Raw genomic sequence first — 57671 nt, 5'->3', positions numbered from 1 at the left:
GCCAAAGTGCTGGTATATTGCTCGGTAGGTTACCGCAGCGAACGTGCCGGTGAACAACTTCAGGAAGCCGGCTATCAAAATGTTCAAAACCTTTACGGGGGTATTTTCGATTGGAAAAATAAAGGGAAGGAAGTGGTTAATCCCGCCAATGTTCCAACGGATAGTGTGCACACCTACAATCTACTTTGGTCGAGGTGGTTGCAAAATGGAATCAAAGTATATTAATGCCGTGCGAAAAGCACGAAATAAATAAGAAGATGCAGAAGAATTATTTGATGGTATTTGTAAAGAATTTATTGCCAGGGACGGTCAAAACCCGTATTGCCAAAGACATTGGCATGGATGCGGCCCTGGAAGTTTACAAAGAACTATTGAACTACACGGCGGAAGTCGTGGACAAGATTGAAGACGAGAAAATAGACAAAGGCATATACTACAATCAGTACGTCGAATTGTACGACGACTGGGACAGTGAAAAATATCAAAAACACGTTCAGGAGGGAAACACACTCGGTGAGAAGATGCTGAATGCCTTCACTGGAGCAATAGAAAGAGGTTATTCCAAAGTCGTTATTATCGGAAGTGACACGCTGGAAATCGAACCTGAGCACATCAAACAAGCCTATGAAGCACTCGATAAGCACGATGTGGTTTTCGGACCTGCTGAAGATGGCGGCTATTATCTATTGGGACTGAACAACATCTTCCCTGCCCTTTTTGAAGACAAGGAATACAGCCATGAGCACGTACTCAATGAAGCTCTGGATGAAGTTGAGAAATGGGGTATGTCTTTCCATATGCTTGACAAACTGCACGATGTAGATACCATGGAAGACCTGAAAAGAGCAGGTTATGAAGTGATCTACGAAGAGGATGACGATCTTGGCGAAGCTGGCGGAGAAGAGGATTTCGTGTAGCTAAAAACTCATTGGGCAGTTAAAAATACTGCCCCACCCCTATCACAAATCCTGCACTGTTTTTTCTGAGGACATTAATCCCATAGTCAATTCGAAGTACAGCATTGAAAATCTCTTTATGAATGATCCGCACACCTGCACCGGCAAACCATTCAAAATGGGTGGCATCGGACAGGTCAGACAGCTCACCTCCTGGTAATCGCCACGTACCCCAATCTGAGAATGCTACTGCCTGCGTCGCAATTTTATTCCAATTGGTCAGGGTATGTCGATATTCATTATTCATGATGATCATGGCCGTTCCACGATCCACGCGATTGCCAACGCCCCGAATATTTACATAGCTGTCCAACACAAAAGGGGCGAACGGGCTATCGCGATTGGTCGCAAGCCCAAGCCTTAAACGATTCGCAAAATTGCCATACTTACCTTGCCTCCAATACGCCTGAAAATCATGAAAGACGATGTAGAAGGCAGGATCACCATCGTAAGAAAGGACTGCCTCCGCATTCGTGGTGTTACTGATACCGGACAAATACCAAAAATGATAATCCAGATCTCGCGCTCGATAGATCAGCTTGAATAATTGCTTGTGTGTCTTTGCACGTTGTGGCGCTCCTTCAATCGTATTCAGATCAACACGGTTATATTCTTCTGAAAAGTATGAGGTGTTGAATTCCAGTGATTTCCTGAAATTGAAATGATACAGCCCACTTACGCCGTATGTGAAGTTGTCATAATCATAGGTTGCAGTGCCTCCATCAAAGAAAAGCGGCTCCACTGTACTCCACTTCACATAATTAAATTGAGCTCCCCATTTAGATTGACGGATACGATCCAGCGTCAATGAAAGCGCAATAGAACTGCGATCGTAGTACTGGTAGTAACCGAGGAGCTTATTTCCGCGACCAGCCAGGTTCACTTCTGTGGCCCCAATCAGGAACCAAAAATTATCCCTTACGCCCCCAAAATTGAACAATGGTAATAAGGTCCGGACTTCAAAACACTGAAAGGTGACCTCTGCACCTTCCGGAGTAAAAGTCACCTCATATTTGGCGTTCGATAAGATTTCCAGATTGACCAGCCTTTGTCGATTGGCTTCTAACTGAACCGAATCCAGCAAATCACCGGGCTTCAGATCAATGAATTGCTGTAAATGATCAGGTTTTGTTTTTTCAACACCAGCAATTTTGATAGAAGATATCCTGTCTTGTCCAACAGCAACCCATCCCAGCAATACATACAAAAACGCAAGAAATGCCCTGTTTTTACTCACAGGGTTAAAGTTACTGATTGACCAATCGGATGCCAAAATTGAAAGTCTGGCCAGCACCTCCTCCAGCGCTTCCTAACCAAAAGTTGGTGTACAAGAATTCCAATTCAATTTTATTGGGTATCAACTGATACTTGGTTCCGACACCCGATTGAACGAAATAGGAGAAAAAGCCTTCTCCCGATTGATTTGCATCATTATAGTGGGTAGGAAAGTATTCGGTCATTCCGTAAATGGTCCACTTAGAGTTCGGAAAGTAACTGGCAAACACGCTGGATTGTGTTTGTAAGTAATTATTCTGTCTGAAGGAATCACCGACAATGTTGTACCAGAACGCTTGCTGGAAAAACAACTGGAATTGAGAATTCAACGGTAAGTCATAGAAGAATTGTGTCAACCACAATTGACGATCATTAGCGAAGAAGAAAAAAGGTCGATCAGAGGAAGGGTCTCTGTTTTCCAGGTCATCTCCGCCTGAAAACAAATAGGACGTCTGTATCGATAATCGACTCAATTGCTTGAAAGGAGCAATTTTAATTTTTGGGCCGAACAATGAAACTCCGGTTTGCGTCTCTCGGTCTCCATTAAAAGGTAATGAGGTATGATTCACCCAAACGTCAAAGCCCACATTGATCTGAGAATTCACTCCATAGAGAAACTGATTGATCGATGTGAAGAAAATCTGAGGATCTCCTGCATCAATTTTTTCTGTCCCACCATCAGGGCCAAAACTCTTGGTCTGGCGGTACAGGTTTTGAAACGTTTTGAATTCCCAATCACCCTGACCAAACAAGATGGAAGGGGTATAATTCTGGAGGTTTTGCGCAAAACCAGGGAGTGCCCAGAATACAACAAGAACCAGAATAATTTTTTTGAATGCGCGATCTGCGTTTGACATACTTTGAGATTTTAAGCGGCACGAGGCCAGCATTTACACTATCAAAGAAACACAGTTCAATCCCAGGAAGTGCCTACTCAATTGTCCAAGTAAGGACAATCAGACGAGTTTCTCCATGTCTCGGATCAGGATCTTTCTTCGATCAAAGTTGATGATGTTGCTGTCACGAAGCTCATTAAGAATGGTCGTAACCGTTTGTCGGGAAGTACCGGTCAAACTTGCAATGTCTTTATGTGTAAAGTGGTTTTTGATCATCGTTTCGAAACCGACCTTTTGTCCACGCTCTTCAGCCATTTCTCGCAAAAAGTCTACAATTCTGGTTCGAGCATCTTTGAATACCAGTGACTCAATTTTACGCTCCATCTTTTTCAGACGGAAACCGATGATTTTAAGGATCTTGAAACTCAAGGTCTGATTATCCTTCATCAGGTCTTGCATGTCTTGAGTAGTCATGGGACAAACACGTGTCTCATCATCCATCGCAACAGCAAAATCTTCCCGTTTGCTCTCACCAGTCAGTGCTAACTCTCCGAACAATTCACCTTTTGCCAAAATCGCCTTGACGATCTCCTTTCCATCGGAAGTGAAGGTTCCCACTTTTACCCTTCCATTAGAGATCATGTAGACTTTTTCGGAAGGCTCATCCGGAAAATAGATGTATTCGTCTTTTTTAAACACATTGGGCTGGTGCTTGTCCTCCATACCAGGAGTCTTGGTTGGGCACAGTACTTCAAACAGATCCGTGTCTTCAAAGTACCAGATATTAGACTTGTCGTTCATTCTCCGAGATAGATTCGCAACTAAGATATCAAAAAACTTGTGACGGCCGTGTTTCAGGCTGAACTTTGGCCACAGTTGCATTTGCAACATAAGTCACTCAAAAAAAAATTCCATTCACATGGATTATCTCTCGCTAAAAGCACTGCATATCATCTTCGTTGTAACATGGTTTGCAGGACTTTTCTACATCGTCAGGCTGTTTATTTACCAGACAGAAGCTTTGGCAAAACAGGAACCTGATCGGAGTATTTTACACGATCAGCTTTCCAAAATGGCACGGCTTCTATGGTTCGTTATTGCCTGGCCTTCTGCGATTATAACACTTATTTTCGGAGTAAGCCTACTTGTTGCGCAACCTCAATGGCTAAAAATGCCTTTCATGCACATCAAACTAACGTTTGTACTGGTACTGTATCTTTATCATTTAGGTTGCCACAGGGTCTACAAACAATTACAAAATGGCATCGCAAAATACTCCTCGACACAGCTGAGAGTATGGAATGAAATTGCCACGATCATTCTTGTTGCTGTCGTGTTTCTGATCGTGAAAAAAGATCAGATTAGTTGGGTTTGGGGCACATTGGGTATAATTTCGTTTGCGATTATTCTTATGGCTGCCGTAAGAATTTACAAGAAAATAAGAGAAGGAAAGGCGTCCAATTCATGAAGCGAATTTTACAATCAGCAATCCTCCTGGTGATCCTTATTGCCTGCGGGGAAGTCAAACAAAAATATGAACTGCCAATCATCGGAAGAAGTGAGGTGGTCGAACGGGACGTGGATGGAAAAACCATCTATGATACGGTCTATCATACCATCGATGATTTCAGATTCGTCAATCAGGATTCTGCGATTGTGACCAATGCCACTTTTGAAGATAAGGTTTATGTAACTGATTTCTTTTTCACCTCCTGCCCTACGATCTGCCCGATCATGAAGCAGCAAATGCTAAGAATTCATGAAGCGTACAAAGACAATCCACAAGTTGCGCTGTTGAGTCATACCATCGACCCAAAATATGATACGGTAGCGCTTTTAAAGGACTTTTCTGAAAAACTGGGTGTGAGCAGCGATAAATGGCATTTTGTTACTGGAGATCAGGACAAAATTTATGATATCGGAGAGAAAAGTTATTTGTCAGTGATGGCCGAGGAAGAAGGCGCTCCCGGAGGCTATATTCATAGTGGCGCCATCATTCTGGTCGACAAAGAACGCAGGATTCGTTCCGTGATGGACGGTACTGTTCCAGAGCAAGTAGATGTGATGATCGCAGATATCCAACGGTTATTAGATGAGTATGATGCGAAATAAGTTTCTTTTACTTTTTTGCATCATCCTTGGCGCTTGTGCCAGTCCTGCTGGTGAGCAACAAGGAATGGACCGAGAAACCAAGCTTAAGTTCGATCAGTACATGGTCAACGGCGCCAAAGTTTATCAAACCTATTGTGCCAATTGCCACCAATCTGAGGGTGAAGGACTGGCTCAACTCTATCCACCTTTGGCAAAATCAGATTATCTATTGGCAAACATCCCGAGGGCTGCTTGCATTGTAAAAAATGGTCAATTCAAAGAGATCGTGGTAAATGGAGTCACCTTCAATCAAATGATGCCGGCTGTACCCGCTCTCACCAATCTTGAAATCGCTGAAGTGATCACTTACATTTCCAATTCATGGGGCAATGAAGGAGGCTTCCATTCTGTGAAAGAGGTAGATAAGTGGCTTACGGAGTGCGAGGAGGAGTAAAAATCCCCCGGTCCTGCCTCGTCCGTCAGGCGGGCTTCGACCACCCCCTTTTTAAGGGGGATCTGGATTTACTCCCCTGAACCCAACAACGCTTTTCCTTCCTTCAGGGAATTGACCATCAGGTCACGTACTTCGATCATTTTCTGCTTCTGACCGACCAGGTAGACGTTGTACGCCGAATCAGTTACACCTTCATCCTGGTTAGGATTAAACTGACGCATCCAGCCCATCATGGCTTCGTGAGATTCGTCTAACTTATCGGCTTGCTCCTGGAGAACTTTTCCTATCGCTTCATCAGAAGTGTTTTCAAGCTTGTCCAATAATGCTTTACGTGTCTTCCGAATGCTTCCCATTTCAGGCATGACTTCATCATGGATCTCCATCACCTCTGCAAACAACTCATCATTGGCATCCTTGTCTATGGTGATGATTTCCTCGGTATCACTGTAAAGGTCTGTTTTATCTTCTTTAGCCTGTTCAGAAGAGCCACAAGCCATTAGCAGGAATATGGGAAGGATAAAAGGGGTACGAAAAAAAGCTTTCATTTGACTAATTCGACTTTTGCGTCTTTGAGGATAAACATGAGATCATTGGCATCAGTACTGTTCAGTTCCAACGTTCCAGTCACCAGAACCAATTTGGATTTATAATCAGTTTCATCTTTTAGATAAGCCTTGGCTACCGTTTCAGGCCCACCTGAACCGCAGAAAAAACACGAAGCGATGGGCAGGGAAGATACAATGATCTCCTCTGGCTTGAAAAGTCCTTCAAACGGAATAATATATCCAGGTAAAGTGATCTCAGTACCAGCCAGTGCCTGAATATCCTCATTGAATTTCGGGACATAAATTTCACCGTACTCATCCGAGCTCTTTTCATATTCGACCTTGGCAAAGGTTTTCCAATTCTTGTAATCCGGCTGCGTCTGTGCGAAGGCACCTACGGTAAACCAAATTCCGATTAATACTGGGAAAATTCTATTCATATCTCCTCCGATTGACGATCAAAATTAATGACAATAACGTCATCCTCCGCTTTTGTTGTATGAAACAACAATACTGAAAAAAAGTTGCTATTGGAACGAATCATGGTTGTGGATCACCTTGTTCTTGTGAATCGCTTTAAAAAAACGTATTTTTGTTACTGATTTTCAGAGCCTTAATATAAATCACCACGAAAAAGCCGGTACGGTTTACAACAATATTGCGCCTTTGGGCCTTATTTTTGTGTTCGAACACGGTGTATTGCGTTATTATAACTTTGGTAGATGTCTATTTTTGATATTATAGCTCTGTTTATTTTCCTTGCGGGCTTATTCATCTATATCAATACGTACTTTCTGAAGTTGCCATCGTCAATTGGATTGATGATCATGGCACTGGTGCTGTCATTGATCATATTCCTGGCAGGTTCTTTATTCCCTTCCCTTGAAATAGAGGCGGTCGAATTAGAAGAATATGACTATGCGGAAGTACTATATACGGTAGTCCTGAGCTTTATGCTGTTTTCGGGTGCCTTGCAAATAGACTTCAAACAGCTCTCAAAAGAACGAACGCCTGTTCTGGTACTTGCTACCACGGGAGTGCTGCTCTCCACCTTCATTATTGGAACACTGGTTTATTTCTTGCTCAATTCTTTCATTGGCATTGAACTCAACTATTTGTACTGTCTGGTATTTGGAGCATTGATCTCCCCTACTGATCCCATAGCCGTAACGAAATTCATCAATCGATTCAACCTGTCCAAAGACCTGGAGATCAAAATCAAAGGCGAATCACTATTCAATGATGGAGTAGCCGTAGTACTGGCCCTTACTTTGTTGGACATTGCGCATGCAGGTGATGATCATACTTTATCCTTATTTGAGGTGGTCTACATTTTCGGAGCAGATGTCGGAGGTGGTATATTCATCGGACTATTCCTTGGCTATATTGGTTATCGTCTATTAAAATATATCGATAACGATCAGGTAGAAGTAGAGATCCTGATCACACTGGCTGTAGTTATGGTCGGTTCATTACTAGCAGATTTCATTCACGTATCGTCGAAACAGGCCGCAGTAGTAATGGGACTCGTCATCGGAAACGAAGGCAGAAGTACTCACGTCAGCAGCGCTGCGGGGGATTACGTATTTAAGTTCTGGAACCTCATGGAGGAATCTCTGGCAGCCATGCTGTTTGTACTCATTGGTCTTGAGATGATCGTACTACCTGCAAGGCTGGATTACTTTGCCGCAGGATTTTTTGCCGTCAATATTGTCATGTTTGGTCGTTGGGCAAGTGTATTCATCCCAATTAAACTCATGTCAGTGAAACGGTCATTTTCTCCGAATACCATATCCATACTCTCATGGGGTGCACTCAGAGGAGGGCTACCCATTGCTTTGTCCATGTCCCTACCTCCTTTTGAAGGCAAGGAAGTCATATTGACCATGACCTACATTGTGGTGGTTTGTTCTGTACTCTATCAAGGGCTCACCGTTCCGATCATGATGCGAGGATTTGCTTCTGAGAAGTAATGTTGGTTTAGGCATCTTAAGTCAATGAAATCCGTAACAGGATAAGTCGAGATGCTTAGTTTCAAAAACTGTATGTCAAAATATCTAAAACTAAACCAGTTCCTTCTGGCAATTGCCGTCTTGCTGATCGTAGGTTGTTCCGATTCAAACACCCAGGAAAAACCTGCATCAAAAACCCCGCTCATCAAGAAGAAAGCGAGTAAGCTTATTGCTCCAGGCATCAATCAGCAATACCAGCTGGGAGAATCCATCAATTTCGAAGTAGCCCTCAAAGACGAAAACCAATTGATCGATTCTGTCACATTGGAGGTTCAGCAGCGAAAAGTGGCTTATACCAATTCAACGTTCACATGGTCTCCGGAACAACCACGAGTTGGTAAACCCAGAATCAAATTGACCGTGTATTTCGATGGTAAAAAAGAAACACACTATCCCAAAGTCCTGATATTACCCGAAGCAAGCCCTGCCCAATATACTTATCGGGTGATCAACACGTTCCCTCATGATCCTTCTGCCTATACACAGGGCCTGTTTTGGCATGAAGGTCTGCTCTGGGAAAGTACCGGCAAGGAAGGTGCTTCTACCATGCGCAAGGTAGATTTAAAATCGGGCCAACCAACGAAGAAAATCGACCTAGATCCTGCTTTATTCGGAGAAGGTGCAGCCATACTTCAGGATAAGATCTATCAGCTGACCTGGACCTCCCAAAAAGGATTCGTTTACGATCAAAACCTGAATCAGACAGGAGAGTTTAGATATCCAACAGAAGGTTGGGGCATCACCACCCTAGAAGAGAATTTGATCATGAGTGACGGCACACATAACCTATACATCATGGAGCCAAATGGTTTTACCGAGATTGATCGGTTGCAGGTATATGATCATGAAGGGGAAGTCAGCGACCTCAATGAATTGGAAAATGTCAATGGCAAGATCTATGCCAACGTCTATGGTAAAGAATACATTGCTGTGATCGACCCGGCTACCGGAGCCGTAGAAGCTACCATCGATTTCGAAGGAATCTGGACTCGAGACAATACGAACAACTCACTCGACTATGTCCTTAATGGTATCGCATACGATGCGGAAGGAGACCGGCTATTCGTTACAGGAAAGTATTGGTCCAACTTATTCGAAGTGGAGCTACTCCTTAGAGGAAATCAGCCCTAACAAATTCTAAGCCCCAAATAATCACTATATTCGGCTGATAAAGGGGCCATACGTTCCTGATATTCAAATAACATCAATCACAAATGAGCTTAGCAGACGCTACCGATAAAGTAAAAGCCCTCACAGAGAACCACGGAGGTAAACTCAAATCCAAGGTTAAATTTTCCTTCCCCGAAGGTGCTATTCACCTCGATGACACGGTGGAACCCACCTCTGTAACCAATGAAGATCAAGATGCAGATTGCACCATCGTTATTCAATTAGATGATTTTGATAAGCTGATGAGTGGTGACCTCAATCCTATGATGGCATTTATGACTGGAAAAATGAAAGTAGAAGGTGATAAAGCCATCGCTATGAAGCTTTCCAGCATGTTCTAAGGCTTCGCTTAAAAAGTAAAAAGGTAATTCATGGTGAAGTTCCATAGAACGACCACCATGATTGCCACAATTTTGGCAAAATAGAAATTCACCTCCATTCTCTTCTCAAGGACGATTAGCACCAGTGTGTTGATTCCCAACCCAATCAGGGACACAATCACAAAAGACAAATATTGTTGCGTCACTTCAACATTGGTGTCCTCAAATGTCCACACCTTATTCCAGTAAAAATTATTGGTAGCAGCCAATGAAAACCCAACGCCATTAGCGATGTATTTATGGAGCTTTGCATGTTCCTTAAGTAGGTAAGTGGCCCCAAAATCGATCGCCATCCCTGATAGCCCTACTAATCCAAATTTTAATAGCTTAAAAAGTAGTTCCACTTAAAATTCCTACACATGCATTGAGGTTGCACAAAAGTAGGACATTCACAATTGAATAATTCCAAAATCGTATTTGGATAATCGGCACGTAAGGTTGTTGTGTGGGATTGGGAAGCTCTTTCTTTTAGTTTAATTTTGCGCCGGGTTTCAGGACCCCTTTATTTTTCCAGAATCAATAATTTGATACAATAATATGGCTTCACAATATGATCTCATAGTAATTGGTAGCGGACCTGGTGGTTATGTCGCAGCCATTCGAGCATCTCAGCTTGGCATGAAAGTAGGCGTTGTTGAGCGTTCCGAATTAGGAGGTATCTGCCTGAACTGGGGCTGTATCCCAACCAAAGCATTGCTGAAAAGTGCTCAGGTTTTTGAATACATCACGCACGCCAAAGATTATGGCGTAGATGTGAAAGATGCCGCCGTAGATTTTGAAGGCATGGTAAAAAGAAGCCGTGGAGTCGCTGAAGGCATGAGCAAAGGCATTCAGTTCTTGTTCAAAAAGAACAAGATCGACCATATCGCCGGCCACGGAAAAATCAAAAAAGGTGGCATCGTTGAAGTAACCGACGAGGCGGGCAAGAAAACTGAATACAAGCCTAAAAACACCATCCTGGCCACTGGGGGAAGATCGAGAGAGCTTCCTGCATTACCTATTGATAATGAAAAAATAATTGGTTATCGCAAAGCGATGGTGATGGAAAAGCAGCCTAAGAAAATGGTTGTGGTAGGTTCAGGAGCGATCGGAGTTGAGTTCGCTTATTTCTACAATTCCATCGGTACAGAGGTAACCATCGTAGAGTTCATGCCAAACATCGTTCCTGTAGAAGATGTAGATGTGAGTAAAGCATTAGCGCGTAACTTCAAGAAAAATGGCATCAAGATCATGCTTGAATCTGAAGTAACCGCTGTTGATACCAAAGGCAAAGGCTGCAAAGTATCTGTAAAAACCAAGAAAGGAACTGAGACACTGGAATGTGATGTAGTCCTTTCCGCTGTAGGTGTATCCACAAACCTGGAAAACCTTGGCCTGGAAGAAACTGGCGTTAAAACCGAAAGAGGCAAAGTGACCGTTGACGATTACTATCAGACCAACATCCCTGGTGTATTTGCCATTGGCGATATCGTTCATGGTCCTGCGTTGGCGCACGTGGCTTCGGCAGAGGGCATCATTTGCGTAGAGAAAATGGCTGGTGAGCAACCACAGCCTTTGGATTACAACAATATCCCTGGTTGCACCTATTGCTCTCCAGAAATTGCATCTGTTGGCTATACCGAAAAAGCAGCCAAAGAAGCCGGATACGAAATCAAAGTTGGGAAATTCCCATTCTCCGCTTCAGGAAAAGCGAAAGCAGCAGGAGCCCCTGACGGATTCGTAAAAGTAATTTTCGATGCAAAATACGGTGAGTGGTTAGGTTGCCATATGATTGGTGCCAATGTAACTGAGATGATCGCCGAGGCTGTTTCTGCAAGAAAGCTAGAAACGACGGGTCATGAGATCATCAAAGCAGTTCACCCGCACCCAACCATGTCAGAAGCAGTGATGGAAGCAGCTGCAGATGCCTACGATGAAGTGATTCACTTGTAAGCTTTAAGTTTACTTTCAATAAAACATGAGCGCCTCAAAAGGGCGCTTTTTTTGGTCAAAAAGCAACTATTCGGTTCTCCTCATTCCCCGAATCAGGACAAAAGGAACACTTCACTCATGGAATTTTGCTGAAAACTCAAAATTCTATGAATCAAAAACAATCCCTTTTGACCGTCTTGATGATATGCATCGGGCTAGGTATCCAAGCACAATTTCATACCATGAAAATGCCTCAGGCAAGTCCGAAAGTGGTAGAAACCCAGCAACTCGGCGTGACCGACATTACCATTGATTACTCTACTCCTGCAACTCGAGGAAGAGACATTTGGAATACGGTGATCAACTCCTATGGTGATCCAAACCTCGCCTGGCGTGCTGGTGCGAATATGAATACACGTATCATTTTTAGTACAGATGTCACCATCAATGGCAATCCACTCAAAGCGGGTGGTTACGGGATCCACATTGATGTGAATGAAGACAGCTACACCCTCATGTTTGCACATCATGATAATCAGTGGGGTAGCTATTACCTGGACAAAGAAGAACATGTTGCCCTTAAAATGTCGGTGCAAGCAGAAACTTGTCCTCCTTCAGAACAGTTGGATTATGAATTCATCAATCGCACCGAAAATACTGTTGACATAGCACTCGAATGGGGAGAGCGACGAATTTCATTTACCGTAGGGGTAGATCTTAACAAGACAGTTACTGAAAGCTTCCGATATGAACTATTGGGCATTAACACCTATCGATGGGAAGCCTGGAATGATGCAGCGACCTGGTGTCTGAATCATGACACCAATCTGGTAGAGGCATTGGCATGGGCCAATCGATCCATTAATGGGGGATACAATGGATTTGCAGCCAATAAAAATGCGACCAACCTGACTACCAAAGCACGCCTTTTACGAAAACTGGGTAAGTCTTCGGAATTGGATGAAACCATTTCAGAATTGGTTGCTGTTGATATGAATCCGGGAGAATTGAATGGATCATCTATTTTCTTATTGCGCATTGAAAAGCCAGCAGCAGCCTTATCCCTGCTTGATCCGGCCATTAAGAAATATCCGAATGCCTGGTACCTAAAACTCAATCATGCCTTGTCCAATTATTTTCTGGGTAAGTCCAAGGCTGCCTTGAAATCATTAGCAATTGTTCAGAAAGAAACTCCCGAGAACTTCCAGGCTCGACTAACTGAAATCATTGATGAAGTAGAAAAAGGGGTTTATAAGATTCCTGGGACCTGATCAGGCAGAAATCAAACTGGCCTTCTTTTGATACGCAGTAGGCGTTTGTCCAGTGCTTTTCTTGAACGCTGCATAAAATGCAGAAGGCGTTGTATAGCCTACTTCATAAGCCAGGGCTTCAATCTTCAGATGCTCCTTCTTCGGGTCAAGGAGCATCTCCTTTATTTTCTCAATTCTAAAATAATTCAGCGTTTCTGGAAAGGTTTTCCCATATAGTTCCTTGACACTTCGAGTGATCAGATAAGAGGGCATATTCAAATCCGAAGCAAATTGCTGCAAATTCATACCGGATTGCCTGAAAATTGCTTGTTGCTCGAAAGCTTCGCGAACCTTTTCCAGTGTTTGATCCGGCAAGCTCACCTCAATTCCTTTAGATAGCGCACCTGTCTTAAACGATTGAAAAAATAGCCAATAGATAAATACAGCAGCGATCACAGCTCCAATGGCATAATCCATCATTGTATTACTCATGTGCTGATAAACCAGGGCTATCCAAACCCCGGAAACAACGATAAGCACACTTCTACTCCAGCTATTGGTAGATTCATTTCGAAAGAAACTGATCCAGGAACAGCCCAGGTAAACCAAAAGAACAGCCGTTGCCGATTCATATAAATAAGTCTCCCATGGACTAGGAGCAACCATGAAACACGCAATCGCTCCAGAAATGGGAATCACAAAGTGCCCTCCATTTTTCTTATGAATAGAACTTGCGCCGCTAACAAGAAACCAGGAAAGTGGTCCGATAGAGGCCAATCCCAAAAATCCAACAGCAAGCCCAATTGGCGCCATGTCATTGAGCAAAAAATAAAAGATAGATTTCCCTACCCGCAATCCAATCGCCAACAAGATCAACCCAACCCAGAGATGCTTAGGGTCTTCTTTACGTTTTATCCCCAGAAAGAATGAGGAAAGGAAAAGTGCTAACGCCACCGCGCTGCCCGCGAGTACACCAAATATCCCAAATGAATTCACATGTACTTCTACGAAATTGATGGGATATGGATGAGTAAGTAAGGATTTTGTGGAATGTTAGCTCTGTTGATGTTTCCGATTTTCAATGAACTTCTTCGGTTTTGTACGTTTCCAGCTTGTGGAAGCTGATAAGTGGTTCATTTTAGCTAGTGAACTACTTGCTTTATTTCGAAGTATAAATGGATAATTATTGACCCAAAGCTTTCGAATATCTGTTTATCCACTTGGTCTTATCTGTAAACAAGTGAAAATACATTATTAGCCCAAGAAATAATGAGAACATTATAAATGAAAAGATATAAAACGAGTCGATTTTCCAAAATCTAACATAATTCGCATTTGGGTACGACTCATTATAGAGAATCTCTAATTTATCTGAAATTCCAACCTTTTTTTGAAATGCATTCTTGTAGGCAGTCAACTGATTATCATATGATTTGTCATTAACGATAAATTCGTATGTGATGATCATCTTCGCCGAATCTTTTGGGTGTTCAAAAAACTCTAACTGTGACGTAATTGCTGTCTTAAAATCAAAAATGTTTAAGACTGAATTATAGAAAGTAACATTATACAGCGATTTTTTCCACATAGTCCCAAACAACAGATATCCAATTACCACCAAATATTTAAAAACCCTATTCATTAGTCCTGTCGGTTGAGGGCTAAGGATTTGATCCCGGTCATGACAGGCCGGTTAAGGGCATCATACTTGGTATAAAGCCATTGGTTTTCACTGGTGATGGCACTGGTGGCTTTTCTTGCGGTAAAGTCTTGTGCCTTCGTGATGTAAATGTCTGGCTTTTTGAATCGAATCTTGGCTCCGGGAGCGCGGACATAGCTTTTGCCCTGGTAGTTCTCGACAATGAACTCTCCGTTTTCCACATATTCAACGTTGCCGGAGGAATTAGTTCCTGAAACAGTCGCTACATTTCTTCGGTTGCCATCCAGGGTCATGACCAGTCGATCTCTTTTGTCGTAGACCATCTCTACCTTCTCTGCGCCGGGCACTTGTTTTTCGATCATGCGGTTGCGATGGTCGTATCGGTACCGAAACAGCCACTGATCGCGGAAGGTCGTATCATTCAAAAGACTTCAGTTCGTTCCAATTGCTGCTACCTGGAATCACCCGAGGGAACAACGATTGGACGATATCACGGTCAGAAGAACGCACCAACGAAGTGACTTCCGTCTCTAGTGGACCCTAGCTGGGTTTCAGATGTATCGGCGAAATTGTAAACTAAACGGCTAAACCAAAACCCGTTCTCTTTCCAAAATCTCTTTCAAATCTCCCAATACAGCATAGCCTGTAGGCAAGCTTCCCGCCCCTTTGCCTATGATCAATTGAGGCCCGCTAAAAGCACCATTGATTTGGATCGCATTGTTCTCAAAATCTACAGGATATAAAGGATCAGTGGCATCAAGCACCAATGGCCGAACGGATGCCTTTACCCCTGACTCATCCTTACCAATACTGGCCACTAGTTTCACTTTCGCATACTCCTTTCGGCCTTGTTGTTGCAGATAAGAGGATAACTGATCGATCCCCTCTCTGTAGATCTGATCAGGTTTTAGAATAGCACCATACGCATGGTAGGCGATAATCACTGCTTTATACACAGGATCATATCCTTGCACATCCAGCTTAGGATCCGTTTCTGCAAATCCCAGGGATTGTGCCTGCTCAAGAGCGGCTTCATATGAAATCCCTTCCTGTTTCATTTTGGACAAAATGAAATTAGTAGAACCGTTCAAAATGGCGCGAACTTCCTCAATGGGCTGCTGAACCAGGTAATTACGTAAAGTCTGCAAAATAGGAATGGCTCCGGCCACCGCTCCTTCATACAGAAAGGTGGTCCCGTGAACATGCCTCAACTCCACCAACTTTTCCAGGTTCTCAGCGATCATTTTCTTATTTGCCGATATGGTTGGAATGCCCTTTTTGAGCGTTTCAAAAACAATTTCCCTGGCCGCACCCGCATCATCAATCAATTCGATGACTACATCAATCTCAGGGTCATCCAGAATTGCTCTCGGATCAGTGGTGAATAAATCAGGTGAGATCCCACGTTCCTTATCGGGGTTCTTAATGCAGATTTTCGAAACCTCCGCTTCAAATGCCTGCTGAGTGATTGCCTCGTAAAAACCCTGTGCGACACACCCAAAACCAAACAGTCCTATTTTCTTCATGAATCGATCCAGTTTTTTATCAATTGATCAATAGCCTCCATCTCTACTAAAAAGCCATCATGACCATAAATACTTTCTATCACCTCCAAAGAGGCATTGGGTATATGTTGTGCTAATAATTTTTGTTCTTCTACAGGAAACAGAATATCGCTGGCTACACCGATGACCAGACACCTGGCCGTAATCCTCCCAAGTGCATCGGCAACAGAGGCAAAATGCCTTCCGAGGTGGTGGCTATCCATCGCTTTGGACAGGTAGTAGTAGCTCTCAGGCGTGAATCGTTTCCTGAGCTTAAATCCCTGATATTGCTGATAGGATGCCGCACTGAAATGATCCCATCGCTGGTCCTCGTCTTTCTGAGAATGATCATAGGTATTGTAATGTCGATAGGACAACATCGCAATGGCCCTGGCTGCTTCAAGGCCCTTCTCGCGATCCTTGTTATTCAATGCCATTCGCTGCGCTTCGTTGAAAGCAATACCCCAGGGTGAATGATAGGCATTGGTCGCAATTGGCATGATATTTTCAAACAATTCCGGTTCCTGAACGGCCCATTCCAGTAATTGCTGCCCACCCATCGAGCCGCCAATTCCGACGTGGATTTTTTCAATTCCGAGATGCGCTCGCAGTTGCTTATGGACCTCTACCATATCATGGATGGTAATGATCGGGAAATGGAAATCCTCCGGTGCAGTGGAACCATAACACGAGCCGAGCATGTTTGCACACACAACAAAATATTTCTCAGGATTGAACCTCCGGCCTTCGCCGAATAATTCTGGCCACCATTCAAATGGGTCACTGTTGGCCGTCAGGGCATGAAATACCCAAACGACGTTAGAATGGTCTTCATTGAGTTCTCCGGCAGTTGTATAACCAATGGTTACCTGAGGGAGGACACCTCCCCCCTCAAGTAAAAATGGCTCATCCACTACCAGTGAAGTCGTATTACGCTGTAACAGGGTTGCTTGCATTGATTTTCTCAAAAGCTTGGGTCAAATCGTCCTTTATGTCATCGATGTGCTCAATGCCCACCGAAATTCTAAGCAGATTAGGAAGTACTCCCGCCGCCAGTTGTTCTTCATCCGTCAACTGCTGATGCGTAGTAGCCGAAGGTTGAATGATCAATGTTTTGGCGTCTCCTACGTTTGCCAGGTGACTCACTAAATTCAAGGAATCCACGAAACGAGTCGCTTGCTCTTTTTCACCCTTAATAACAAATGACAAGACACCTCCAAAACCTCTTTTCAGGTATTTCTTCGCTAGTTCATGGTAGCTGCTGCTTTCCAGTCCGGGATAGTTCACAGATTCTACCTGAGGGTGTGCTTCCAACCATTGGGCAATTGCCAGGGCATTGTCAACGGTGCGTTGCACGCGCAGAGACAGTGTCTCTAATCCTTGCAGGAGTTGGAACGAGTTGAACGGACTCAAAGCAGGACCAAAATCACGAAGGCCCTCTACCCTTGCCCGGATGGCAAATGCGATATTGGGCAGTCCCAATGGGTTGCTTTCTCCGAGAATCTCCCAGAATTTCAGGCCGTGGTATCCTTCCGAAGGCTCAGTGAATTCAGGAAACTTACCGTTGCCCCAATTGAAATTCCCACCGTCAATGATAACGCCCCCAACGGAAGTACCATGTCCTCCAATCCACTTCGTTGCCGAGGCTGTGACCACACTCGCACCATGCTCCAATGGTCGGAATAGATATCCTCCTGCCCCGAAAGTATTATCCACCACCAACGGAATATCATATTTCTTCGCTAAAGCACCAATGGCCTCAAAATCCGGTACGTTAAACCCTGGATTACCAATCGTTTCCAGGTACAGTGCTTTGGTATTTTCGTCTATCAGCTGCTCATAATGCTCCGGCTTATCACTTTCTGCAAATCGAGCTTCGATTCCAAGGCGCTTGAATGCGACCTTGAATTGATTGTAAGTTCCTCCGTAGAGGAAAGAGGAAGAAACAAAATTATCACCGGCACTAAGGATGTTATTCAATGCCAGGAATTGGGCTGCTTGACCGGAACCTGTCGCAACTGCTGCTACTCCGCCTTCCAAAGCTGCAATTCGCTTTTCAAATACATCCGTCGTAGGATTCATGATCCTTGTATAGATGTTCCCAAATTCCTTTAAGGCAAAAAGATTAGCACCGTGTTCCGAATCTTTAAAGGTATAAGAGGTTGTTTGGTAAATAGGCACCGCTCGAGACCGGCTGGTTTCGTCTACTTCTTGTCCTGCATGGAGTTGCAAAGTTTCAAATCTGTGATCTGACATGTGTTTGTGATTTAATAAAGTGAATGAATGAGTAGCGACCAATGCCTAAGGAGGCATCAATGGTTACGCTAGCGAGTTCAATGAATGTGAATCGACTGGACTAGCAACAACAACAGCAACAACCAGTGGATGGCATGCAGAAGTTGATGACTCGATGGATTCGAGGAGCTTGTCCGAAAGAATAATAGTTACTTTTCATATTTCAATTTATCTATCAGGAATTAGCACCTTCCCGTTATGGGTGGGGGTTGCTAGCGAATCATCGAGCCTGTCTCTCCTCGCTTCTTTATAAATCGATTGTCGATTTGCAGTTACAAACGTAGTGTTGAATCAATGAGTTTCCAAAAAACGGAAATATATTTCTTTAAGTTACCTATCAGACCGTTTTCGAAAAACACCATTGAATAATGCCCTAACAGGCATTAAATTGCCAATCAGTTAACAGAATTGACGATGAAAAAAATTTGGTTCATTACCGGTTGTTCCACAGGTTTAGGACGAGAATTAGCTTTATATGCTGCTGATCAAGGAGATACAGTTGTTGGCACCTTGAGAAGTGAAGATCAGAAAATAGCTTTTGATCAGGAAAGACCCGGACAAACTTTTGGTGTGATCATGGATGTTACCAAACCAGAGCAAATCCCACCTGCTGTCAATTTCGCTCTGGAGCAATTCGGAAAGGTTGATGTGCTGGTCAATAATGCTGGCTATGGTTCTTTGGGACCTGTCGAAGAAGTCACTGAAGAGGAAATGTTTCGTCAATTTGACGTCAATGTGTATGGTTGTGTCCGTATGATCCAGGCCGTATTACCAGGCATGCGCGCACAGCAATCCGGTCATATCCTTAACATTACCTCGATTGCAGGGCTCAATGGATTTCCGGGAGTGGGCATTTATAATGGATCAAAGTTTGCCCTGGAAGGCATCGGTGAAGCACTGGCGGCAGAAGTTCGTCACCTTGGCATTCATGTGACCAACATTGAACCAGGTCCTTTCCGAACAGATTGGGCGGGTCGTTCTGCTACGTTCTCTACGAGCGAAATTGAGGATTATCAAGCTACTGCCCACCGAAACATGGAATCGATTCAAGGCGTCAGTGGCAAACAAGTAGGTAGTCCTTTGAAAGCGGCAAAAGCCATGTTTGATGTTACGCAAGTAGATCAACCTCCGGTTCATTTACCGTTAGGGAGAGCTGCTTACAAAAGGGTACGAATTAAGCTGGATGAATTTGCGAAAGAAGTGGACCAATTCGAATATATCGGCTTACCCACGGACTATACCGAAGAGGAATTGAAGGAACTGGATGGGTAATAAAAATAACCATCGCTATCTACGCAAGTACTTGACGCTAACCTATATACAAGACACTACTAATGAAGTACTCATTTTTTGCCATTACATGCGTGATACTCACTTGCGCAAGCTGCAATGGACCAAAACTAAGTGATGTCCGGTACGAAATCAAGAGAAACATACCAAGCCTGCCAGATAGCACACTGGTGATACTCATGGATCAGGAAACGAAAAAACATGGATACTGCCTATTCGCTGAATGGACATTTTCAATTTGAAGGACGGGTAGCCTTTTCCAAATCTCGTAGATGTAATCGCTATGGACCTTTCAGATAATATGATGTTGGCACATGAGCAGTTTTTTCTTGAAAATAAACCCATTGCGGTCAGAGAAAAAGACGGTAAAACTTTCGCAACCGGGTCTGATACGGAAAAAATCTCCAATGAATTCCACAGAGGTCGACGAGCAATCATCGACAGTTGTAAAGCGCTATTAGAGCAGGAAAATTTAATTGCCCCTTAAGGGTTGCGCCTGATTGGTTGAGTTCATTCCATTCCTGATAATATCCTCATCGATAGTATCGGAATGATCATTGGCAGAGACATCAGGTTCGGTGAATTACAATCACTTTTAGCAGAAAGAAGCGAATAGATAGCTAATTGATCACTCGTCTTTAAGTGTATCAACGGGATTGAGTCTTGACGCGTTGACCACCAGGGTGGAAATGGCCAGAAAAGCGAGTGCCAGTACTGCCAGGCCGACCAATCCATACCACACCCAGCCAATGTCCACATGGTAAGAAAAATTCTCCAGCCAGTTCGAATTGATCATGAAGGCGATTGGCCAGGCTACCAGGTTGGCAATGACAATTAATGTAGCGAACCTACCCAGGAACAATCTGAGTACCTGTATCAGGTTTGCACCCAATACTTTTCGAATGCTCATTTCTTTGATCCGTCCTTGAATAATGAACATGGTAAGGCCTAATAATCCAACCAAAGAAATGACCATTCCTATGATGGCTAAGAGCGTGATCAAACGGAGCAGGTTCAATTCTTGTGAATAATGATCGGCCAATGCCTGATCCACATATTCATACTGAAAAGGTCGATTGGGGGTCATTTCTGACCATGCTGTTGACAAATTTTCGATTACCTCCTCATTTCTCCCCTCCTCAATGCGAATAAGCAACCAAAATGGATTGGCAGTGATTTCGGATGCCAGAGAAAAGACGGTAGGTTGAATTTCATCATGCATGGAGGCGAAATGAAAATCTTCAACAATTCCGATGATCTTGGCATCTTTCATCGTCCAGTTCTCTCCGGTAAATGCCCAGCCTTGCAAAAAGGCATCGAGATTCCCACCTCCTCCCAACAACTGCTGGGCCTTTCTGTTGATGATGTAGGACCTGGTTGCATCCGAAGGGTAATCCTTACTGAAAGCCCTGCCTTCCGACATGGTCACTCCTAAGGTTGAGAAATAATCCTCATCAATAACAATGGTCGGGATGGTAATATTATCGCTGGTGGTATCCGGTCGATAGGGTCGCCAGCCTCCAATTCTGGCAGTCTGCATGTTACCAGTTGCTGCAACCCCAACTACACCTGGGATCCTGGCAAGTCGGGTTTTGATCAATTCGTGGTTTTCCGAAGACTCTCTGGTTTGCAGATCCACTGTGATCAATTGCTTCGTATCATACCCTTTGTCGCTTTCCACCATAAATTCCATTTGTCGAAAGATGGTGACGGATATGATAAGTAAAGCAATGGCAATGGAAAATTGTAACGTGACCATGAGGTCGCGCATGGACCAGGAAGACTTCTGACTATTGGAATCGAGCTTCCCTTTCAAGGAAGAAACAATATCCACTTGCAACAGCAGCAATGGTGGAAAACTACCTGCAATGATGCCTTGTACCACTGCAATGATCAATAATATCATTGCCAACTGCAGATCCTGAAACAGACTTTCTCCAAAGTAGATATCAAGCTCTCTGCTCAATTGAACTTGTAACCACTCGGAAAGGAACAGTGATAATACATAAGCAATCAATGCAGCCGTAATGGCTTCAATCTGGAATTGGCCAATGATCTTTCCTTTTCCAAACCCGAATACTTTTTTCACACCAATTTCCTTGGCTCGCTTCAGCGCACTGGCCGAGGTAATATTGATGTAATTGATGCTGGCGATGATCAAAATCAACAAGGCGGCCCCAGCGAGGTAGTACAAATTGGACCAGTTCCCATTGACCTCTATTTCGTAACTCAAATCGGACGACAGATGGACAGATGCAACAGGCTGGAGCTGATATTCCGGAGGATTGTCATACGGATAGAAATTCGGGATCTCTTCCGTTAATTGTTCTTCAAATTGTGTTTCACTCACTCCGGGAGCCAGCCGCAGATAGGTGTAATGTGAAATCGCACTCCAGTTCGTCTGAATGGCTTGTGAATATTCTGATTCTACCGTTTCAAGCGTGATCAACATCTGAGGTGAAAGATGAGATTGAGATGAATATTCGTATACCCCAACAATTTGCAAAGATCGTTCGTCGACTTCCAAAAATTGACCAGTCACCTCCAGGGAATCAAAATACCTGATGGCCATATCTCGGGAAATCATCGCCTGATTCGGAGAAGTGAGATTCGCAGTTCCATCCAGCACATCAAAATGAAGCACCTGGGTAATGGCAGGATCGACGTAAAAAATATCCTCCTCGAAAAAGTAATTTTCACCTAAGCGAATGGTTGCTTCACCGTTTTGAACTCTCGCAACGTCCACTATGGAGGATTCCAATTTAGTGGCTAAGTAAGGGGCAAGTTGATAATTGGTAAGCGCGCAATCATTCCGATCAGTTCCGCCCTGCACGTAGCTTCCGGCAATCCGGAACACTTCTTCGTGTTGCTGATGGAATTGATCGAAAGCCGTCTCATATCTAATGAAGGCCATGATGATCCCAATCACACCTAAGCTTACCGATAACCCGATCATATGAATGAACGAGGTAGACTTGTTTCGCAACAAAAGTCGATACGCTACTTTTATGTGATTGAAAAACATCATAGGTTCTATGGCATTGACCTACTGCCAATAATAATACCACAAATAATAAAAAACTGTAAGTCAGATAGTTAAACAACTCTAAAGGGAAATGGTTTGCTCGAAAACGAGCATATTTGGCGCTTATACCGTACACTTAAAAAAACTGATCTTCATTCATGAAAATACGCATTGAGCACGTCGCCTATTGGGTTGAGGACCTGGAAAGCGTCAAAGGCTTTTACGAAACATACTTCGATGCGACATCTGGAGACAGATACGAAAACAAGACAAAAGGCTTCAAGTCTTATTTCCTGACCCTGGGAGCTGGAGCGCGCATTGAAATCATGCAAAAGTCAAACATTGAGGAAAACAATCATAAAGGTCAGATCATGGGATTGGCTCACATTGCTTTATCGCTTGGCTCAAAAAGGGCAGTTGATCAATTCACTCAAAAAATGCAAGCAGTGGGTATTCCAATTGTAGGTAAGCCCAGAACAACCGGTGACGGCTATTATGAAAGCGTGATCGCCGACCCTGAAGGCAATCTGATTGAGTTGACGGTGTAATCTAAGAAACCACAAATCAATTCACTATCTTTATTGAACAATCACTCACGACTAAATCATGAATTCCGGACGACAGGCTATGGAAGTGTACCAGACACTCTCCGCACAACAAAAAAGGTTTTTGACAGAAAAGGATCTTGAGGATACCAAAACCCTGTCAGAATGGATCAAGTTTTTGGAGGGACCGGTTCAATATGATGTGCTTATCGATAAGACCACCCAGATGTTAAAAAAGGCCATCCTTATGCTTTGGGTCTTTGCGGCATTCAACCTGATTGTTGCCATCGTAACCCAATCCTGGTACATGGGAGTTTTAAGTGTAGGAATGGCCATACTGGCGATCTACCAACGATTCAAAAGAGGATCCTATTTCAAACGGGACTTACATAACCATTTGCGCTTATTTTTCTTTCCTGCACTTCAAAAACTAGGCGAGTCTCTAGATCAATCAACCGCCATCAATACTCGGTTTTGGTTGAGAGAAAAGGACCAAAGTGAGCACATTATCGTTTTTAGCCTGAATAAAGATGGTAATCCCGTGACTGTTTACGTCAACCCTGAGTCATACAAAATTGCAGTCGAAAAAGATGGGAATAAGCAAATTACTGATGGTAAGAATCTCCATTACTCTGCGTTTGTGGAGGATTTTGATAGTTTGTAGAATCTCTTAATTGATGTTGGACCAAATCCCCTTTATCCAAAAGGGGTGCTTGAAAGCCTGCCTACGGCAAGGCAGGCCAGGGGATTTAATTACAATTACTTCGCAAACGCCACAGACCTGGTCTCCCGGATCACCGTCACCTTGATCTGACCCGGATACTGCATGTCCTTCTCTATCTTCTGCGAAATATTGAACGACAAGTCTCCGGCCTGCTGGTCGGTAACATGCTCAGCATCCACCAACACGCGTAACTCACGGCCTGCCTGGATCGCATAGCATTTATTAACTCCTTCAAAATTGAGGGCCAATGACTCCAGCTCTTTTAGTCGTTTGATGTAAGACTCCATCACTTCTCTCCTTGCACCTGGTCGACTTCCAGAAATTCCATCACAAGCCTGCACGATCGGAGAAAGCATTGAAGTCATCTCGATTTCATCGTGGTGTGCGCCAATTGCATTGCACACTTCCTTGTTCTCTTTGTATTTCTTAGCCAGTTCCATACCCAGGATCGCGTGTGGCGTATCTGGTTCTTCTGGCCATACTTTACCAATATCATGAAGCAATCCGGCACGTTTCGCCAACTTCGAATTCAGACCCAATTCAGACGCCAGCGTCGCACACAGTTTGGCCACTTCCCTTGAGTGTTGTAGCAAGTTCTGCCCGTAAGAAGAACGGAACCTCATTCGACCGACCATTTTGATCAGTTCAGGATGTAAGCCATGGATCCCTAAATCAATGACGGTCCGTTCACCAATTTCAACAATCTCTTCTTCAATGTTCTTGGTGGTCTTATTGACGATCTCCTCAATCCTTGCCGGGTGGATTCTACCGTCTTGCACCAATCGATGCAAGGACAGTCTTGCAATCTCGCGGCGCACAGGATCAAACCCTGAAATGATAATGGCTTCCGGTGTGTCGTCTACGATGATCTCTACTCCTGTGGCAGACTCCAACGTTCGGATGTTTCTTCCTTCTCGACCGATGATCTTACCTTTGATATCATCACTCTCGATGTTGAAGACAGATACACAATTTTCAATCGCATGCTCAGTAGCCGTACGCTGAATGGTCTGAAGAACGATCTTCTTCGCTTCCTTAGTAGCAGTCATCTTCGCCTCTTCCACAATCTCTTTGATATGAGCCGTGGCATCTGTTCGAGCCTCATCCTTGAGTGCTTCTACCAATTGAGACTTGGCCTCATCTGCCGTAAGGTTAGATATCTTTTCGAGGGTAGCCACTTGCTGACCTTTCAATTTCTCGTACTCGTCTTTCCTCTTCTTTACAATCTCCATCTGAGCTGAGACATTCTCTTTCATGGACTCCAACTCAGCCTCAGCGCGCTTGTTCTTTTCAATCTGCTTTGAAAGATTAGACTCACGCTGCCTGATTTTATTCTCGTTGGTAATGATCTGGTTCTTTTTCCGGTTGTGTTCCTCTTCGTAATCTGCCTTCAGTTTGATGTACTTCTCCTTGGCTTCAAGGATCTTGTCCTTCTTGATGTTTTCCGCTGCCAGTTGGGCTTCCTTTAAAATAAGGTCTCCTTTTTCCTCAGCAGCTGTGATTTTGGTTCGGAAAAGCTTGTCCTGCAAAAACTTACTTATCAGAAATCCGGCTACTAAACCAGCAAAAACGCCTATTACAATATAGATTATGTCCATCTCATTTTATGGTTAATGAGTGGTCATAGAATACCCAGAAAGTGAAAGTGGGGTCAGAGTGCGTTAGAAATCATCTGGTTAAGCTTGGCGAGTTGTTGGGTAGAAACTTCATCAACACTACCAGCCTGCTCTTCATTCTTCATTTTTTCAATCAGGCAATCAAAAGCGACCATCGCCAAAAGATCCTGATTATCATCAATACCAAATTGCTCTCTATATTTTTTAACCTTGTCGTTAAGTATTTTACCAGCCTTTCTTATCCGCTCTTCATCTTCAGATTTTACCCGCATCGGGTATTCTCTGTTACCAATTCTAAGTTTAATGGATAATTCAGCCATTCAAAAATCAGGCTTCACCCAAATGGGCAATGCACTTATCTATCTCCTTAATATATTCGTCAAGTACTACTTTCAATTCCTTGGTGTCTTCTTTCTCGACCACCATGTTGCCTACAAGTTTACTAATTTTAAACTTATTTTGAAAGTTGGAGACCTCCCCCTGTTTGACGCTCAATTCGGACTTTAGTTGATCATTTTCGCGTTTTGAAGTAACGAGTTCATCTTTAAGTTTTTGATGTTCACTAATCAATAACTTAACCTTTCTTTCAAGCGTCGCCAGTTCTTGTTTCAGGTTCTCGTTGCTCATTTTATTTTCTTATCACCGCATTTAGATCCTGTTCAAACCTTCGCATCAGATTATTCATCACTTTATCAATCTGTTTGTCAGTCAAAGTCCTTTCCAGATCTTGTAAATGGAAGCTGATGGCATAGGCTTTTTTATCCGCATCGATGTTCTTCCCTTCATAGACACTAAATACGTTAACCCTATTTAGCAATTTTTTCTCAGACTTGAAAGCAATTTCTCTGATCTCGCTAAAAGTCGTCGACTTATTCAGCAAAAGTGAAAGATCCCGGCGCACTTCCGGGTATTTCGACATGGGCTGAAACTCAATCTTTTTGGTAGCCAGCTTCAACAATTTCTTCCAATTGATCTTTGCAAAAAATACTTGCTGATCAATTTGATAATAGGACAGGATGTCTCTTTTCACCGCACCGATTTGTGCCAATTCCTGATTGTTGACTTGCAGTGAGATGCCATATTGAAAAACTTTATTTTCCATGAGCGGGACACTCGCCACTCGTTTGATGTTCACTTTATTAAATAAGGTGTTTACCACACCTACCACGTGATGGAAACTATAGTAACCGGCCTTTTCATACATCCATGATTCTTCCTGACCTCCAGTGAGGTATAAAGTGAGCCATTCTGATTCACGGAATTTTTCTTCTAGTCGTTCATAAGTTCTAACGAACTCAAACAGGCTCAAATTCGTCTGCCTTCTGTTGATGTTGTGCCTTACCACTTCCAATCCCGTATAAAGCGGATCAGTCTTCATGATTCCCAGCTCTTCGCTGGACTTATTTAGGATCTCAACCGAAGCGCCACCTAAACCGAGTTTTTCCTGATATTCAGGGTTGGTCAAAGAATTGGTCACTATTTCATGAAAACCAGCACCAGCAAGGTAATATGACAATTCCTCCTGAACCTTATACGGCTCCATTTCATTGAATTCCGCCAGGAAATCAGCAGAAAATGAGTCGTCAATGTCCACACTATTGATCCCATGGATACGCAGCACTTCTTCTACTAGATCTGCGGGGCGGGTCACGTCGCTACGATAAGCAGGAACTTCCACGGTCATCTTATCGCCATCAGATGCTTTCACCTGGATATCAAGATCGGCCAGGATTTGATCAATCTCATCGTTCGGGATCTTTTTACCGATCAGCCACTCAAACTTTTGGTAATTAGTATTGATGGTTTGGGGAGGAACCGGATTCGGATAAATATCAATGATGTCCGAAGCCACCTGACCTCCAGCCAACTCCAGAATCAGGTTGGTAGCATAAATCAAAGCATTGACTGTAATCTCAGGATCTGTCCCTCTTTCATATCGAAAAGAAGCATCAGTACTTAGGCCGTGCCTTTGCGCTGAGGCACGTATGTAATCAGGAGCGAAATAAGCACTCTCTATGAAGACACTGGTGGTTTCCTCAGTAATACCAGATTCCATACCTCCAAAAACGCCGGCAATACACATCCCTTCTTTAGCATTGCAGATCATGAGATCTGAAGCGTCCAGTGATCGCTCTACCTCATCCAGGGTTGTGAACTTGGATCCCTGATCCAACATCTTCACGATGACTTTTCCACCGAGAATCTTATCCGCATCAAAGGCATGCAAAGGCTGCCCCAAGCCATGAAGGACATAATTAGTAATATCAACCAGGTTATTGATAGGTGTCAATCCAATCGCTCTCAAGCGGAATTGCAACCAATCCGGTGAAGGGCTGACTTTTACGCCTCGGATGGTTATCCCCGTGTAACGAGGGCAGGCGTCCGTATTTTCTACTTCAACAGTGATCGGTGAGTCCTCACTGATTTTCAAATCTTTTAATTCAGGAAAGGTGATAGGACGCTTAAAAAAAGCTTTTAGATCTCTGGCCGCACCAAAGTGTGAAGCACCATCTCCTCTATTAGGCGTAAGGCCGATTTCATAAACTGTATCTTCTCCCGAATCAAATAATTCGGTGATAGGCGTACCATTAGGAAGATCTGTATCCAACACCATGATCCCGTCATGATCAGTCCCTAAACCAACTTCATCTTCTGCACAGATCATCCCCGCAGAAGCCTCTCCCCGGATCTTGGCTTTTTTTATTTTGAATGGTTCTCCTGAAGCGGGATAGATCATAGTGTTGACCGGAGCCACAATCACCTTTTGTCCGGCAGCTACATTCGGCGCACCACAAACAATTGGAGAAAGTGCTTCTCCACCAATATCCACTGTAGTCACACTCAACTTATCCGCATTGGGATGTTGGGAGCAGGTTTTCACTTCTCCTACGACCAAGCCCCTCAAACCACCGGGAATCTTTTCCACAGTTTCCACTCCTTCTACTTCCAGACCTGTCTGCGTCAACGCATCTGCAATCTCCGAAGCTGGTTGATCCAGCTCGATGAAATCAGTAAGCCAGTTGTGAGAAATTTTCATAATGATCTAAACCTGTTCAAAAGTTAGTCGGCAAAAATATACAATGTGTACGGGAGTACACTCTTGAAAATCAGGGCCGATCAGTGGAAATTCTTTTCTCCTGCATTAACAGCCACAGAAAGTTGGTTCTCCCTCGGAGGCAAGGCACACGAATACTGATCCGTATAGGCGCAATAGGGATTGTAAGCCAGGTTAAAATCAAGTACTACTTTATCAGATTTACCGATCTCTATATCTAGATATCTTCCTCCACCATAGGTCAGATCAGCGCTTGTTTCATCGGTAAAAGCCAGGAAAAGGACTTTCACTGCACCGAATCCGGCAGGCCTTAATACCAATAGCCTTTGCCGTTCTCCATTTAAGGTGAAATTGAGCCAGGCAAATTCTTCATAGGTTTCAACGCCTGAATTACTATTAGGCAAAGTGACTATGTTCCGTTTTTGGATGCGCTCCACTGTAGCATTGACCCGATAACTGGCGTCAATTGGAAAATAACTAGGTTCCTTAAAGGGTTCGTTGTATTGACGAAACGGAGAAGACTCACTCGTCCGTAAATACTTCACACGATCATCAATGGTTTCCTGAACCTGCTTTAAATACGCCTCGACACCTTCTCCGGTAAAGCTCAACCAGACCAATACCAGAATTACAGGAACGAGGACATAAGTTATTTTCTTTCGCATATAGCATTAAGCGCTGAGGGCAGCTCAAAGTTGCTCAATAGCACATCATTTTTTCATCCGAAAAGCTAAAAAAAGCTTCATCGGTAAAAATAAGGTGATCGAGCACAGAAACATCCAACAACTTGCCTGCTTCTTGTATTTTCCGGGTTAAACGGACATCTGCCTGACTGGGACGTCTATTGCCTGAAGGGTGATTATGCACCAAAATGACTGCTGCTGCTAATTCATCCACTGCCCGCTTAAAGATCAATTTAGGATCAACTAAAGTCCCGGAAACTCCGCCACTGCTGACCAGATATTTATTGATCACTTCATGGTTCCGTCGTAATAGGATCACCCAAAACTCCTCATGTTTGAGGTCCTGCAAGTCAGCCTTCATGAAATCGTATGTTTCATCTGCCGTCATAAGACGTGGCCTGAGCCTTCGATCTTCTGGTTTCCTTCGCCTCCCTAATTCCAATGCACTCACTATGGTCACTGCTTTGGCTTCACCAATTCCTTTGAATTGTTTAAGGCCCGCAATGCCTAACTGGGCTAATTCATTCAGGCTATTGGAGTTTTCTTGCAGGATATTCCTGGCCACATCCAATGCTGACAGGGATTTTGTTCCTGAGCCTAATAAAATTGCAATGAGTTCCGCGTTGGATAAGTTTTTTTTGCCTTTGGAGAGGAGTTTTTCGCGTGGACGGTCCTCTGGCGCCCATTTCTTGATGGTGAGATTGTTGTTTTGCATATCACGAAGGTATACAAAACAAAAGGGCTTCGCAACCACGAAGCCCTCGTTAATTTCCTTTTAATCTCTCAATCACGAGAGTGCATTCACATGCTTGGTCAGGCTAGACTTAAGGTTAGACGCCTTGTTCTTGTGAATGATGTTTCTTTTAGCAAGCTTGTCAAGCATTCCAGTCACTTGCTTTAAGAGCTCTTCCGCCTCAGATTTCTCTGTAGATTGACGCAATCTCTTGATAAAGGTACGAGTGGTCTTATGTTGATACCGGTTACGGGCTCCTTTAGCGGCATTTGACCGAATCCTCTTTTGTGCTGACTTATGATTTGCCATTGATCTTTATCTCTTCTACTTAAAAAGGAACGCAAAGATATACTACCATTTGATAAAACCAAACTCTTTCGCAGTAAAGAATGAAAGTATCTCTTTTTTCAGAATCCATTGCAAATTCAATAAATCCAGCGGAAATTGTCAATAAAATACCCTGCAATTGTGAAACGCAAAAGCATTGTCTTCTTGATCATTTTACTGAGCTTCTCCTTTCCTGCTTTTGAAAGCAAAGAAATGCGTTGGGGATTTCACGCACATCGAAAGATCAATCGCCTGGCCGTATTCACACTTCCCCCTGAAATGATCGGCTTCTACAAGCAAAACGTGCAGTATATCGTAGAAAAGTCAGTTAATCCGGACATGCGCAGGTATGTCAATCCATTGGAGGCACCCCGGCATTACATTGACCTGGATGTATATGGAGACAGTGCCCTGGACATCATGCCTAGATACTGGAAACAAGCTGTAGAAAAATTCACAGAAGATACCCTTCAAGCATATGGCATAGTACCCTGGCACATCAACAGGGTGCGTTATAATCTCACAGATGCCTTCAAAGAAAGAGATCTGGAACGCGTATTGCGATACTCTGCGGACCTAGGGCATTATGTAGGCGATGCGAATGTTCCCCTACATACGACTGAAAACTATAATGGCCAATTTACCAACCAATATGGCATTCATGGTTTTTGGGAATCGCGCCTTCCGGAGTTGTTTTCTGAAGAATACGACTTCTTCGTGGGTAAAGCTACTTATCTAGACAATCCGCAATTGGAAGCATGGAAAGGCGTCATTAATGCCAACAACGCACTGGATTCAGTTTTACTTTTCGAAAAGCAATTGACCATTAAAATGGGTGAAGACAAAAAATACGCCTTCGAAACACGGGGTTCAGCGACTATTAGGGTATATTCTTATGACTTCTCAAAAGCTTACCATGACAAACTCAGTGGCATGGTCGAAAGACGCATGCGCGCTGCAGTGAAAATGGTCGGCGATTTCTGGTATACCTGCTGGGTGGATGCAGGTCAGCCGATTCTGGACCGGGATATCATTGAAGAGCCGGAAAAAGAAAAGCTCGAAGTGAACCCAAAGATCAAGGTAAGGAATCACGAATCGGGTCGGTAATAACCATCAGTTGAAGCCTAACAAGCTAATTACAGAATTACATCTGCTACTTACTTATCTTTCTTTTTATTTCCGATAAACACATACCCAAATCTCATTTGAATGAGGATGCCTGGTATTGTTCTGGCTCCTTCACGCCATTCCGGCTCGAAATCATCGAAAAGAAACGGATCTAATGAATCCACAAAAGTAATTTCCTCCGGATTGTGCTGAATAGACACCTCACGCATGCCAAATCCCATGACAAATTCAAAAATGATATTGCTTTTGGATTGAATTTGCACACCTGAGATCGCATAGGCACCAAAGTTCTGAGTTTCAACAATTGAATTTAGGTAATTTACATTTCTTCCTCCTCCGCTGATGTAAGATCCACGCTTACTTAAATAATCATAATTCCTGGTGGTCCCATGCAATCCAATAAATCCGAGACTACCTCCCGAAAACATGCCATCCAAATAGTAACGCAACTGCAAGTTGGTTTTGGAGTAATTCAGGTTCTCTCTTAACCCTAACCCGGTTGCTTTGGAAACCATCAACATCTGCCCTGCCTGGACACTAAATTTCCCAAAGGCATATTCCATGTCCAGTGGCATGGTATACCTGTTATTTTCTAACAAATACAATGGATTGGTCTTGACTGTCAATCGTTGTTGAGCAAATACTCCAAACTGAATGAGCACCAGAAAAGTGAGTAGTAGCGTTCTCATCATCGTGTGTTTTTAAGTGTTTTGAGAGAATAAAGATACCCAAACACCTTAAGCATACCGCATTCGGCAAGGATTGTATCAGCTTTCCTACGTAAATCGGGTGGGTTTTATCAAAAAAGGTATAAGCTGTCTGGTCGGAATATTTCTCGCCATGTAAATCCTCGACGACTGTTCATCTTGAAAAACAAATGAAAATCGCCAAAGAGATACCCTAGTCGGGCACCCGGTATTTTTTCAACGTAAAAAAACTTAAGTAGAAAAAATTCCTAGCCGGGCGCCCAACTTGACAATATTCGCTAAAGCTTACCCTATCTGGACTCTTTTGAATGCAGAAACGGTTAGCCCTTTAGAAACGCTATCCAGGTACTGGGTCACGTTCATTGAACTATCTTTCACGAACGCCTGATTCAACAAGGTATTTTCCTTGAAGAATTTCTGAAGCTTACCTTGAGCGATCTTCTCAATGATTTGCTCAGGCTTTCCTTCTTGACGTGCTTGCTCTTTACCGATTTCAATTTCCTTCTCCACAAGCGATGCATCTACGTCACCTTTATCAACGGAGATTGGGTTCATCGATGCAATTTGCATGGCTACGTCTTTTCCCGCTTCAGAAACTTCTGCACCGTTGGCATGCTTCAAACCAACTAACACGCCTAATTTCTTGTTGGAGTGAATGTATGGAACCACTGCTTCACCTTCCAGTAACTCCATAGCAGAGATGGACAGTTTCTCGCCAATTTTCCCGGTAGCCTCTACGATTTTTTCAGCAATCGTTCGACCAGCGATGGGTACGGCTTTCAACGCATCAATATCTACAGGAGTCACAGAAAAAGCCACTTCAACTATCTCCTGGCCAAGGCTCAGGAAATCTTCATTCTTAGCCACAAAATCAGTCTCGCAACTGAAAGCCACCAGTACTCCTCGCGTACCTCCCGCATTTACTTTTGCAAAAACGACTCCTTCGTTGGTTTCCCGATCCTCACGACCGACAGTAATTTTCTCACCCTTTTTTTGAAGGATCTCAATCGCCTGTTCAAAATCACCTTCCGACTGAACAAGTGCCTTTTTGCAGTCCATGATACCCAGACCGGTCATTTTTCGAAGCTTGTCTACTTCTTTCGCAGTAATTGCCATATGAAAATGTGTTTTGAATGGTTATAAACAAAAAAAGCGGTCCGTTATCGGAACCGCTTTTTGATATTTGATTGATCGGCGATTATCCGATTTGAACTCTTTTGAATTCCGAGACGGTCAGTCCTTTGGAAACGCTATCCAGGTACTGAGTCACGTTCATTGAATTGTCTTTCACGAACGCCTGGCTCAACAAAGTATTTTCTTTGAAGAATTTCTGAAGTTTTCCTTGAGCAATTTTCTCGATGATTTGCTCAGGCTTTCCTTCCTGTCGTGCTTGCTCTTTTCCAATTTCGATCTCTTTCTCAACTGTAGCAGAATCCACACCGTCTTTGTCCACAGCGATAGGCTTCATGGCAGCAATTTGCATTGCTACGTCTTTACCAGCTTCCACCACGTCAGACCCATTTGTGTTAGTCAAACCAACAAGTACACCCAATTTCTTATTAGAGTGGATGTAAGGAACAACAGCTTCGCTTTCCAGTACTTCCATGGCAGAGATTTCTAATTTCTCGCCAATTTTACCAGTCGCTTCTACAATTTTCTCAGAAATAGCCTGACCATCGATGGTCATTGCTTTCAAAGCATCGACATCAGCAGGAGACTCAGCGAAAGCCACGTCAGTGATCGCCTGTCCGAGGCTCATGAAATCATCGTTTTTAGCAACAAAGTCGGTCTCACAAGAAAATGAAACCAGGATACCCTTGTTACCTTCCGCACTTACTTTGCTGAAAACAACACCTTCGGTAGTTTCTCTATCTGCACGGGCGTTAGTTACTTTCTGCCCTTTCTTGCGAAGAAATTCGATCGCCTTGTCGAAATCGCCATCAGCCTCGACCAATGCCTTCTTGCAGTCCATCATACCTGCTCCGGTCATCTGTCGGAGTTTGTTTACATCTTTAGCGCTAATTGCCATTTGATTATATGCTTTATAGAATGGTTTATTGACAAAAATCAAACACCCGTTCCAATGTCTATCGGAACGGGTGTTTAATCTATTTATACCGTTTACCTATAGAATGAAGGTTATTCGGCGGACTGTTCGTCCAATTCTCTTTTTTCCGCTTCGGCTTGCTCTTGTTGAGCAGATTCCTTGTCTTTCTTTCTTTCCTGAAGGCCTTCATCCAGGATGCTACCGATGTACTGCGTAATCAATTGGATTGATTTGAAAGCATCATCATTTGCAGGGATAGGATAATCTGCCTGGTTAGGATCAGAGTTGGTATCCACCATTGCGAAAACTGGGATATTCAATTTCTGGGCTTCAGAAACAGCGATGTGCTCACGCTTGATATCGATCACGAAAAGTGCAGCAGGCAATCGGTTCAAGTCTGCGATACCACCCAACACTTTTTCCAACTTCTCACGCTCACGACCGATCATCAATCGCTCTCTCTTCGCCAGGTTGCTGTAAGCTTCATCTTTCATCAGCTTATCGATAGAAGCCATTTTCTTCAACGATTTTCTGATCGTAGAGAAGTTGGTCAGCATGCCACCTAACCATCTTTCGGTCACGTAAGGCATTTTCAATCGCTTCGCTTCGTTCTCAACTACCTCTTTCGCTTGCTTCTTCGTCGCAACGAACATCACTTTTCGGCCTGAACGTACGATGCCTTTCATTGCCTGAGCTGCATCTTCCAGGTTTTTAAGTGTTTTATTGAGATCAATGATATGGATACCATTTTTCTCCATGAAAATATATGGAGCCATCTGTGGGTTCCATTTTCTGGTCAGGTGTCCAAAGTGAACACCGGCATCCAATAATTCCTGTGTAGTAATTTTTGCCATCGATCTATTATCGTTTGCTGAATTGGAATCTTCTTCTCGCTTTTCTTCTACCGTATTTCTTACGCTCAACCATTCTAGGGTCTCTGGTAAGGAATCCTTCGGATTTCAATGAAGGTCTGTGCTCCTCATTGGTAGCTACCAATGCTCTTGAAATCCCAAGTCGAATGGCTTCTGCCTGACCTTTAAGTCCGCCGCCATCAACATTTACTTTGATGTCGAAATTACCATCCTCTTCCACCTTTACTAAAGGCTGCTTCACAATGATTTGAAGCACTTCTGAAGGAAAGTAATTGCTCAGATCTCTGCCATTGATCACGATCTCTCCTTTGCCACTTTGGAAATAGACCCGGGCAATGGAGGTCTTTCTTCTACCGACGGTATTAATTACTTCCATCAACTTATAGTTTTACTTCTTTAGGAGTCTGAGCCTCATGTGGATGCTCTGCACCTTCGTATACATACAGATTTTTGAAAAGCTGTCTTCCCAATCTGTTTTTAGGAAGCATACCTCTCACCGCTCTTTCTACCAGAATGGTGGCGGATTTGTTATTCTTAACCTCAAGAGGAGTCTGAGTTCTTTGTCCTCCAGGATAACCCGTGTGACGAACATAAACTTTGTCAGTCCATTTCTTGCCGGTCAATCTTAATTTGTCCGCGTTGATCACAATGACATTGTCACCACAATCTGCATGCGGGGTAAAGTTCGGCTTGTGCTTGCCGCGAATCATTTTCGCAACTTCACTCGCTACCCGACCCAGAATTTTTGCCTCAGCATCTACAACAACCCACCCTTTGTTGGCAGTGGCCTTGTTCGCCGATATGGTCTTATAACTTAAAGTATCCAAAACTTACTTTTTATTCTCTTGATGAAAGCCCTCCTTGAAAAAGGGACACAAAAATAGAATTTTCTATTTGTAAAACCAAAGCAGTCCGTACGGATACTACAAGTTTTTTGCAAATTGATTCAAAGTTGCCGTGAAATCTTTGGGATATGGCGCTTCTAATTGCAATTTTTTACCTCCTGGGGCTTCAAAAATCAACTTTTGGGCATGTAACGCCATTCTTGGGATCAACGGCTTCTCTTCTACAAATTTGCCGGATTTATATCCTTTTTTGATTTGAGAAAGGTAAATCGGGTCGCCTCCATAGAACTCATCACCCGCAATTGGCAGTCCGATGTGCGATAAATGGACCCGGATCTGGTGCATTCTTCCAGTGAAGGGCATGCACGCCAGTAACGTGTGGGCCTTATATATATGTATGGTCTTGATCAGTGTAACCGAAGGCTTGCCTTGCCTGGGATCGACTCTGGATCGTGTGGAACTGGTATAGATCGGAAAGTCCAGCTCTTCTTCATCAATCTCGTGACAGCCGGCTATAATCGCATGGTAGAGCTTATGCACATCCCGCTGTTCCAGCAGCTTTGAAAAATATTTATAAGCATCCAGGTGTTTGGCAATTACCAATAGCCCGGAAGTCTCCTTATCTAATCGGTGACAAACCTTAGCTTCCTCATGGTATTGTCGGGCCAGGTTTAAAATATTCTGTGAATCGTTGCGATCTTCCAGCGTGGATACAAATGGAGGCTTGTTGATCACAATAAAGTCTTCGTCCTCGTGGACGATCAGGTCCGCAAATTTCTTTCCCTTGAGGGGATTAGTCATCGTCTTCGTTGAGTAGCTCATATTCCGGCACTTTACCGAGCCGCAACTTAAACCAGAATTTTGAACCTACACCCTCTTCACTCTCAACTTCGATCTTAGAATCGTGACCTTCGAGGATATGCTTAACAATGGACAGACCGAGACCTGTTCCTCCTTTTCCCTTATTTCGGCTTTTATCTACCCGATAAAAACGCTCAAAGATGCGTCCAATATCTTCTTCAGGAATTCCTAACCCCTTGTCCTGAACAAAAACAGTGACATGCTCATCTTCTTGCTCAAAGAATATTTTGACCGTACCTCCTTTTTTAGAATACTTGATCCCATTGGTGACCAAATTGGTCATGACTTGATAAATACGCTGATAATCAGCCAATACATAAAGCGGCACATCCAGATGTTGTAACTCTATATCAATCTCTCGCTTCTCTGCTTTGCCGTCCACCTGATCAAGCACCTCTTTGATCATTTCTTCGATATTGAAATCTTCCGGATGCATCTTAATCTCTCCTGTCTCCATCTGTGAAATGGTGAGCAAGTCCTGAACCAGAATGTCAAGGCCGTCGAGACTCTTGGCTGCTTTCTTCAAAAACTTCGTGCGGACTTTCTTATCCTCTACCGCACCATCTAATAAGGTATGCACAAATCCTTGCGCAGCAAATATGGGTGTCTTTAGCTCATGTGAAACATCGGCAATGAACTCCCGCCGAAAGGCTTCCATTTCCTTTAGTTCAGCGATCTCACGTTGTTTAGTTCTGGCATAAGATTCAATTCCCTTATTGATCAGTCTCAGTGGATTTACCGCATTCCGGCTTCTACTCAAGATAGGGGACAGCTCCTCGCTGCGGATTTTATCCAGGGCTTCATAAATGCTTGTAATCTCCTTAAAGAATATAAACTCCAGTACTAACCTCACGAGTATATAAGAGGAAGAAAAAGAAAGTGCGAAGGATACGATTAGAGCTGTAGTGGAAATCGAGGGCAATAAAGAAAGAAAAGCGGATGTGATCACTGAAATACTCAGTGCCAACAACAAGGCCAGCGCTCGTGAGTTCAGGATCATATTGAATTAACCAATATCAAATTTATATCCCACTCCTTTGACCGTCGAGATATATCCATCCCCGATCTTTTCACGCACTTTACGAATATGTACATCCACCGTACGAGCGAGCACATACACATCCGTTCCCCAGATGTTCTTTAGCAATTCATCGCGACTGAATACTTTACCAGGATTCTGAGCCAGGAAATAGAGCAATTCAAATTCTTTCTTGGGTAGATTGATCTTTTGATCTCCAAGGATCACAGTATAGCTGGAACGATCTACCTCCAGATCACCGATCATGATCTTTTGTGAATCTTTCTTCTTTTTGGATTCCCTTCTGAACAAAGCATTGATCCTACTCATCAATGCCCGAGGCTTGATGGGTTTGGTGATATAGTCGTCAGCTCCCATTTCAAAAGCAGCCACTTCGGAATACTCTTCGGAACGGGCTGTCAGGAAAATCACGAATACATTCGCCAATTCAGGGACTTCACGGATCTGCCGACAGGTTTCAACTCCATCCTGCTTTGGCATCATGATATCCAACAGGATCAGGTCTGGCACAAAAGATTTGGCCACTTCCACTCCTTTGATGCCATTCGACGCAGTTTTTACATCATACCCCTCCTTCGACAAATTATACTTTAATAATTCGAGGATGTCTGATTCATCATCCACAACGAGGACTTTCTGATTGACTTTACCCATCTCTGTATGTTCCATTAAAAAGGAAGTGCTTTATGGAATTATATCTTGAAAGCTAAGAAAATTATCACACTTCCGAAATCTAAACACAAGACTAACTGAAATGACAAAGCAGACCGAAAAGCTCAAATTAAAGAGTTATCATTTTTTTAAGCAACACTTAACATTTACGTAATCATTGATAAGATTTTGAAACCCTTGCACTACTCTTGATCGTATATTACCTTGCAATGCATAGTAACTTCCATAACCGTATGGCGGTTGTATCATCACCAAAAACTCAAAGTCATGCAAGTAGATAACTCTCTTCATCACCTGAAAATCGCTGGGAAGATCCTGATCATCCTTGGTTTTCTAACCATTCCAGTATCCATATTTTCCTGGAACGTCCTCAATTTCATGGTTGAATCCGATTGGTGGCACGATCATGTCACCTGGCATCTAGACACCCGGCACTGGCCTTTCTTCCGTGATGGTCCGTTCCGACTGTTCTATTATTTTCCTATTGCTTATCTCGCTTCAGGTGCACTCTTCATTGCCAGCGGTGTAGGTCTGGTAAAAGAAAAAGAATGGGCCATGCGATTGGTATGGATTCCTGCAGTCCTTTTGTTGTTCAAATTTCCAATCGGTACCGCGTTAGGCATATGGATCATCTATTTGCTGCAAAAGCGAAAGGAATTCCTTTCGGCGCGCAAGGCCTGATTCCAGCCTATTTATAAAGATCTTAGTGAATTACTAAATAAATTAGTTTTTCATTTATATTTGCTAACTAAATTAGTTAGAGGTTTTCATCACGAATGCTTCCCCGATAGGTTAGGCTTGCAGTAACTTCGAGGGTTGAAATTTGGAACCTTAAACGCAACAACAAACACCATGGCAGATACGAATGAAAAACTAAAGGCTTTACAGATCACCATCGATAAACTCGAAAAGACTTATGGTAAGGGTACCATAATGAAATTGAGTGATGAAAAAATTCTCGACATTCCTGTAATCCCCACAGGATCTTTGGGTCTGGATGTTGCGCTCGGCGTAGGTGGCATTCCCAGAGGAAGGATCATTGAGGTTTACGGACCAGAATCTTCAGGTAAAACCACCCTGGCCATGCATTGTATTGCAGAGGCTCAGAAAAAGGGAGGGCTTGCGGCCTTCATTGACGCGGAGCATGCATTCGATAAAATATATGCTGAAAAATTAGGGATCGATACCGAAAACCTATTGATTTCCCAGCCTGATAATGGTGAGCAGGCATTGGAAATTGCAGAGCACTTGATCCGGTCAGGCGCTATCGACATCATCGTCATTGACTCGGTAGCTGCGCTTGTACCCCGTGGCGAACTAGAAGGCGAAATGGGAGACAGCAAGATGGGACTTCAGGCCAGGTTGATGTCTCAGGCACTTAGAAAGCTAACAGGTACCATCAATAAAACCGGTTGTTCCTGCATCTTCATCAACCAGCTTCGCGAGAAGATCGGCGTGATGTTTGGAAATCCAGAGACTACTACGGGTGGTAATGCCCTTAAATTCTACGCTTCTGTACGACTGGACATTCGAAGAATTGGTCAGATCAAAGAGTCTGCAGACAATATCCTGGGTAACAGAACCCGGGTTAAAGTGGTGAAAAACAAAGTAGCTCCTCCATTTAAGGTAATCGAATTTGACATCATGTACGGCAAGGGGATTAGCAAAGTGGGCGAGATCCTGGACATGGGAGTTGAACTTAATATTATCCAGAAATCCGGCTCTTGGTTCTCCTATAATGGTGACAGACTAGGACAAGGTAGAGATGCGGTCAAGGAATTGATCGAGGACAATCCTGAGTTGATGGAAGAATTGGAAACCAAAATTAAAGCAGCAATCAAGGGTGAGCCAGAAGAGGCATAAGCTTTAGATCTCGCACGAATAAAAAAAGAGGACATCACGATGTGATGTCCTCTTTTTTGTATGCTTGTCTGTCTGGAGGAGCCAGCGTAAGAAGCAAGCTAAATGCAACACTTTTGTTTTTTCCTACTGCGTCCTGATCGCAATCACAGGATCTAATCTCGCAGCAATGGCTGCTGGGATGATCCCGGAAGCCATTCCTATGAAGCCTGCGACTCCTACTCCAAGTACAATGTTTTTAACACTCAAACTCAACTCCAGCGATCCTAACGGGATGAACGTTACGCCATAGACCAGCAACAGTCCGACCCCTCCTCCGATCACCGCCAAAAAGATTGACTCAAACAAAAACTGGAAAAGGATAAAGTAATTCTTAGCTCCTAGTGATTTCTGGATGCCAATGATGTTGGTGCGTTCTCTGACGGAAACGAACATGATATTGGCAATACCGAATCCCCCGATCAAGATGGAAAAACCACCAATCAACCAGCCTCCGGTGCTCAGCACATCGAAGAAACTTCCGATCTGGTTGAGAATAGCCTGCTGACGATTGATTGCAAAGTTGTCATTCTCTTTTGGTCGCAAGCCCCTGATCTTCCTAACAAGTCCTTTGAGCTCATATTCTATTTTCACCAGGCCAATGTCACTTTCCAGGCCTTTGACGGTGATGTAGGGTTCAATGCCTCGACCAGCACCTGTCCCGATGTAATTGATCCTTGAGAAGGATTTGAAAGGGATCCAGATATTTTCGTCCTTGCTCGTTTCACCTAACAGACCTGCCCCTTGTTCAGGAACAACCCCAATCACGGTAAATTTCTGGCCTTTAATTTTGATTTGGCGTCCTATAGGATCCAGTTTTTCAAATACTTCCTTTCTGGTACGGTTACCAATAATGGCCACATTTCTACCACTTTGACATTCTTCCAGCGTAAAGTACCGGCCATCAAGGTCCGGAAAATCATTATAAACCCCATCATGTGTATAGGCCACGCCTAACAGGGTAATATCTGAGGAACTGTTGTTTTTGTACTTTGGCGTTACCGAATTGAAGGCGAAAATGGTAATTCCCTCTGCGTTCTGAAGATTATCCCTAAGGAATTCATACTCTTCATAGGTTGAATATGGACGTCTCCAATAATCCCACCACGGCATGTTACCGTCAAATGAGATCGGGAACCGGCGTATGTCTACGTTGGTTCTTCCAAGAAAGCTCAAACTGTCATTGATACTTCTTTCGAGCGAATCAACCAGCGTAAAGACAACAATAATGGCGAAAATACCGATGGTAACTCCTAATAAAGAGAGGGTGGTTCGCAAAAGATTTGACTTCAATGCGGTGAACGCGAAGACAAAACTTTCGATGATTAATTTGATAACGATCAAAGCCTTTTTGGTTTAGTAGAAGTGAATTACAATATTATGTCCTCAAAACGAAACTATTTGCTAACTTTGCGGACTTAATTTATTTCAGTACCCGTCATTTTACTTTCGAAATAACAAACTATGAAGCTTTCTGAATTCAAGTTTGAACTTCCTTCAAGTCATATTGCGCTATATCCAACCGAAAACAGAGACGAATCTCGTTTGATGGTTGTCCACCGCGAAAGTGGCAAATTTGAGCATAAAACCTTCAAGGACATTGTTGACTATTTCGAAGATGGTGACATGATGGTCCTTAATGATACGAAGGTCTTTCCTGCGAGGTTGTATGGAAACAAAGAAAAGACCGGAGCCAAAATTGAAGTTTTCCTTTTGAGGGAACTGAACAAGGACATGAACCTATGGGACGTTTTGGTGGATCCGGCGAGAAAGATTCGTGTCGGTAATAAATTATATTTCGGTGATGGTGAGTTGGTGGCGGAAGTCATTGACAACACTACTTCCAGAGGCCGAACCATTCGATTCCTGTTCGATGGAACGGAAGACGAATTTTACGCGACCATCGATCGTTTGGGTGAGACTCCTCTTCCCAAAGAGATCAAAAGAAGCGCTGAGCCTGAGGATCGTGAAAGATTCCAGACCATCTACGCTCAGAAATTAGGTGCGGTAGCCGCTCCAACGGCAGGTCTTCACTTCACGAAGCAGATCATGAAGAGACTGGAGATTGTCGGCGTAGATATCAATCCCATCACGCTACATGTTGGACTAGGAACTTTCCGTCCTGTCGACGTAGAAGACCTCACTAAGCACAAAATGGATTCTGAGAACTTCCTGGTTCCGGATTCTACTGCAGAGCGTGTGAACAGATCTTTGGATGAAAAGAAAAGAGTTTGTGCCGTAGGTACGACTGTTATGCGTTCTCTGGAATCCTCAGTTTCCGCAGGTGGACGTCTGAAAGGCAATAGTGGCTGGACCGACAAGTTCATCTTCCCTCCTTACGAATTCAAGATCTGTAATGCACTCGTTACCAACTTCCATCTTCCTGAATCAACCTTGCTAATGATGGCAAGTGCTTTTGGTGGATATGAATTGGTCAGAGAAGCATACGAGACTGCCATTAAGGAGAACTACAGGTTCTTCACCTATGGTGACGCCATGCTAATCTTGTAAGTGACCCGATACGTCATTGTTGTCGCCGGGGGAAAAGGCCTTCGCATGGGTAGCAAGTTACCCAAACAGTTTCTTGACTTATGTGGCAAACCAATTCTGATCAGAACGCTCGAAGCTTTTCACCTCCACGATCCTACAATCAAGATCATTCTTGTCTTACCTGAATCTCATCAGGCGTACTGGAAGCAGGTTACTAAGGAGCATTCCTTCAATATCCCTATTCAATTAGTTAACGGCGGTAAAGAACGATTTCATTCCGTAAAAAACGGACTGGATGCCATTCACGAAAAGGGACTTGTAGCTGTCCACGACGCTGTACGACCATTGATCGACCCTGAGATCATTGAAAATACGTTTCAGAGTGCGGATCAAAATGGTGCAGCTATTGCCGTAGTGAAGCTCAAAGAATCCATCAGAATGCTCGACGGGGATCAATCCAAAGCCGTGCCCAGAGAAAGTTACCGAATGGTACAAACCCCTCAGGTTTTTAAGACAGAATTATTGAAGCAAGCGTACAAACAGCCTTTTCAGGATGACTTTACCGATGATGCCAGTGTTGTAGAAAATATTGGGCAACAGGTTGTTTTGGTAGAAGGAAGTTATAAAAACATCAAGATCACAACTCCTGAGGATTTGGAATTGGCGAAAACATATTTCGATGAATTCGCCAGTTAATCTCTGTTAATATTCGTCCTCGTTAAAAAAGAAATCCTCTTTGGTGGGGTAGTCAGGCCAGATCTCCTCGATATTCTCGTAAGGCTGTCCGTCATCCTCTAGCTCCTGCAGGTTTTCTACAACCTCCAGAGGAGCACCCGATCTGATAGAAAAGTCTATCAATTCGTCCTTTGCAGCAGGCCAAGGGGCGTCTTCCAAATAGGATGCTAATTCTAGTGTCCAGTACATATCACTAAACGTTTAAAAAGGTCATTTTCAATAATGGCGCAAAAGTACATTTATGAACGAGAATAACAATCAATCACAAAATAGTTATCAGCGCTTTTTTAATTTATTTGAATAGTGGTTTTCAATACAACGAACCTCTATCCTCCTAATATCGCAATTAAACGTTGCTTTATCTTTATTTTGTTACGCTGTTGTGCCATCTTTCTGTCCAACATGTGGTCAGCGCGTCCATCCCGGCTTGAGAAGTTTCCGGCATTATTTTCATAATTATCCAAATCTTCCTCATCACGCCTGATCAATTCCTTCAGTAACTTCACCTGATGGGCATTCTGCTCCAACACATCCAGTTCATCATAATCCTTGACGCGCTTTCGGCACTGACTCTGTACAAAATCCATTTCCGTAAGCATTTGCAGCAGATTCATGCAATCGCGCTTCTTCTGATCTGCTTTAGGGTCTCTTGGCTTGATCGAAAAGAGCTGCTTGCGCATTTCCTCTCCTCTGATACGATCAAACTGTCTGGCGCCTTGCTGGATCTCAATGAGCTCCTTCTCAATGTTCTCCAGGTCCTGCATTGGATTGAAAGAAGGTCGTTGTGTCTGCTTCAAATTGAATTGAAATTTGGACAACAGGTTTTTGTATTTAAACGATGGAATGTTTCCATTTTCTCTCCATCGGTCTTTCAAATCCTTGATCTTCTCAAATCGTGCCTTTCCTTCAAGGTCAGACACGTATCTGGATTCCCTTAATATCTTTCTATACTCATCTTCATATTGTGCTTCCAGACGTTTCTTATCTTCCTGAAAGGCGCGCTTGCGATCAAAATATTGCTGAACCTCCCCCCAAAATGTATCATCAAGGGTTTGCTGTTCTTCTGCAACTGCATTTCCTACCTTGATCCACCGTCCTTTGACGTCCTGAATGGCTTCTGTAGATTCTCTCCAATTGATGATCTTAACAGCTTCTCGCAATTCATCGATCAGCCCATGCTTAATCTCCGTATTTCTGACACGGTTTTTAGCGATGATATCTGAAAGGAAAACCTCCCACTTGACCAGACGCTCTTGAAGAGCAGCATAATCTCCGAGTGCATCGTGTTTGGTTAAACTATCTTTTAAATGGAGCACTTTTTGCAGATAACTCCCTTTGTTATCTGTGCTTTCTATGGTTTCTTCCAATTCGGTGATCTTGCCTTCAAGTTCACTGAATCGATTAACAAAATATTCGATTGCAACTTCCGCACCTTCTTCTCGCACTTCACCAATCACACGACTGGGGTGCTCATTCCATGGATTTAGAATAATTTTGTTGTCTTCGATGGAACCGAACGGAACCTCTGGGGTATTCATGAGTACTTACTAGCGGTTTAGATATTAGACTCTAAAGATGAACAATTTAACAATATGTCCGACGAAAAGATAATTTTTTCCATGGCTGGGGTGTCCAAAATCTACCCCCCAAAGAAACAAGTATTGAAAAACATTCACCTGTCATTCTTCTATGGTGCTAAAATAGGTGTACTTGGACTAAATGGAGCCGGAAAATCTTCATTATTAAAAATTATCGCCGGTTTGGATAACGATATTCAGGGGGAAGTTGTTTTCTCGCCGGGCTATTCTGTTGGTTTTTTGGAACAAGAACCCCTGTTAGACCCAGAAAAAACGGTAATTGAAGTCATCCGGGAAGGTGCAAAAGAAATTGCCGACCTTCTTGCCGAATATGATCAGATCAACGCCTCATTTGCCGATCCTGAGGTTTTGGAAGATCCTGATAAGATGGACAAACTCATCAACAGGCAAGGAACGGTTCAGGAAAAACTGGACCAACTAAATGCTTGGGAGTTGGACAATCAACTGGAAAGGGCCATGGATGCTCTCCGTACACCTCCTGAGGATGCGATCATTAAAAATTTGTCTGGCGGTGAAAAAAGAAGGGTTGCGCTTTGTCGTTTGTTAATCCAGGCGCCTGATGTATTGCTATTGGATGAGCCCACCAACCACCTGGATGCGGAATCGGTGCTTTGGCTGGAGCAACACCTTCAACAATACGCTGGCACCGTCATTGCTGTAACACACGACCGTTATTTCCTCGACAATGTAGCCGGATGGATTCTGGAGCTTGATCGGGGTGAGGGCATTCCGTGGAAAGGCAATTATTCAAGCTGGCTGGACCAAAAACAAAAAAGACTGGCCCAAGAAGAGAAAAGTGAATCCAAACGTCAAAAGACACTGGAACGCGAGTTGGAATGGGTCCGTATGACTCCAAAAGGTCGACAAGCCAAAGCCAAGGCAAGACTGAGCGCCTACGAGAAATTGTTGGGTGAAGAGGGCCGAGAAAAAGAATCCAAGCTGGAACTATACATTCCTCCTGGACCAAGATTGGGTGCCAAGGTGATTGACGTGCAGGGTGTATCAAAATCATACGGAGAAAAATTATTATTTGATGACTTGAGCTTCAGCTTACCTCAAGGTGGCATTGTTGGGATCATCGGTCCAAATGGAGCGGGTAAATCCACGTTGTTCAACCTGATCACAGGAAAAGAACAGGCAGATGTGGGAAATTTTGAAGTAGGTAGCACCGTTAAAATGGCTTACGTGGATCAGGAACATGATCAACTGGATGCCAATAAGACTGTCTTTGAGACCATTTCTGAGGGCAATGAGATCATTGATCTGGGCGGAAAAGAAATGAATGCTCGTGCATATGTGAGTCGATTCAATTTCAGTGGCAATGACCAGCAAAAGAAAGTCGGTGATCTTTCAGGAGGTGAAAGAAACCGCGTTCACCTGGCGATGACCCTGAAACAAGGGGCGAACCTGATCCTGCTTGATGAGCCGACCAACGACCTGGATGTGAATACCCTAAGAGCGCTAGAAGAAGCCCTGGAAAGTTTTGGCGGGTGTGCGGTGATCATTTCCCACGACCGGTGGTTCCTCGATCGCGTAGCGACGCATATTCTTGCTTATGAAGGAGAATCTCAGGTCTATTGGTTTGAAGGGAATTTCTCAGATTATGAAGAGAACCGCAAAAAGCGACTGGGTGATTCCGGACCAAAAAGGATCAAGTACAAGAAGTTGATGAAGTAGCGCTTCGACACGCTCAGCGCGCTAGATACCCGTGCAAGTGGTTTCACCTGCACTACGCCTTCGATAGTGCCCTCACAATCTATCCACATAAAGCAAAATAGCGGTTGTGGGGACACACCGCCGGCAAACAAAAAGGGGCCGCCTTTCAAAGAGAATCAGAAACGAAGACGGCCCGGGAGTAGTGTATCGGTTATTAAAATCTTAGTATCGCTTCACGGTGCTTAATCCGTTTTTGTCAGCATATAATTTAGGATCTCCTTTATAGGATACGGTGCTGATGCCATTCGCATCTACCCACAATTCATCGGTGACATGAACTTGTGCTTTTGAGGCACCATTCAGGTCTAACTCTCCTGTTTCAGCTCTGAAATCCAGGGCGTCCAATTTCGAAGCACCGGTGATATTGGCTTCAATTTTTTCAGCACTACCATCGAGTTCGAGTTTAGAAGCTCCATTCATTTCTATTTCCAAATAATCTGGACGTATGCGGGCATCTAGCTCGGAGGCTCCATTCAATGAAAGCTCCATATCAAAATCTTCAAACCCTCTGATCTCTCCTTCACAAGCACCAGAAAGATTCAACGATTCCAATTTTGGCATGACGATGTAAACGCCAATTTCATAAGGCCAGTCTCCTTTTTCCCACCAACCCCAATCTCGGTTTCGGCGCTTGACCTCCAGTGTATTATTGCGATTGCGAATACTTACGTCATCCAAATCATCTTCGTCGCCACGCAAACGAACTTCGTATTCATCGCCTTCGACGATGAATACTTTGAAATGGGAAGAGACTTTTACTGCCTCGAAATCTTCGTATTGAAAAGACACTTCTTCCCCACGGATACGGCGCCAAGATCGATCAACCCCCGAACTACTAAATTCTCTCTCCTCTTCCTCCAGATCCTCAGTGACACTACTTCTGGAAGAACTTCGGCGGCTTCCTCTGCTTGATGTGCATGTCAAACATTCCAATCCGCCGGAATTGAACACCCAGTCATTGTCTTCCATCTGATAGGTACTGTAACCATTCAGATAAAGTGTATTTCGCAATATCTCAGATAGGTCTCTGTCCATGCGAAACACCTTGCCTTCCGGGATATAGAAGGTAGCATCTACTTCCTGGAATCGGAACGGCGAATCGCCTTTGAAGGTGATGTTGGAATCGAACAGGAAGTCATCTCCCTTCTTCTCCACTACGTAATTCACAGATTCGGCATTTTCACGAGCCGCATTTCTATTCGAACCTCTTGCTGTGGTTCTGGTTTCCAATCGGTAGGTACTGTCTGAGTGTCCTCGCAGACGCAGATCTACTGCTTCGTAACTCCCTAAATCAATGTAATTGAGTTTCAATGTCGGCGTACCACCAGTCATCGCGTAGGTCTGTTGATCACGGACTGTCGTATCCGTTCTGAAATCCCGCACCAGGCTTGGGATGAAAAACGCAGACCCGATCAAGCCTAAGATCCAGAATCCGAACAAGGCCCAGATGACGTATGCTTTGACGACACTTTTCTTTAAGAGTACATACAACCCAAGCAGCGTTATACTTAGCGAAGGAATGAAGGCAATCAAAAAAGCAGAAACTACTGACCAAACACTTACCGTGCGAATAAATACATCTGTAGGGAATTGACCGAAATAGACATAATCTGTCCAATATCCCGCGTCCCATCCAAGCACCACCATCAAAGCAACAATCAACGAGATCATGATTGAAAACCCTACGATGGTAATGATCAGTCCGAAGAAAATACGTACAATTTCAACCAATGCCAGCGCAACAGGCCCCAGGGCGGTAGAAATCGCTTTTATAACTGTAGCAATCACCCGGAATGGGAACAGTAAGACTTTCGCCAGAGCACTTTCTTCTCCTTCTTGCTCATTGAGGTTTTTCTTCACATTTTCCTCAATGTTGCTCAACGTGACCGGTTCACCTTCCATCTGCATTTTTTCAGTGATGGTTCTTGCTTCCGGTGTTATGATCCAGAGGATGATGTAGACAATGATCCCGGCTCCACCCAGGAAGATCGACAACACAAAAAGCAATCGAATGACCGTGGTATCGGTACCGAAATAGGATGCCAAACCACTACAGACGCCACCGAGCGCTCGACTAGCGCCATCGCGGAACAACTTCTTTACGTTCTGATCATCATCTTCCAACATGCTATTACCAGGCACGACGATCCAAAGGATCAGATAAACGATAAATACCGCTCCGAAAAGTCCTCCTAGAAATACGCCAGCGAACGTGGCGATAAATATCAGACGTACCCAAATCGGATCTATCCCAAAGTAATGTGCAATACCTGCACAAACGCCTCCGAGTACTTTCCGACGCTCATCTCTATAGAGTTTTCTGGAACCAGCATCGGATGCCGTTCCCCTTTGATAAGATTCGTCTTGCGTCGTTTGTTCTTGTTGTTGACCAGCTTCATTTTGAGTTTGACCCTCGGATTCAGTTTCAATCGTCGCATCAAAATCCTGGGTTGTACCCATAGTAGCCATAAGGTCTACTACGTCTTCATTGGAAATGACCTGTTTTCCATCTGAAAGTTTGCTCAGGAATATCTCTGCAATTCTATTCTCGATATCATCGATGATTTCTTTACTATCCTCGAAGGTGGAGAAGTACTGATTGACGGAATCGAGGTAAGCACGAAGCTTATCAAAGCCATCTTCCTCGATATGGAAAATGATCCCACCAATATTTATACTTATGTTCTTTTTCATTTTTGTTCCGAGTTGTGATTGACTGAGATGATAGACTGGGTAGAAGTGACCAGCTCCTCCCACGTTTGATTGAGTCCGCTTAGAAATTCGCTGCCATTTTCTGTCAGCGTGTAATATTTACGGGGTGGCCCAGACGTGGATTCCACCCATTTGTAATCGACTAACCCTGCCTTTCGCAAACGGGTTAGCAACGGATATAGCGTTCCTTCCACTACCATGATCCTGGCAGTAGTGAGTTCTTCCAGCATATCTGAAGCGTAAACTTCACCCCTTGAAATGATGTGAAGTATACAAAACTCAAGGATGCCTTTCCGCATCTGTACTTGTGTGTTTTCTATGTTCATTAGCTCATGGCTTTTCTTGTTGATGAATTCTTTGACCTTATAACTCTATACGGAAAGGTACTATGCATGGCCAAGTACATAGCAAAAAACATTACCGAATAGGTGATTTTATTATTATTGTTATATCAATTCTAAGATAAATTATATATATAGCGCATTTGATGACTTCATAAAACAAGCAACTTCACTCCCGGAATTCTAGCAATCCACCTACTTTTGCTCGTATCTTCACCACATACCCTTTCAATTAGCTCTGGTCATTGGCATCCTTCAAATCCATATTGTACCGCTATCACGTTGAATCTTTCCTGATCATTTTTCTCGGGTCTGTGCTACTCACAAGTATCAATCACACGCATGACTGGGGTGGTGATTTTGCTCAATACATGAACAATGCTTCTGATTTGATCAATGGAACCAAAACCCAGCAGCAGGAAATTCTGGATCATGAAAACTTTACACCACTTTCCAGAGGAGCAGGTTTCTCCTTATTACTGGCTGCCCTCTACCCCGTTTTTCAGGACAGCATCGCACCATACACTATTTTCATTAGCCTTTGTTTAATTATCGCTAGCATTGGCCTATTCCAATTCTTCAAGAAAGAAGGGCTTTCACCCTGGCTAAGTCTGGCAATGGTCCTGATTTTTGTACTTCACCCCCTGGTAGTTGTGCAGCGGATGGAAATCCTGCCAACATTTCCTTTTCTAATCTTGCTTTTCATTGGATTCAGTATTGTTGACCAATCAAGCAAGAAATCAATCCTTTTACTGGGAATGGTGGTTGGTCTGATGATCTCTTTTCGAAATGTCGGATGGGTCTTTATGGCTGCTTTATTCATCCATGAAGGTATTGACTTACTGAAAAGTTTCCATTGGCAAAAGGTCTTCCGAGTATTGTTAATTGTTATTGTCTCTCAGGTCGTTGATCTTTTGATCAAGTGGATTGTTTTTGGTCAACTGTCTTTTGAAAACCTGTCCTGGTATGATTCAGTCTTTACTCCTGCCCAAATGTGGCTCAAAGTCCAGGAAAACTTCTTTTACTATTACGACCTGATCCATCTGTTCTTTCGTCAATACCTCGTCCAGGTCAATCATACTCTATATGAAAAAGCCTTTTTGGCCCTGGTTCTGTTAGGATTCTTATCTCGTCTCCGTAGTTGGAAATTATATGACACATTTTTCCTATTGTATCTCGCACTTATCCTTACTTATTTCTGGCAATCCGGCATGCGTTTCCTGGTTCCTGTCTTACCCATTATCCTGGGTTATCTGGGATCAGGAATGAAATGGTTATTGAGCAAATTCATCAAGGAAGAGCATCCCCGTTGGCTAGTATTCAGCTTATGCTTACCCATCATCTTTTTGATTGGACAAGCCAATGAAAGTATGGCTGCTATCCAACAGGCAAAATCAACCGTCCCAGGCCCTCAAAGTCCGGCAGCCATCGAAGCTTTTGACTTTATTCGACGACATACGGATCCGGCACAATCTATCGCTTTTCATAAGCCGTGGGTATTACACCACTACACTGGTCGAGTATCTATGGCCATTAATCCAAAAAATGGAATTGAGGGGTTTTCCATGAGCTATCTTGTCGATAAGATGCAAAGGTTCAAGGTTGATTATTTGCTGATTTCTATTGATCCTAAAGATGTGGCCATCTATAATCAAACACTTGTGAGCGCGATATCAGGTGATACCAGACTCACGGAACGTCGGCGAAATGACGCTTTTGTCTTTTTTGTCATTGAAAACAAAGATTAACCACAAGAATCTGCCTTGAAATAAGTTTCCTGATAAAGGGACATTTACTTTGCCTTGTCTTAAGAAACGTATGAAAAGAACAACTCTTTTTTGCTTATTGATCCTTTCTGGCCTAATTAGTTTGGCCCAGGATGATACCAATACACCTACTTTCAGCAATGAATTCATGAATATTGGTGTGGGGGCTCGGGCATTCGGACTGGGAAGGGCCATGGTCTCCCATGTAAATGATGCCACGGCAGCCTTTTGGAATCCTGCCGGATTGAATCACCTCGAATCTGATTTTGAGTTGAGTCTGATGCGCTCAGATTATTTCAACGGGTTAGCAAATTATGATTATGGCACAATAGCCGCCTCCTTGAAAGACGAAAGTAAGATCGCCCTCTCTATCATTCGCTTTGCAGTCGATGACATCCCTGATACGCGATTCCTATTTGATGCCAATGGCACCATCGATTATGACCGGGTACGCTTTTTTGCTGCGACGGACTATGGTTTCTTGTTAAGCTACGCCCGTAAAATTCCTGTATTTGGAGGCCTCAATGTTGGAGGCAATGCAAAAATCATTCACCGGATTGCTGGTCCATTTGCCCAAAGTTGGGGATTTGGCATTGACGTGGGAGTACAAAAAGAGATTGCCGGATGGAACTTGGGCCTGTTTGGCAAGGACATCTTCAGTACTTTCAATGCCTGGTCACACAATCCTGACGAAATCAGAGATGTATACAACCTTACTGGCAATACGATCCCGACCAATTCTATAGAAATCACTTTGCCCCGGGCGATCTTGGGCGTCTCAAGAAAATTCTCCTTTTTCAACGCCTTTCATCTAATGGCAGCATTGGACCTGGATGTGACTTTCGATGGAAAAAGAAATACAGTTCTTCGATCCAATACCATCTCCATTGATCCGCACGGAGGGCTGGAACTTGGTTACAAGGAAAAAGTATTCCTGAGGTTTGGCGTCAATAACATTCAGCAGCTGACCGATTTTGATCGTTCACAGTATTGGAATGCACAGCCTAATCTGGGTCTTGGATTTGTGATTCGCCAAATCCAGATCGATTACGCCCTGACGGATGTAGGCGATCAATCTGATGCGTTATTCTCTCATGTCTTTTCTGTAAATATTGATTTCAATGTTGAGAAATAGCTTTTTGACTCTGGTAAGTTGTCTTTGCCTCAGCATTTCCGCTGTTGGGCAATACGGCAATGAATGGATCTTGTACGATCAGGATTACTTCAAATTGACGGTCGTCAACGACGGATGGTACCGGGTCACAGCTTCGGAACTGGAAGCTGCGGGTTTCCTTACCGATCAAGTCGCTGCAGATCGATTGCGGTTGTTCAAAAATGGAGAGGAAATCGCCATGGACGTCACCAGCCAAAATGGAAGACTGGTGAGCTTTGAATTCTACGGAGAACGTAACGACGGCCAACTGGATCAACCCATTTATATCTCTCCCGATGCGCAACCTCATGATTATTATGCGCTGTTCTCAGAAGCTACCACCTACTTCCTGACTTACGCTAATGCCGGTCCTGATGGTCTGCGCATGGGATTCTCCACTGACAATGATAATTCCGGCCTTATTCCTGAGACTTTTCACACGGCCGAATCTTTGTTACTTCAAACCAACCGATATGCTACCGGAAGACAGTATACAGTAGAAAGCTTGAATATTCCGCAATATGATTTCGGAGAAGGCTGGAGTGGCAATCTGGTTGCTAGAAATTCGAGTCAGGACTTTTCTTTTTCATTAAGTGATATCGTCACATCAGGCCCGGACCCAAGCCTGGAAATCGTGATGATCGGTGGTAACAACCAGGAACATGGCATCGATGTACTGGTCGGCCCGGATGAAACCTCCTTGCGAACACTGGCAACGGTAAATTTTACCGGGCAAACTTCCTTCACATTCGTCGATGACCTGCAATGGACCGATATCAGTTCGGATGGGTCTTTTCTGGTCAGGGCATCAGTAGTAGGGACTCAAAATTCAGCCGACCAGGTTTCGTTCGCTGCATTGAAAGTGGATTACGCTCAAGCCTATGAAGTACAGGAATTGGATACGATCAAAGCATTCGAATTACCCATCAATGGGCTCGGACGTTCCTTTCTTCGGGTAAACCACAGCAATCCTGATGACCTCCGTTTTTTTGATATCACGGATGCTAATGCTCCTATTCGGTTGAATTTCCGAACGAATCAGAGTCCAAGCCGTGCAGAAGTTGTCGTAAATGGCACTGCTGCTACGAGGACTATACTTTCCGTTCGTGACACAAAAGCAGTTCCTTCAATCCAATCCTATCGCTTTTCTGAGATTGATCTCAGTGAGGCCAATTACCTGATCGTTAGCCACCCTAACCTTAGAAACCCCATTGACGGTGTAGATCCCGTCGAAGCTTATGCGGCTTACAGAGCAAGTGCTACTGGTGGAGGGTTTAATGTTGAAATCACGAATATTCAGGATGTTTATGACCAATTCAGTTTTGGTTATCCTTCACCACTTGCCATCAGAAACATGGTACAAATGGGATTTGAGCAAGGCAATCTTGATCATTTATTCCTGATCGGAAAAGGACTGACCATCAACAGCGCGTTTTACAGGGACAGGGAATCCGTACCTTCAGATGGATCGGTAAATTTGATTCCAGGTTTCGGCCACCCCGGCAGTGACCTGCTATATGTCAGTGGATTCGAACAAGGAGGCAGCATCGATCCTGTGATGTCTGTTGGTAGAATCACTGCTACCAATCCTGGTGAGGTTCGTGGCTACTTAAACAAGGTGATCGAGCATGAAGCTGTGCCCTACAATGAGCTTTGGCGTAAACGCATCCTACAATTAAGTGGGGGACAAAACGAGAGAGAGCTTTCTATTTTCGCGGGCTACGTCCGGCAGTTTGCCAGAACAGCAGCTAATGGTTTATTGGGTGGCTCTGCTCAAAACATCAGTAAAGGAACCACTGAAAACGTGGAATTCGTCAATATCAATGAGCAGGTAGATCGAGGAGTGGGCATGATCACCTTCTTTGGTCATTCGGGAAGTTTTGTCACAGACATTGAAGTAGGAGAAGTCAACACTTTCGAGAACCAGGGACGGTATCCCGGCTTGTTTTTGGTTAATGGTTGCAATGCCGGTGAAATCTATGGTCGGCAAGAGTCTTTTGGTGAGCCCTGGGTGCTGACAGAAAACCTGGGTGCCATGTCCTTTGTCGCACACACAGACCTGGCTTTTGCAAGAAACCTGTTCAACTATTCGGACCTCCTGTATGAAGTGGCCTATGAAGACCCAAATACATTTGGTACATCTATCGGAGAGATCATTCAGGAAGTATCCATCAGATATTTGGATAATTCTTCCACCAACGATGCCTTGTCTCAAGTATTTGCAATGGTCCTTCAAGGGGATCCGGCTCTCAAATTGTTTGCCCCGGAATCTCCCGATTTTAATATTTCCGCGAATAAAATTGAAGCGCATGCCATCGTAGGGGACTTGATCCTGGCCTCGCAGGATTCTTTTCGAATCGATGTTGTGGTGGAAAATTTTGGCAGAACACAAACGGACCCTTTATCCATTCGCTTGTCTCAAACTTTGCCGGATGGGACGGAGAAACAATCCTTAAGGTCTTTTCCTGCTGTAGCATTTCAAGACACATTAAGCTTCTATGTACGAAATGAATTGGGTGAGCGGGTAGAAGGCAATCATTTGTTCTCCATTACGCTGGATCCCAATCAGCTGATTGAGGAATTAGACAAATTCAATAATCAGGCTACGGTGGAAGTCTTTGTTTCCTCCGGCTCAACATTGGCATTATCCCCGATCAACAATGCAGTCATTGAATCTACGGCAGCAACATTGACCTGGCAACCCGTAAATGTTTTGGAGCCAGGTCGGGATTATGAGCTGGAAATTGACTCAGTGAACACTTTCAACAGTTCTTTTCTTAGCAGAGCAGTAATCAATGGCGAAGGATTACTCTCCCATCGCCCGGATCTTTCAAACGTGCCGGATTCGTCAACTGTATTTTGGCGCACGCGATATGCTGACCGAACACGAGATCAAGATACCTTATGGACCACCAGTAGCTTTACGGTCATTAATCAGGCAAATACTGATGGCTGGGGACTGTTTGATCCAGATCAATTATTGGAAATAGAAAACAATCAAATCAGTTATGATCAGGCGAACAATCTGTGGGAGTTTGACAATACATACGAGGAATTGGAAGTATCTACTTTCGGGGGAAACACCACCGAAGTGCCCGCTGGAAGTGAAACGCTTTTTGTGGGTAATGTCGACTTACTGACCACCAGTTTTGGCCCCAGCGTTTGTGCAAACAACGCCATCAATGTGGTGATATTTGACCGAAGAACTGCTAACCCATACACCCCTTTGACTGGTAGCGGCCTTTTATGTGGGAATATCCCGGAAAGGGTCTACAGTCTGGATGCAACAGAGATCCTGGGAAGTAACCGGTGGCTGGAGCAACTAGTCGATGCCATGCAAACAGGGGATCAAATCCTGCTGTTCAACAAAGGTACAGTGGATTATACCGCCTGGGACAATCAGCTTAGGACTAAGCTGGAAGAAGTAGGGATCAGTAGTGCGACAATTGAAGGATTGGTTGCTGGACAGGCAACAATTTTTCTGGGAACAAAAGGCGCATCCGCCGGAAGCGCCATTGCTACTATCACAGATAATACCTCACGTCCGATCACTGAGCAGATCATTCAGCTCGATACCGTTTCCAGAGGAACGTTCGATGCAGGCTCACTTACTTCAGCATACATCGGACCTGCCACGAGCTGGTCCAATGCCACGATCGATGTATCAACTGAACCCAGCGACCTTGTCAATCTCGACATTGTGGGCCTCAATACTTCAGGAGAAGAAGTTACTTTGATCGGTGGAGTAGTCGATCGACAAATTGACTTGTCAACCATTGATGCATCAACTTATCCTTTTTTAAGAGCACAATTCAGATTGTCTGACGAAATTGACTTCACACCGGCACAACTCAACTACATGCACGTACAATATGATGTCCCCCCGGATGGCATGTTGCTGTTTCCCAACGATGAACCTGTCAATATTCAGGAAGGTGATACACTCAGGGCTTCATTTTATTTCTATAATTATTCGGAGCAAACCTTTCAGGATTCTGTCCAGATCAACACCACCCTACTCAACAATGAGGATGGCTCTGTGATCACATTGAGTGAAAATATTTTAGCTCCTGCACCTGGCGATAGTGTCAGGTATGACCTGGAGGAAGATTCACGTGGACGAGTGGGTAATTACAATATGGTGGTCCAGGCAAGACCTAATGGAACGGAACTGTATTCCGTCAATAATTTCTTCAGCACTCCCAATTATCTGGACGTAGCTGCAGATGAACTCAACCCGATATTGGACATTACTTTCGATGGGGTATACATCCTCAACGGTGACATTGTCTCGCCTGATCCTCAAATCAATATCATATTGAAGGATCAAGAAGCTAGTTTGATAAAGACAGATACCACTGGTATCTCGGTAGAGTTAAAAACTGGTGATGATGGTACGTTTGAACAAATCCTGTTTGGTAGTGAGCAATTGTCATTTACTCCGGCAACGGAAGAGGAGGATTTCTCAATGCTTTACCAGCCTGGACCTCTGGAAGATGGTAGTTATACCCTGCGTGTAAGAGCCACCGACGAAAGTGGAAACCGGGCTTCGGAAGTCAATGGTGCTTATGAAATCCGATTCGAGGTGATCAACGAGTCTTCGATCTCGCATTTTTATCCATACCCGAATCCTTTTTCTACCAGTACACGATTTGTTTTCACGTTGACCGGCCTGGATGTTCCTGATGAGATTAAGATACAAATCATGACCGT

Annotated in this window: 56 protein-coding genes and 1 riboswitch (2 of these 57 only partly in view); of the genes, 23 read left to right on the top strand and 33 right to left on the bottom strand. The window is 43.7% G+C overall.

Annotated elements, in window-relative coordinates; genetic code table 11:
- Both R8G66_34775 and R8G66_34770 read left to right on the top strand, forming a co-directional pair.
- Positions 1–225, top strand: the 3' portion of a protein-coding gene (locus R8G66_34775; GenBank protein MDW3197583.1) for a rhodanese-like domain-containing protein. The gene continues 285 nt to the left of window position 1, outside the view; 225 of the gene's 510 nt are visible here — the last part of the coding sequence; the start codon falls outside the window, past its left edge; its stop codon occupies positions 223–225.
- 32 nt (positions 226–257) lie between these two features.
- Positions 258–917 carry a TIGR04282 family arsenosugar biosynthesis glycosyltransferase gene (locus tag R8G66_34770; protein MDW3197582.1) on the top strand — a complete coding sequence of 220 codons (660 nt, stop codon included), beginning with the start codon at positions 258–260 and terminating at the stop codon, positions 915–917.
- 19 nt (positions 918–936) lie between these two features.
- Here the strand turns inward: R8G66_34770 and R8G66_34765 are convergent, their stop codons facing one another.
- The 3 genes from R8G66_34765 to R8G66_34755 all read right to left on the bottom strand — a co-directional run bounded on the left by R8G66_34765 (position 937) and on the right by R8G66_34755 (position 3868).
- Positions 937–2193 carry a POTRA domain-containing protein gene (locus R8G66_34765; protein MDW3197581.1) on the bottom strand — a complete coding sequence of 419 codons (1257 nt, stop codon included), beginning with the start codon at positions 2191–2193 and terminating at the stop codon, positions 937–939.
- Between the two features lie 10 nt (positions 2194–2203).
- Positions 2204–3088, bottom strand: a complete 885-nt coding sequence (locus R8G66_34760; GenBank protein MDW3197580.1) for a hypothetical protein — start codon at positions 3086–3088, stop codon at positions 2204–2206.
- Between the two features lie 99 nt (positions 3089–3187).
- Positions 3188–3868: a Crp/Fnr family transcriptional regulator gene (locus R8G66_34755; protein MDW3197579.1), complete on the bottom strand. Its 681-nt coding sequence runs from the start codon at positions 3866–3868 to the stop codon at positions 3188–3190.
- A gap of 118 nt (positions 3869–3986) precedes the next feature.
- Between R8G66_34755 and R8G66_34750 the strand changes: the two genes are divergently transcribed.
- The 3 genes from R8G66_34750 to R8G66_34740 are packed head-to-tail and all read left to right on the top strand — an operon-like array spanning position 3987 to position 5612.
- Complete coding sequence (locus R8G66_34750) at positions 3987–4535, top strand: CopD family protein (GenBank protein MDW3197578.1); 549 nt, start codon at positions 3987–3989, stop codon at positions 4533–4535.
- Positions 4532–5179, top strand: coding sequence for an SCO family protein (locus tag R8G66_34745; GenBank protein MDW3197577.1), 648 nt, complete (start codon positions 4532–4534; stop codon positions 5177–5179). The genes R8G66_34750 and R8G66_34745 overlap by 4 nt, the downstream gene beginning before the upstream one ends.
- The gene (locus R8G66_34740) at positions 5166–5612 is read left to right on the top strand and encodes a cytochrome c (GenBank protein ID MDW3197576.1); all 447 of its coding nucleotides are present in this window, start codon (positions 5166–5168) and stop codon (positions 5610–5612) included. The genes R8G66_34745 and R8G66_34740 overlap by 14 nt, the downstream gene beginning before the upstream one ends.
- A gap of 68 nt (positions 5613–5680) precedes the next feature.
- On the opposite strand, the gene R8G66_34735 is transcribed toward R8G66_34740, so the two are convergent.
- Together R8G66_34735 and R8G66_34730 are read right to left on the bottom strand one after the other, a co-directional pair.
- Entirely contained in the window at positions 5681–6157 is a 477-nt protein-coding gene (locus R8G66_34735) for a hypothetical protein (protein ID MDW3197575.1), read from the bottom strand.
- Positions 6154–6597, bottom strand: a complete 444-nt coding sequence (locus R8G66_34730; protein MDW3197574.1) for a hypothetical protein — start codon at positions 6595–6597, stop codon at positions 6154–6156. The genes R8G66_34735 and R8G66_34730 overlap by 4 nt, the downstream gene beginning before the upstream one ends.
- A gap of 282 nt (positions 6598–6879) precedes the next feature.
- On the opposite strand from R8G66_34730, the gene R8G66_34725 reads away from it, so the two are divergent.
- The 3 genes from R8G66_34725 to R8G66_34715 all read left to right on the top strand — a co-directional run bounded on the left by R8G66_34725 (position 6880) and on the right by R8G66_34715 (position 9680).
- Positions 6880–8130, top strand: a complete 1251-nt coding sequence (locus tag R8G66_34725) for a sodium:proton antiporter (GenBank protein MDW3197573.1) — start codon at positions 6880–6882, stop codon at positions 8128–8130.
- A gap of 72 nt (positions 8131–8202) precedes the next feature.
- Entirely contained in the window at positions 8203–9300 is a 1098-nt protein-coding gene (locus R8G66_34720; GenBank protein ID MDW3197572.1) for a glutaminyl-peptide cyclotransferase, read from the top strand.
- A gap of 83 nt (positions 9301–9383) precedes the next feature.
- Positions 9384–9680 carry an SCP2 sterol-binding domain-containing protein gene (locus R8G66_34715; protein MDW3197571.1) on the top strand — a complete coding sequence of 99 codons (297 nt, stop codon included), beginning with the start codon at positions 9384–9386 and terminating at the stop codon, positions 9678–9680.
- Positions 9681–9688: 8 nt separating this feature from the next.
- Here R8G66_34715 and R8G66_34710 read toward each other — a convergent pair whose 3' ends face one another.
- Entirely contained in the window at positions 9689–10063 is a 375-nt protein-coding gene (locus tag R8G66_34710) for a GtrA family protein (protein ID MDW3197570.1), read from the bottom strand.
- Between the two features lie 193 nt (positions 10064–10256).
- Between R8G66_34710 and lpdA the strand changes: the two genes are divergently transcribed.
- Positions 10257–11651 carry a dihydrolipoyl dehydrogenase gene (gene lpdA, locus R8G66_34705; GenBank protein ID MDW3197569.1) on the top strand — a complete coding sequence of 465 codons (1395 nt, stop codon included), beginning with the start codon at positions 10257–10259 and terminating at the stop codon, positions 11649–11651.
- Between the two features lie 146 nt (positions 11652–11797).
- Entirely contained in the window at positions 11798–12901 is a 1104-nt protein-coding gene (locus R8G66_34700) for a DUF2911 domain-containing protein (GenBank protein MDW3197568.1), read from the top strand.
- Here the strand turns inward: R8G66_34700 and R8G66_34695 are convergent, their stop codons facing one another.
- From R8G66_34695 to R8G66_34675, 5 genes are all read right to left on the bottom strand, one after another.
- A complete protein-coding gene (locus R8G66_34695; GenBank protein ID MDW3197567.1) occupies positions 12902–13876 on the bottom strand; it encodes a helix-turn-helix domain-containing protein in 975 nt (324 codons plus the stop codon).
- A gap of 645 nt (positions 13877–14521) precedes the next feature.
- Positions 14522–14965: a hypothetical protein gene (locus tag R8G66_34690; GenBank protein ID MDW3197566.1), complete on the bottom strand. Its 444-nt coding sequence runs from the start codon at positions 14963–14965 to the stop codon at positions 14522–14524.
- 159 nt (positions 14966–15124) lie between these two features.
- Positions 15125–16066: a homoserine dehydrogenase gene (locus R8G66_34685; GenBank protein ID MDW3197565.1), complete on the bottom strand. Its 942-nt coding sequence runs from the start codon at positions 16064–16066 to the stop codon at positions 15125–15127.
- The gene (gene metX / locus R8G66_34680) at positions 16063–17040 is read right to left on the bottom strand and encodes a homoserine O-acetyltransferase (protein ID MDW3197564.1); all 978 of its coding nucleotides are present in this window, start codon (positions 17038–17040) and stop codon (positions 16063–16065) included. Before metX ends, R8G66_34685 begins: the two co-directional genes overlap by 4 nt.
- Complete coding sequence (locus tag R8G66_34675) at positions 17015–18340, bottom strand: O-acetylhomoserine aminocarboxypropyltransferase/cysteine synthase (GenBank protein MDW3197563.1); 1326 nt, start codon at positions 18338–18340, stop codon at positions 17015–17017. The genes metX and R8G66_34675 overlap by 26 nt, the downstream gene beginning before the upstream one ends.
- 192 nt (positions 18341–18532) lie before the next feature.
- A riboswitch (SAM riboswitch) is annotated at positions 18533–18635 on the bottom strand.
- A gap of 158 nt (positions 18636–18793) precedes the next feature.
- On the opposite strand from R8G66_34675, the gene R8G66_34670 reads away from it, so the two are divergent.
- The gene (locus tag R8G66_34670; protein MDW3197562.1) at positions 18794–19651 is read left to right on the top strand and encodes an oxidoreductase; all 858 of its coding nucleotides are present in this window, start codon (positions 18794–18796) and stop codon (positions 19649–19651) included.
- Positions 19652–19952: 301 nt separating this feature from the next.
- A complete protein-coding gene (locus R8G66_34665) occupies positions 19953–20156 on the top strand; it encodes a hypothetical protein (GenBank protein ID MDW3197561.1) in 204 nt (67 codons plus the stop codon).
- A 141-nt stretch (positions 20157–20297) separates the two neighbouring features.
- On the opposite strand, the gene R8G66_34660 is transcribed toward R8G66_34665, so the two are convergent.
- Entirely contained in the window at positions 20298–22697 is a 2400-nt protein-coding gene (locus tag R8G66_34660; GenBank protein MDW3197560.1) for an ABC transporter permease, read from the bottom strand.
- Between the two features lie 155 nt (positions 22698–22852).
- On the opposite strand from R8G66_34660, the gene R8G66_34655 reads away from it, so the two are divergent.
- Positions 22853–23242: a VOC family protein gene (locus R8G66_34655; protein ID MDW3197559.1), complete on the top strand. Its 390-nt coding sequence runs from the start codon at positions 22853–22855 to the stop codon at positions 23240–23242.
- Between the two features lie 58 nt (positions 23243–23300).
- Complete coding sequence (locus R8G66_34650; protein ID MDW3197558.1) at positions 23301–23903, top strand: hypothetical protein; 603 nt, start codon at positions 23301–23303, stop codon at positions 23901–23903.
- A 95-nt stretch (positions 23904–23998) separates the two neighbouring features.
- Here R8G66_34650 and rny read toward each other — a convergent pair whose 3' ends face one another.
- The 7 genes from rny to rpsT form a co-directional block, all read right to left on the bottom strand.
- Positions 23999–25561, bottom strand: coding sequence for a ribonuclease Y (gene rny, locus R8G66_34645; protein MDW3197557.1), 1563 nt, complete (start codon positions 25559–25561; stop codon positions 23999–24001).
- 53 nt (positions 25562–25614) lie between these two features.
- Positions 25615–25899, bottom strand: a complete 285-nt coding sequence (locus R8G66_34640) for a cell division protein ZapA (GenBank protein ID MDW3197556.1) — start codon at positions 25897–25899, stop codon at positions 25615–25617.
- 7 nt (positions 25900–25906) lie between these two features.
- Entirely contained in the window at positions 25907–26206 is a 300-nt protein-coding gene (locus R8G66_34635; GenBank protein MDW3197555.1) for a hypothetical protein, read from the bottom strand.
- 1 nt (position 26207) lies between these two features.
- Positions 26208–28616 carry a phenylalanine--tRNA ligase subunit beta gene (gene pheT, locus R8G66_34630; protein ID MDW3197554.1) on the bottom strand — a complete coding sequence of 803 codons (2409 nt, stop codon included), beginning with the start codon at positions 28614–28616 and terminating at the stop codon, positions 26208–26210.
- Positions 28617–28696: 80 nt separating this feature from the next.
- Positions 28697–29299, bottom strand: a complete 603-nt coding sequence (locus R8G66_34625) for a DUF1684 domain-containing protein (GenBank protein MDW3197553.1) — start codon at positions 29297–29299, stop codon at positions 28697–28699.
- Between the two features lie 34 nt (positions 29300–29333).
- A complete protein-coding gene (gene radC / locus R8G66_34620) occupies positions 29334–30032 on the bottom strand; it encodes a DNA repair protein RadC (protein MDW3197552.1) in 699 nt (232 codons plus the stop codon).
- A 72-nt stretch (positions 30033–30104) separates the two neighbouring features.
- Entirely contained in the window at positions 30105–30359 is a 255-nt protein-coding gene (rpsT, locus tag R8G66_34615) for a 30S ribosomal protein S20 (protein ID MDW3197551.1), read from the bottom strand.
- Positions 30360–30518: 159 nt separating this feature from the next.
- On the opposite strand from rpsT, the gene R8G66_34610 reads away from it, so the two are divergent.
- Positions 30519–31484 carry a zinc dependent phospholipase C family protein gene (locus tag R8G66_34610; protein ID MDW3197550.1) on the top strand — a complete coding sequence of 322 codons (966 nt, stop codon included), beginning with the start codon at positions 30519–30521 and terminating at the stop codon, positions 31482–31484.
- A 50-nt stretch (positions 31485–31534) separates the two neighbouring features.
- Here R8G66_34610 and R8G66_34605 read toward each other — a convergent pair whose 3' ends face one another.
- The 9 genes from R8G66_34605 to R8G66_34565 form a co-directional block, all read right to left on the bottom strand.
- Entirely contained in the window at positions 31535–32197 is a 663-nt protein-coding gene (locus R8G66_34605; GenBank protein ID MDW3197549.1) for a DUF3575 domain-containing protein, read from the bottom strand.
- Between the two features lie 300 nt (positions 32198–32497).
- Positions 32498–33328, bottom strand: a complete 831-nt coding sequence (tsf, locus tag R8G66_34600) for a translation elongation factor Ts (protein MDW3197548.1) — start codon at positions 33326–33328, stop codon at positions 32498–32500.
- 82 nt (positions 33329–33410) lie between these two features.
- Positions 33411–34241, bottom strand: a complete 831-nt coding sequence (gene tsf / locus R8G66_34595) for a translation elongation factor Ts (GenBank protein MDW3197547.1) — start codon at positions 34239–34241, stop codon at positions 33411–33413.
- A gap of 110 nt (positions 34242–34351) precedes the next feature.
- Entirely contained in the window at positions 34352–35113 is a 762-nt protein-coding gene (rpsB, locus tag R8G66_34590) for a 30S ribosomal protein S2 (GenBank protein ID MDW3197546.1), read from the bottom strand.
- Between the two features lie 7 nt (positions 35114–35120).
- A complete protein-coding gene (rpsI, locus tag R8G66_34585) occupies positions 35121–35507 on the bottom strand; it encodes a 30S ribosomal protein S9 (GenBank protein MDW3197545.1) in 387 nt (128 codons plus the stop codon).
- A 4-nt stretch (positions 35508–35511) separates the two neighbouring features.
- Entirely contained in the window at positions 35512–35958 is a 447-nt protein-coding gene (gene rplM, locus R8G66_34580; protein ID MDW3197544.1) for a 50S ribosomal protein L13, read from the bottom strand.
- A gap of 96 nt (positions 35959–36054) precedes the next feature.
- The gene (locus R8G66_34575; GenBank protein MDW3197543.1) at positions 36055–36777 is read right to left on the bottom strand and encodes an RluA family pseudouridine synthase; all 723 of its coding nucleotides are present in this window, start codon (positions 36775–36777) and stop codon (positions 36055–36057) included.
- On the bottom strand, positions 36770–37837 hold the full coding sequence (locus R8G66_34570) for an ATP-binding protein (GenBank protein MDW3197542.1): 1068 nt from the start codon (positions 37835–37837) through the stop codon (positions 36770–36772). The genes R8G66_34575 and R8G66_34570 overlap by 8 nt, the downstream gene beginning before the upstream one ends.
- A gap of 6 nt (positions 37838–37843) precedes the next feature.
- Positions 37844–38545 (bottom strand): response regulator transcription factor, encoded by a 702-nt coding sequence (locus R8G66_34565; GenBank protein ID MDW3197541.1) that lies wholly within the window; start codon positions 38543–38545, stop codon positions 37844–37846.
- Between the two features lie 270 nt (positions 38546–38815).
- Between R8G66_34565 and R8G66_34560 the strand changes: the two genes are divergently transcribed.
- Positions 38816–39229 (top strand): hypothetical protein, encoded by a 414-nt coding sequence (locus R8G66_34560; GenBank protein MDW3197540.1) that lies wholly within the window; start codon positions 38816–38818, stop codon positions 39227–39229.
- A gap of 171 nt (positions 39230–39400) precedes the next feature.
- Positions 39401–40411, top strand: a complete 1011-nt coding sequence (gene recA, locus R8G66_34555) for a recombinase RecA (protein MDW3197539.1) — start codon at positions 39401–39403, stop codon at positions 40409–40411.
- 123 nt (positions 40412–40534) lie between these two features.
- Here recA and R8G66_34550 read toward each other — a convergent pair whose 3' ends face one another.
- Positions 40535–41791: an ABC transporter permease gene (locus R8G66_34550; protein MDW3197538.1), complete on the bottom strand. Its 1257-nt coding sequence runs from the start codon at positions 41789–41791 to the stop codon at positions 40535–40537.
- Positions 41792–41911: 120 nt separating this feature from the next.
- On the opposite strand from R8G66_34550, the gene queA reads away from it, so the two are divergent.
- Positions 41912–42958: a tRNA preQ1(34) S-adenosylmethionine ribosyltransferase-isomerase QueA gene (queA, locus tag R8G66_34545; protein MDW3197537.1), complete on the top strand. Its 1047-nt coding sequence runs from the start codon at positions 41912–41914 to the stop codon at positions 42956–42958.
- Positions 42959–43633: a 2-C-methyl-D-erythritol 4-phosphate cytidylyltransferase gene (locus tag R8G66_34540; GenBank protein MDW3197536.1), complete on the top strand. Its 675-nt coding sequence runs from the start codon at positions 42959–42961 to the stop codon at positions 43631–43633.
- A gap of 6 nt (positions 43634–43639) precedes the next feature.
- On the opposite strand, the gene R8G66_34535 is transcribed toward R8G66_34540, so the two are convergent.
- Entirely contained in the window at positions 43640–43861 is a 222-nt protein-coding gene (locus R8G66_34535) for a DUF2795 domain-containing protein (protein ID MDW3197535.1), read from the bottom strand.
- Between the two features lie 137 nt (positions 43862–43998).
- On the bottom strand, positions 43999–45210 hold the full coding sequence (locus R8G66_34530; protein MDW3197534.1) for a DUF349 domain-containing protein: 1212 nt from the start codon (positions 45208–45210) through the stop codon (positions 43999–44001).
- A 54-nt stretch (positions 45211–45264) separates the two neighbouring features.
- Between R8G66_34530 and ettA the strand changes: the two genes are divergently transcribed.
- Entirely contained in the window at positions 45265–46947 is a 1683-nt protein-coding gene (ettA, locus tag R8G66_34525) for an energy-dependent translational throttle protein EttA (protein MDW3197533.1), read from the top strand.
- A gap of 201 nt (positions 46948–47148) precedes the next feature.
- Here the strand turns inward: ettA and R8G66_34520 are convergent, their stop codons facing one another.
- Positions 47149–49680 (bottom strand): PspC domain-containing protein, encoded by a 2532-nt coding sequence (locus R8G66_34520; protein ID MDW3197532.1) that lies wholly within the window; start codon positions 49678–49680, stop codon positions 47149–47151.
- Complete coding sequence (locus R8G66_34515; protein ID MDW3197531.1) at positions 49677–50024, bottom strand: PadR family transcriptional regulator; 348 nt, start codon at positions 50022–50024, stop codon at positions 49677–49679. The genes R8G66_34520 and R8G66_34515 overlap by 4 nt, the downstream gene beginning before the upstream one ends.
- Before the next feature lie 260 nt (positions 50025–50284).
- Here R8G66_34515 and R8G66_34510 point away from each other — a divergent pair, with 260 nt between their 5' ends.
- The 3 genes from R8G66_34510 to R8G66_34500 form a co-directional block, all read left to right on the top strand.
- Positions 50285–51787: a hypothetical protein gene (locus R8G66_34510; GenBank protein ID MDW3197530.1), complete on the top strand. Its 1503-nt coding sequence runs from the start codon at positions 50285–50287 to the stop codon at positions 51785–51787.
- Between the two features lie 70 nt (positions 51788–51857).
- The gene (locus tag R8G66_34505; protein MDW3197529.1) at positions 51858–52940 is read left to right on the top strand and encodes a hypothetical protein; all 1083 of its coding nucleotides are present in this window, start codon (positions 51858–51860) and stop codon (positions 52938–52940) included.
- A protein-coding gene (locus R8G66_34500; protein MDW3197528.1) for a C25 family cysteine peptidase crosses the window boundary here: on the top strand, positions 52927–57671 show its 5' portion. 235 nt of this gene lie beyond the right edge of the window; 4745 of the gene's 4980 nt are visible here — the first part of the coding sequence; the start codon lies at positions 52927–52929; the stop codon falls past the right edge of the window. The genes R8G66_34505 and R8G66_34500 overlap by 14 nt, the downstream gene beginning before the upstream one ends.

It is taken from the genome of Cytophagales bacterium (assembly GCA_033344775.1).
GTDB lineage: Bacteria > Bacteroidota > Bacteroidia > Cytophagales > Cyclobacteriaceae > JAWPMT01.
Note: the sequence above shows the minus strand (reverse complement) of the source record. Positions and strands in the feature narration are given on the sequence as shown.

Bases quoted from the DNA above. Each gene is read 5' to 3' on its own strand.
- R8G66_34730 (MDW3197574.1), bottom strand. From the start codon at position 6,597: ATGAATAGAATTTTCCCAGTATTAATCGGAATTTGGTTTACCGTAGGT.
- queA (MDW3197537.1), top strand. From the start codon at position 41,912: ATGAAGCTTTCTGAATTCAAGTTTGAACTTCCTTCAAGTCATATTGCG.
- R8G66_34725 (MDW3197573.1), top strand. From the start codon at position 6,880: ATGTCTATTTTTGATATTATAGCTCTGTTTATTTTCCTTGCGGGCTTA.
- R8G66_34530 (MDW3197534.1), bottom strand. From the start codon at position 45,210: ATGAATACCCCAGAGGTTCCGTTCGGTTCCATCGAAGACAACAAAATT.
- rpsB (MDW3197546.1), bottom strand. From the start codon at position 35,113: ATGGCAAAAATTACTACACAGGAATTATTGGATGCCGGTGTTCACTTT.
- R8G66_34665 (MDW3197561.1), top strand. From the start codon at position 19,953: ATGGACCTTTCAGATAATATGATGTTGGCACATGAGCAGTTTTTTCTT.
- rpsI (MDW3197545.1), bottom strand. From the start codon at position 35,507: ATGGAAGTAATTAATACCGTCGGTAGAAGAAAGACCTCCATTGCCCGG.
- R8G66_34625 (MDW3197553.1), bottom strand. From the start codon at position 29,299: ATGCGAAAGAAAATAACTTATGTCCTCGTTCCTGTAATTCTGGTATTG.
- R8G66_34745 (MDW3197577.1), top strand. From the start codon at position 4,532: ATGAAGCGAATTTTACAATCAGCAATCCTCCTGGTGATCCTTATTGCC.
- tsf (MDW3197548.1), bottom strand. From the start codon at position 33,328: ATGGCAATTACTGCGAAAGAAGTAGACAAGCTTCGAAAAATGACCGGT.
- R8G66_34675 (MDW3197563.1), bottom strand. From the start codon at position 18,340: ATGTCAGATCACAGATTTGAAACTTTGCAACTCCATGCAGGACAAGAA.
- R8G66_34570 (MDW3197542.1), bottom strand. From the start codon at position 37,837: ATGATCCTGAACTCACGAGCGCTGGCCTTGTTGTTGGCACTGAGTATT.
- R8G66_34735 (MDW3197575.1), bottom strand. From the start codon at position 6,157: ATGAAAGCTTTTTTTCGTACCCCTTTTATCCTTCCCATATTCCTGCTA.
- R8G66_34670 (MDW3197562.1), top strand. From the start codon at position 18,794: ATGAAAAAAATTTGGTTCATTACCGGTTGTTCCACAGGTTTAGGACGA.
- R8G66_34770 (MDW3197582.1), top strand. From the start codon at position 258: ATGCAGAAGAATTATTTGATGGTATTTGTAAAGAATTTATTGCCAGGG.
- R8G66_34685 (MDW3197565.1), bottom strand. From the start codon at position 16,066: ATGAAGAAAATAGGACTGTTTGGTTTTGGGTGTGTCGCACAGGGTTTT.
- tsf (MDW3197547.1), bottom strand. From the start codon at position 34,241: ATGGCAATTAGCGCTAAAGATGTAAACAAACTCCGACAGATGACCGGA.
- R8G66_34565 (MDW3197541.1), bottom strand. From the start codon at position 38,545: ATGGAACATACAGAGATGGGTAAAGTCAATCAGAAAGTCCTCGTTGTG.
- R8G66_34715 (MDW3197571.1), top strand. From the start codon at position 9,384: ATGAGCTTAGCAGACGCTACCGATAAAGTAAAAGCCCTCACAGAGAAC.
- R8G66_34515 (MDW3197531.1), bottom strand. From the start codon at position 50,024: ATGAACATAGAAAACACACAAGTACAGATGCGGAAAGGCATCCTTGAG.
- R8G66_34755 (MDW3197579.1), bottom strand. From the start codon at position 3,868: ATGAACGACAAGTCTAATATCTGGTACTTTGAAGACACGGATCTGTTT.
- R8G66_34750 (MDW3197578.1), top strand. From the start codon at position 3,987: ATGGATTATCTCTCGCTAAAAGCACTGCATATCATCTTCGTTGTAACA.
- ettA (MDW3197533.1), top strand. From the start codon at position 45,265: ATGTCCGACGAAAAGATAATTTTTTCCATGGCTGGGGTGTCCAAAATC.
- R8G66_34720 (MDW3197572.1), top strand. From the start codon at position 8,203: ATGTCAAAATATCTAAAACTAAACCAGTTCCTTCTGGCAATTGCCGTC.
- R8G66_34760 (MDW3197580.1), bottom strand. From the start codon at position 3,088: ATGTCAAACGCAGATCGCGCATTCAAAAAAATTATTCTGGTTCTTGTT.
- R8G66_34640 (MDW3197556.1), bottom strand. From the start codon at position 25,899: ATGGCTGAATTATCCATTAAACTTAGAATTGGTAACAGAGAATACCCG.
- R8G66_34655 (MDW3197559.1), top strand. From the start codon at position 22,853: ATGAAAATACGCATTGAGCACGTCGCCTATTGGGTTGAGGACCTGGAA.
- R8G66_34520 (MDW3197532.1), bottom strand. From the start codon at position 49,680: ATGAAAAAGAACATAAGTATAAATATTGGTGGGATCATTTTCCATATC.
- R8G66_34700 (MDW3197568.1), top strand. From the start codon at position 11,798: ATGAATCAAAAACAATCCCTTTTGACCGTCTTGATGATATGCATCGGG.
- R8G66_34560 (MDW3197540.1), top strand. From the start codon at position 38,816: ATGCAAGTAGATAACTCTCTTCATCACCTGAAAATCGCTGGGAAGATC.
- rpsT (MDW3197551.1), bottom strand. From the start codon at position 30,359: ATGGCAAATCATAAGTCAGCACAAAAGAGGATTCGGTCAAATGCCGCT.
- pheT (MDW3197554.1), bottom strand. From the start codon at position 28,616: ATGAAAATTTCTCACAACTGGCTTACTGATTTCATCGAGCTGGATCAA.
- R8G66_34505 (MDW3197529.1), top strand. From the start codon at position 51,858: ATGAAAAGAACAACTCTTTTTTGCTTATTGATCCTTTCTGGCCTAATT.
- R8G66_34660 (MDW3197560.1), bottom strand. From the start codon at position 22,697: ATGATGTTTTTCAATCACATAAAAGTAGCGTATCGACTTTTGTTGCGA.
- R8G66_34575 (MDW3197543.1), bottom strand. From the start codon at position 36,777: ATGACTAATCCCCTCAAGGGAAAGAAATTTGCGGACCTGATCGTCCAC.
- metX (MDW3197564.1), bottom strand. From the start codon at position 17,040: ATGCAAGCAACCCTGTTACAGCGTAATACGACTTCACTGGTAGTGGAT.
- R8G66_34650 (MDW3197558.1), top strand. From the start codon at position 23,301: ATGAATTCCGGACGACAGGCTATGGAAGTGTACCAGACACTCTCCGCA.
- lpdA (MDW3197569.1), top strand. From the start codon at position 10,257: ATGGCTTCACAATATGATCTCATAGTAATTGGTAGCGGACCTGGTGGT.
- R8G66_34740 (MDW3197576.1), top strand. From the start codon at position 5,166: ATGATGCGAAATAAGTTTCTTTTACTTTTTTGCATCATCCTTGGCGCT.
- R8G66_34535 (MDW3197535.1), bottom strand. From the start codon at position 43,861: ATGTACTGGACACTAGAATTAGCATCCTATTTGGAAGACGCCCCTTGG.
- rny (MDW3197557.1), bottom strand. From the start codon at position 25,561: ATGGACATAATCTATATTGTAATAGGCGTTTTTGCTGGTTTAGTAGCC.
- radC (MDW3197552.1), bottom strand. From the start codon at position 30,032: ATGCAAAACAACAATCTCACCATCAAGAAATGGGCGCCAGAGGACCGT.
- R8G66_34635 (MDW3197555.1), bottom strand. From the start codon at position 26,206: ATGAGCAACGAGAACCTGAAACAAGAACTGGCGACGCTTGAAAGAAAG.
- recA (MDW3197539.1), top strand. From the start codon at position 39,401: ATGGCAGATACGAATGAAAAACTAAAGGCTTTACAGATCACCATCGAT.
- R8G66_34605 (MDW3197549.1), bottom strand. From the start codon at position 32,197: ATGATGAGAACGCTACTACTCACTTTTCTGGTGCTCATTCAGTTTGGA.